This window comes from Pseudomonas sp. PS02290, from assembly GCF_029960075.1.
Lineage (GTDB): Bacteria > Pseudomonadota > Gammaproteobacteria > Pseudomonadales > Pseudomonadaceae > Aquipseudomonas.
The window spans coordinates 1-47849 of the sequence record NZ_JASCOY010000040.1; the positions used below are offsets into that span (position 1 = coordinate 1).

Annotated in this window: 54 protein-coding genes; 26 read left to right on the top strand and 28 right to left on the bottom strand. The window is 61.4% G+C overall.

The features are described 5' to 3' along the window. A partial coding sequence (locus QMX88_RS17390; RefSeq protein ID WP_282371497.1) for a DUF2817 domain-containing protein occupies nt 1–431 on the top strand: 431 nt, incomplete at its 5' end. A gap of 119 nt (nt 432–550) precedes the next feature. Here QMX88_RS17390 and QMX88_RS17395 read toward each other — a convergent pair. Both QMX88_RS17395 and QMX88_RS17400 read right to left on the bottom strand, forming a co-directional pair. Further along, on the bottom strand, nt 551–1393 hold the full coding sequence (locus QMX88_RS17395; RefSeq protein ID WP_282371499.1) for an NAD-dependent protein deacetylase: 843 nt from the start codon (nt 1391–1393) through the stop codon (nt 551–553). A 235-nt stretch (nt 1394–1628) separates the two neighbouring features. Then, nucleotides 1629–2453 carry an HDOD domain-containing protein gene (locus tag QMX88_RS17400; protein ID WP_442969470.1) on the bottom strand — a complete coding sequence of 275 codons (825 nt, stop codon included), beginning with the start codon at nt 2451–2453 and terminating at the stop codon, nt 1629–1631. 280 nt (nt 2454–2733) lie between these two features. Between QMX88_RS17400 and QMX88_RS17405 the strand changes: the two genes are divergently transcribed. Both QMX88_RS17405 and QMX88_RS17410 read left to right on the top strand, forming a co-directional pair. Then, a complete protein-coding gene (locus QMX88_RS17405; RefSeq protein WP_282371503.1) occupies nt 2734–3753 on the top strand; it encodes a branched-chain amino acid aminotransferase in 1020 nt (339 codons plus the stop codon). A 228-nt stretch (nt 3754–3981) separates the two neighbouring features. Further along, nucleotides 3982–5223, top strand: coding sequence for a serine hydrolase domain-containing protein (locus tag QMX88_RS17410; RefSeq protein ID WP_282371505.1), 1242 nt, complete (start codon nt 3982–3984; stop codon nt 5221–5223). Between the two features lie 148 nt (nt 5224–5371). Here the strand turns inward: QMX88_RS17410 and QMX88_RS17415 are convergent, their stop codons facing one another. The 5 genes from QMX88_RS17415 to QMX88_RS17435 all read right to left on the bottom strand — a co-directional run bounded on the left by QMX88_RS17415 (nt 5372) and on the right by QMX88_RS17435 (nt 9144). After that, nucleotides 5372–6298, bottom strand: a complete 927-nt coding sequence (locus QMX88_RS17415) for a LysR family transcriptional regulator (RefSeq protein ID WP_282371507.1) — start codon at nt 6296–6298, stop codon at nt 5372–5374. A gap of 59 nt (nt 6299–6357) precedes the next feature. Beyond that, nucleotides 6358–7287: an AEC family transporter gene (locus tag QMX88_RS17420; RefSeq protein ID WP_282371508.1), complete on the bottom strand. Its 930-nt coding sequence runs from the start codon at nt 7285–7287 to the stop codon at nt 6358–6360. 168 nt (nt 7288–7455) lie between these two features. Continuing rightward, the gene (locus QMX88_RS17425) at nt 7456–7776 is read right to left on the bottom strand and encodes an RcnB family protein (protein ID WP_282371509.1); all 321 of its coding nucleotides are present in this window, start codon (nt 7774–7776) and stop codon (nt 7456–7458) included. An 82-nt stretch (nt 7777–7858) separates the two neighbouring features. Beyond that, complete coding sequence (locus tag QMX88_RS17430) at nt 7859–8167, bottom strand: RcnB family protein (RefSeq protein ID WP_192172021.1); 309 nt, start codon at nt 8165–8167, stop codon at nt 7859–7861. 119 nt (nt 8168–8286) lie between these two features. Beyond that, on the bottom strand, nt 8287–9144 hold the full coding sequence (locus tag QMX88_RS17435; protein WP_282371510.1) for an SDR family oxidoreductase: 858 nt from the start codon (nt 9142–9144) through the stop codon (nt 8287–8289). Between the two features lie 84 nt (nt 9145–9228). On the opposite strand from QMX88_RS17435, the gene QMX88_RS17440 reads away from it, so the two are divergent. Then, complete coding sequence (locus tag QMX88_RS17440; RefSeq protein WP_282371511.1) at nt 9229–9642, top strand: winged helix-turn-helix transcriptional regulator; 414 nt, start codon at nt 9229–9231, stop codon at nt 9640–9642. A gap of 124 nt (nt 9643–9766) precedes the next feature. Here QMX88_RS17440 and QMX88_RS17445 read toward each other — a convergent pair whose 3' ends face one another. After that, on the bottom strand, nt 9767–10951 hold the full coding sequence (locus QMX88_RS17445) for an MFS transporter (RefSeq protein ID WP_282371512.1): 1185 nt from the start codon (nt 10949–10951) through the stop codon (nt 9767–9769). Between the two features lie 106 nt (nt 10952–11057). Between QMX88_RS17445 and QMX88_RS17450 the strand changes: the two genes are divergently transcribed. Further along, nucleotides 11058–11999 (top strand): LysR family transcriptional regulator, encoded by a 942-nt coding sequence (locus QMX88_RS17450; protein ID WP_282371568.1) that lies wholly within the window; start codon nt 11058–11060, stop codon nt 11997–11999. Nucleotides 12000–12018: 19 nt separating this feature from the next. Here QMX88_RS17450 and QMX88_RS17455 read toward each other — a convergent pair whose 3' ends face one another. The 9 genes from QMX88_RS17455 to QMX88_RS17495 all read right to left on the bottom strand — a co-directional run bounded on the left by QMX88_RS17455 (nt 12019) and on the right by QMX88_RS17495 (nt 21635). After that, a complete protein-coding gene (locus QMX88_RS17455; RefSeq protein WP_282371513.1) occupies nt 12019–12486 on the bottom strand; it encodes a GNAT family N-acetyltransferase in 468 nt (155 codons plus the stop codon). Then, complete coding sequence (locus tag QMX88_RS17460) at nt 12483–16160, bottom strand: transporter substrate-binding domain-containing protein (protein WP_282371514.1); 3678 nt, start codon at nt 16158–16160, stop codon at nt 12483–12485. The genes QMX88_RS17455 and QMX88_RS17460 overlap by 4 nt, the downstream gene beginning before the upstream one ends. Nucleotides 16161–16168: 8 nt before the next feature. Then, nucleotides 16169–16795 (bottom strand): response regulator transcription factor, encoded by a 627-nt coding sequence (locus tag QMX88_RS17465; protein WP_065991486.1) that lies wholly within the window; start codon nt 16793–16795, stop codon nt 16169–16171. Between the two features lie 363 nt (nt 16796–17158). Beyond that, the gene (locus QMX88_RS17470) at nt 17159–17548 is read right to left on the bottom strand and encodes a response regulator (protein ID WP_192172015.1); all 390 of its coding nucleotides are present in this window, start codon (nt 17546–17548) and stop codon (nt 17159–17161) included. A 309-nt stretch (nt 17549–17857) separates the two neighbouring features. Then, a complete protein-coding gene (locus tag QMX88_RS17475) occupies nt 17858–19189 on the bottom strand; it encodes a deoxyguanosinetriphosphate triphosphohydrolase (RefSeq protein WP_192172014.1) in 1332 nt (443 codons plus the stop codon). Nucleotides 19190–19284: 95 nt separating this feature from the next. Next, a complete protein-coding gene (locus QMX88_RS17480) occupies nt 19285–20448 on the bottom strand; it encodes an EAL domain-containing protein (protein ID WP_282371515.1) in 1164 nt (387 codons plus the stop codon). Between the two features lie 142 nt (nt 20449–20590). Further along, a complete protein-coding gene (locus tag QMX88_RS17485) occupies nt 20591–20932 on the bottom strand; it encodes a hypothetical protein (RefSeq protein ID WP_192172012.1) in 342 nt (113 codons plus the stop codon). Next, the gene (locus QMX88_RS17490; protein ID WP_192172011.1) at nt 20929–21315 is read right to left on the bottom strand and encodes a phage holin family protein; all 387 of its coding nucleotides are present in this window, start codon (nt 21313–21315) and stop codon (nt 20929–20931) included. Before QMX88_RS17490 ends, QMX88_RS17485 begins: the two co-directional genes overlap by 4 nt. A 5-nt stretch (nt 21316–21320) precedes the next feature. Further along, on the bottom strand, nt 21321–21635 hold the full coding sequence (locus QMX88_RS17495) for a DUF883 family protein (RefSeq protein ID WP_065991492.1): 315 nt from the start codon (nt 21633–21635) through the stop codon (nt 21321–21323). 260 nt (nt 21636–21895) lie between these two features. Here QMX88_RS17495 and QMX88_RS17500 point away from each other — a divergent pair, with 260 nt between their 5' ends. Next, the gene (locus QMX88_RS17500) at nt 21896–22135 is read left to right on the top strand and encodes a glutaredoxin family protein (protein ID WP_282371516.1); all 240 of its coding nucleotides are present in this window, start codon (nt 21896–21898) and stop codon (nt 22133–22135) included. A gap of 57 nt (nt 22136–22192) precedes the next feature. Here QMX88_RS17500 and QMX88_RS17505 read toward each other — a convergent pair whose 3' ends face one another. Then, entirely contained in the window at nt 22193–22459 is a 267-nt protein-coding gene (locus QMX88_RS17505; protein WP_192172009.1) for a hypothetical protein, read from the bottom strand. 411 nt (nt 22460–22870) lie between these two features. Between QMX88_RS17505 and QMX88_RS17510 the strand changes: the two genes are divergently transcribed. After that, nucleotides 22871–23761: an RluA family pseudouridine synthase gene (locus tag QMX88_RS17510; RefSeq protein WP_282371517.1), complete on the top strand. Its 891-nt coding sequence runs from the start codon at nt 22871–22873 to the stop codon at nt 23759–23761. Between the two features lie 112 nt (nt 23762–23873). Here the strand turns inward: QMX88_RS17510 and QMX88_RS17515 are convergent, their stop codons facing one another. Both QMX88_RS17515 and mobA read right to left on the bottom strand, forming a co-directional pair. Further along, nucleotides 23874–24098 (bottom strand): YgdI/YgdR family lipoprotein, encoded by a 225-nt coding sequence (locus QMX88_RS17515; protein WP_074887297.1) that lies wholly within the window; start codon nt 24096–24098, stop codon nt 23874–23876. Nucleotides 24099–24182: 84 nt separating this feature from the next. Next, on the bottom strand, nt 24183–24776 hold the full coding sequence (mobA, locus tag QMX88_RS17520) for a molybdenum cofactor guanylyltransferase MobA (protein ID WP_282371519.1): 594 nt from the start codon (nt 24774–24776) through the stop codon (nt 24183–24185). 78 nt (nt 24777–24854) lie between these two features. On the opposite strand from mobA, the gene moaB reads away from it, so the two are divergent. Both moaB and QMX88_RS17530 read left to right on the top strand, forming a co-directional pair. Continuing rightward, nucleotides 24855–25394: a molybdenum cofactor biosynthesis protein B gene (moaB, locus tag QMX88_RS17525; RefSeq protein ID WP_122538205.1), complete on the top strand. Its 540-nt coding sequence runs from the start codon at nt 24855–24857 to the stop codon at nt 25392–25394. 6 nt (nt 25395–25400) lie between these two features. Further along, nucleotides 25401–26615, top strand: coding sequence for a molybdopterin molybdotransferase MoeA (locus QMX88_RS17530; protein ID WP_282371523.1), 1215 nt, complete (start codon nt 25401–25403; stop codon nt 26613–26615). Nucleotides 26616–26845: 230 nt separating this feature from the next. Here the strand turns inward: QMX88_RS17530 and QMX88_RS17535 are convergent, their stop codons facing one another. After that, a complete protein-coding gene (locus QMX88_RS17535) occupies nt 26846–28678 on the bottom strand; it encodes a monovalent cation:proton antiporter-2 (CPA2) family protein (protein WP_282371524.1) in 1833 nt (610 codons plus the stop codon). Between the two features lie 254 nt (nt 28679–28932). On the opposite strand from QMX88_RS17535, the gene QMX88_RS17540 reads away from it, so the two are divergent. The 3 genes from QMX88_RS17540 (at nt 28933) to QMX88_RS17550 (ending at nt 30129) form a co-directional block, all read left to right on the top strand. Further along, nucleotides 28933–29121 carry a hypothetical protein gene (locus tag QMX88_RS17540; RefSeq protein WP_122538211.1) on the top strand — a complete coding sequence of 63 codons (189 nt, stop codon included), beginning with the start codon at nt 28933–28935 and terminating at the stop codon, nt 29119–29121. A gap of 148 nt (nt 29122–29269) precedes the next feature. Beyond that, the gene (locus QMX88_RS17545; RefSeq protein ID WP_037010913.1) at nt 29270–29536 is read left to right on the top strand and encodes a PepSY domain-containing protein; all 267 of its coding nucleotides are present in this window, start codon (nt 29270–29272) and stop codon (nt 29534–29536) included. Between the two features lie 161 nt (nt 29537–29697). Further along, on the top strand, nt 29698–30129 hold the full coding sequence (locus tag QMX88_RS17550; protein WP_282371530.1) for a GNAT family N-acetyltransferase: 432 nt from the start codon (nt 29698–29700) through the stop codon (nt 30127–30129). Nucleotides 30130–30147: 18 nt separating this feature from the next. On the opposite strand, the gene QMX88_RS17555 is transcribed toward QMX88_RS17550, so the two are convergent. Next, complete coding sequence (locus tag QMX88_RS17555; protein WP_282371570.1) at nt 30148–31386, bottom strand: NAD(P)/FAD-dependent oxidoreductase; 1239 nt, start codon at nt 31384–31386, stop codon at nt 30148–30150. A gap of 184 nt (nt 31387–31570) precedes the next feature. On the opposite strand from QMX88_RS17555, the gene QMX88_RS17560 reads away from it, so the two are divergent. Then, nucleotides 31571–32602: an Ldh family oxidoreductase gene (locus QMX88_RS17560; RefSeq protein WP_282371533.1), complete on the top strand. Its 1032-nt coding sequence runs from the start codon at nt 31571–31573 to the stop codon at nt 32600–32602. 161 nt (nt 32603–32763) lie between these two features. After that, nucleotides 32764–33000 carry a hypothetical protein gene (locus QMX88_RS17565; RefSeq protein WP_282371535.1) on the top strand — a complete coding sequence of 79 codons (237 nt, stop codon included), beginning with the start codon at nt 32764–32766 and terminating at the stop codon, nt 32998–33000. A 39-nt stretch (nt 33001–33039) separates the two neighbouring features. Here QMX88_RS17565 and QMX88_RS17570 read toward each other — a convergent pair whose 3' ends face one another. After that, on the bottom strand, nt 33040–33195 hold the full coding sequence (locus tag QMX88_RS17570; protein WP_282371537.1) for a hypothetical protein: 156 nt from the start codon (nt 33193–33195) through the stop codon (nt 33040–33042). Nucleotides 33196–33388: 193 nt separating this feature from the next. Between QMX88_RS17570 and QMX88_RS17575 the strand changes: the two genes are divergently transcribed. The 3 genes from QMX88_RS17575 to map all read left to right on the top strand — a co-directional run bounded on the left by QMX88_RS17575 (nt 33389) and on the right by map (nt 34861). Further along, complete coding sequence (locus QMX88_RS17575; protein ID WP_192172000.1) at nt 33389–33733, top strand: helix-turn-helix domain-containing protein; 345 nt, start codon at nt 33389–33391, stop codon at nt 33731–33733. Between the two features lie 91 nt (nt 33734–33824). Beyond that, nucleotides 33825–34079: a ParD-like family protein gene (locus QMX88_RS17580; protein ID WP_265386147.1), complete on the top strand. Its 255-nt coding sequence runs from the start codon at nt 33825–33827 to the stop codon at nt 34077–34079. Next, nucleotides 34076–34861, top strand: a complete 786-nt coding sequence (gene map, locus QMX88_RS17585) for a type I methionyl aminopeptidase (RefSeq protein WP_192171999.1) — start codon at nt 34076–34078, stop codon at nt 34859–34861. Before QMX88_RS17580 ends, map begins: the two co-directional genes overlap by 4 nt. Nucleotides 34862–35084: 223 nt before the next feature. Here map and QMX88_RS17590 read toward each other — a convergent pair whose 3' ends face one another. Together QMX88_RS17590 and QMX88_RS17595 are read right to left on the bottom strand one after the other, a co-directional pair. After that, on the bottom strand, nt 35085–35354 hold the full coding sequence (locus tag QMX88_RS17590; RefSeq protein ID WP_192172285.1) for a hypothetical protein: 270 nt from the start codon (nt 35352–35354) through the stop codon (nt 35085–35087). Nucleotides 35355–35437: 83 nt separating this feature from the next. After that, nucleotides 35438–35662 (bottom strand): DUF6555 family protein, encoded by a 225-nt coding sequence (locus QMX88_RS17595; RefSeq protein WP_282371551.1) that lies wholly within the window; start codon nt 35660–35662, stop codon nt 35438–35440. A 480-nt stretch (nt 35663–36142) separates the two neighbouring features. Here QMX88_RS17595 and QMX88_RS17600 point away from each other — a divergent pair, with 480 nt between their 5' ends. Continuing rightward, nucleotides 36143–36472 (top strand): hypothetical protein, encoded by a 330-nt coding sequence (locus QMX88_RS17600; RefSeq protein ID WP_282371553.1) that lies wholly within the window; start codon nt 36143–36145, stop codon nt 36470–36472. A 92-nt stretch (nt 36473–36564) separates the two neighbouring features. On the opposite strand, the gene QMX88_RS17605 is transcribed toward QMX88_RS17600, so the two are convergent. After that, the gene (locus tag QMX88_RS17605; protein WP_282371555.1) at nt 36565–37614 is read right to left on the bottom strand and encodes an endonuclease/exonuclease/phosphatase family protein; all 1050 of its coding nucleotides are present in this window, start codon (nt 37612–37614) and stop codon (nt 36565–36567) included. Nucleotides 37615–37786: 172 nt separating this feature from the next. Further along, on the bottom strand, nt 37787–37987 hold the full coding sequence (locus QMX88_RS17610; protein WP_074887522.1) for a DUF1654 domain-containing protein: 201 nt from the start codon (nt 37985–37987) through the stop codon (nt 37787–37789). Between the two features lie 270 nt (nt 37988–38257). On the opposite strand from QMX88_RS17610, the gene QMX88_RS17615 reads away from it, so the two are divergent. Further along, the gene (locus tag QMX88_RS17615) at nt 38258–38482 is read left to right on the top strand and encodes a YgdI/YgdR family lipoprotein (protein WP_037010898.1); all 225 of its coding nucleotides are present in this window, start codon (nt 38258–38260) and stop codon (nt 38480–38482) included. A gap of 139 nt (nt 38483–38621) precedes the next feature. Further along, nucleotides 38622–41237, top strand: coding sequence for a PAS domain-containing protein (locus QMX88_RS17620; protein ID WP_282371558.1), 2616 nt, complete (start codon nt 38622–38624; stop codon nt 41235–41237). A 69-nt stretch (nt 41238–41306) separates the two neighbouring features. On the opposite strand, the gene QMX88_RS17625 is transcribed toward QMX88_RS17620, so the two are convergent. Continuing rightward, nucleotides 41307–41978 carry a lipopolysaccharide kinase InaA family protein gene (locus QMX88_RS17625; protein WP_192171993.1) on the bottom strand — a complete coding sequence of 224 codons (672 nt, stop codon included), beginning with the start codon at nt 41976–41978 and terminating at the stop codon, nt 41307–41309. A 371-nt stretch (nt 41979–42349) separates the two neighbouring features. Between QMX88_RS17625 and QMX88_RS17630 the strand changes: the two genes are divergently transcribed. The 6 genes from QMX88_RS17630 to QMX88_RS17655 all read left to right on the top strand — a co-directional run. After that, nucleotides 42350–42613 (top strand): DUF1652 domain-containing protein, encoded by a 264-nt coding sequence (locus QMX88_RS17630; RefSeq protein ID WP_282371560.1) that lies wholly within the window; start codon nt 42350–42352, stop codon nt 42611–42613. A 264-nt stretch (nt 42614–42877) separates the two neighbouring features. Beyond that, a complete protein-coding gene (locus QMX88_RS17635; protein WP_192171991.1) occupies nt 42878–43837 on the top strand; it encodes a sugar ABC transporter substrate-binding protein in 960 nt (319 codons plus the stop codon). A gap of 91 nt (nt 43838–43928) precedes the next feature. Further along, on the top strand, nt 43929–45479 hold the full coding sequence (locus tag QMX88_RS17640) for a sugar ABC transporter ATP-binding protein (RefSeq protein WP_282371562.1): 1551 nt from the start codon (nt 43929–43931) through the stop codon (nt 45477–45479). Continuing rightward, nucleotides 45479–46474: an ABC transporter permease gene (locus QMX88_RS17645; protein ID WP_122538241.1), complete on the top strand. Its 996-nt coding sequence runs from the start codon at nt 45479–45481 to the stop codon at nt 46472–46474. The genes QMX88_RS17640 and QMX88_RS17645 overlap by 1 nt, the downstream gene beginning before the upstream one ends. Before the next feature lies 1 nt (nt 46475). After that, entirely contained in the window at nt 46476–47498 is a 1023-nt protein-coding gene (locus QMX88_RS17650; protein ID WP_192171989.1) for a LacI family DNA-binding transcriptional regulator, read from the top strand. A 47-nt stretch (nt 47499–47545) separates the two neighbouring features. After that, the coding region (locus tag QMX88_RS17655; protein WP_282371566.1) for a PfkB family carbohydrate kinase at nt 47546–47849 on the top strand (304 nt) is incomplete at its 3' end.

The following is a 47849-nucleotide window of genomic DNA, read 5'->3' on the forward strand; positions in this document are numbered from 1 at the left end:
GCCATCCCATGCTGATGAGCATCGTCGAGGCGGCCTACCCCGCGCTGGAGGATGCGAAAGCGTTGTTCGGACCGTGGCTGTTCACGCTGATCACCGGCGCCAATCGGGTCAGCGAAACCGGTGTCGCGGCGACCTCCACCGGCTACACCTCGCAGATGCTCCTCGACGCCTTGCCGGGCGTGCACCTGATGCCGTTTGTCATCGAGTGCGGCACGTACCCGGGCGCAGAAGTGCATGGGCATTTGCGGGATGATCACTGGCTGCACCTGCACGGCGATCCCCTGGACGAGACCGGTCGACGGATCAAGGAAGGGCTGCTGGAGCAGTTTTACCCGGCGGACCCGGATTGGCAGGAAGTGGCGTGGGTGAGGACGCGGCAGGTGTGGGACAGGGCGCTGGCGGCGTTGCCGGGGATTCGCGCAATCAGATGAAGGATCGGGCAAGGTGGGAGCGGACTTGCTCACGATATAGGGCGGGCCATCCGCTAAATCTTCAGCGACTGAAATGCCGTCTTCGTGAGCAAGCTCACTCCCACATGTCGTGCTGCCCGTTAACCCTGTAACAGCCGCTGGGCCAACGCTGGCAACAGCTCCTCGCACGACGCTTCGATCTTGAGATCCAGCAGATCATCGGCCCGGGTTTTGCCCAGGTTGATGGCGATCAGCGGTTTGCCCTGATCCTTCATCGCGCGGCACAGGCGGAAGGCGGAGAACGCCATCAGCGACGACCCCACCACCAGCAGTCCCTGGGCTTCTTCCACCCGATGCATGGCCTTGGCCGCCGTGGGTGGCGCCACGTTTTCACCGAAAAACACCACGTCCGGCTTCATTCGCTCGCCGCCGCAGTGGGGGCAGTGCGGCACCTGGAAGCGTTCTTCGAAGGCGGGGTCCAGCAAAGTGTCGCCATCCGGCGCCTGCACCGCATCGACGCCTGCCAGATACGGGTTTTGCTCGATCAGGGTCAACTGAATGATGTCGCGTTCGGTGCGGTGGTGGCAGTCCAGGCAAAGCACCCAGTGCAGACTGCCGTGCAATTCCACGACGTCATGACTGCCGGCCTGATCGTGCAAGGTATCGACGTTCTGAGTGATCACCCCGCTGATGAGATCGTGTTGCTGCAAGCGGGCAATCGCTTCGTGGGCCGGATTGGGTAGCGCGGCGCGAACCCGGGGCCAGCCGAGCATTGCCCGGGCCCAGTAGCGACGTCGGGCCTCGGGCGCATTGAGGAATTCCTGAAACATCATCGGCTGCCGACCCCGTCGCACGCCCTCGCTGTCGCGGTAATCCGGGATACCGGACGACGTACTGATCCCGGCGCCGGTCAGCACGAGGAACGAGCGGTCGTGCATCCAGTGCAGCAGGGTGTCGACGTGGGTGTCAGGAACATCAGGCATGCACAGGTTCTCAAGAGCGGCTGTGCGCTGATACTAGTGGGACAGGCTTCAGCCGGGAAGGGGCCTCGGTAAGCACCCTCAATTTTGCAGCGTGACGCCTAACGTTTTCCCGGCTGAAGCCAGTCCTACGAGTGACCGTGTTGTGTCAGTGGGACCGAGATCAATTTGTAGGACCGGCTTCAGCCGGGAAGGGGTCGGTTCAGGCGCCATCCATTTCAGAGCATGACCGCTTTCCCTAACTCAACAACTCCGCAAACGCTTTGTCGTCCTCCAACACCTTCGGCAGCGCCGCGAACACCGCATCCAGATCGACCCCCTCCAGCAATGGCCCATCCACTTCCTGCTTCGCCTGCGCCGTGGCGCCGCCGTGATTTTCCAGCGCAGCGGAAATGGTCAATGCCTGGGCAACAATCCGTGGCTGGGTCGCGTCCCCCGGTGCCTGCATGGGCCGCGCCTGATAAGCGATGGCATTCTGGATGACCTCCGGCAATCCCCAGCGCCGGGCCAGTTCCGCGCCGACTTCCGGGTAACCAAAGCCCAATTGCAAGGTTTCAATCGCCGCACGCCCGGTGGTGCCGGTCTTGGTTACGCTGTTGATGCGCTCGGCAACGGCGGGTGCGCCGGTCTGGATCAGCAGCTCGCCGATGTCGTGCATGACCCCACAGGTGAAGGCGATTTCGGCATCGGCGCCGGACTGTTTCGCCAGCAAGCGGCAGATCCCGGCCACTTGAAAGCTCTTCAGCCAGAAGCCCTTCAGGTCAAAACTTGGCCCTGCCTTGAACGCGCCGGTGACTGCGGAGGCCAGCACCAATGTGCGCAGGGTGTTGAAGCCCAGACGCATGGCCGCGTCCTCGATGCTCGACGACTCCCGCGCACCGCGAAAACGCGCGGAGTTGGCCAGCCGCAGAATTTTCGCCGCGATCACCGGGTCCTTTTCGATGTTGCCGGCGATGCTGCCCAGGTCCGACGACGGGCTGTCGAACTGTTTGATCAGGTCCTGCGCCACCTTGGGAATGCTGGGAAGACTGCTCAAATCGGCGAACAACTGATCGATACCCATGGGTGCTGCTCCTGTCTCAGACGATTTACACACCTTAGGCAACATTGGCGAAACTGCACGCGCCTCTGGGCGGTTTTGCTACAGACGGCACAAACCGGCGCGCACAGGCACGCTAGCGGCGGATCTTTTTCAGCTCATCGGCCGCCGAGGCGGTTTGCAGGGAGAAAAATCAGTAATATGGCGACACACCGGAACGGGTTGCGTCCTGCTCCGGGCCTTATCGATGAAACGCCAGACGCCGGACACTCCCGGCCGAGCTGGCCTGGACATAGAGGGTGTCATGGGTAACGACAGCATTAACTGGGACAAGCTTGGCTTCGACTACATCAAGACAGACAAACGCTACCTGGCACACTGGCGCGATGGCGAGTGGGACCAAGGCACCCTGACCGAAGACAACGTGCTGCACATCAGCGAAGGCTCGACCGCGCTGCATTACGGCCAGCAATGCTTCGAAGGCCTCAAGGCCTATCGCGCCAAAGACGGCTCGATCAACCTGTTCCGCCCCGACCAGAACGCCGCGCGCATGCAGCGCAGTTGCAGCCGCCTGCTGATGCCCCACGTGCCGACCGAGCAGTTCATCGAAGCGTGCAAGCAAGTGGTTCGCGCCAACGAGCGTTTCATCCCGCCATACGGCACCGGCGGTGCGCTGTATCTGCGCCCGTTCGTGATCGGCGTCGGCGACAACATCGGCGTGCGCGCTGCGCCCGAGTTCATCTTCTCGGTGTTCTGCATCCCGGTTGGCCCGTACTTCAAGGGCGGCATGAAACCCCACAACTTCGTGATCTCCAGCTACGACCGCGCCGCGCCACAAGGCACCGGCGCTGCGAAAGTCGGCGGTAACTATGCCGCGAGCATGATGCCGGGCAGTGAGGCCAAGAAAGCCAACTTCGCCGACGCCATCTACCTCGATCCGCTGACCCACAGCAAGATCGAAGAGGTCGGCTCGGCCAACTTCTTCGGGATTACCCACGACGACGAGTTCATCACGCCGAAATCGCCGTCGGTGCTGCCAGGCATTACTCGCCTGTCATTGCTCGAACTGGCGCAGAGCCGCCTGGGCCTGAAGGTCATCGAAGGCGAGGTGTTCATCGACAAGCTCGACCTGTTCAAGGAAGCCGGCGCGTGCGGCACTGCGGCGGTGATCACCCCGATCGGCGGCATCAGCTACAAAGACAAGCTGCACGTGTTCCACAGCGAAACCGACGTCGGTCCCGTGACCCAGCGCCTGTACAAAGAGCTGACCGGCATTCAGTACGGCGACATCGAAGGCCCGGCGGGCTGGATCGTCAAAGTCTGATTCGACGCGTCCTGCAAGCCTGAAAAACCACCGCCTTCGTGCGGTGGTTTTTTTTGCCTTCGATTCGGTCAGGTGTGCAATCGCAGACGTCAGGGTATGAAACCACTGAACTGTTCACCCGGTGCAATACCGGTGAGTGGGCTATGGTTCAAGCGCGCACGTTCTTTCAGTCGGACCGGTTTTAGCCGGAAATTCAGCGTCCATCGACGACAAAAAAAAGGATACGTCATGCACTCACCCGTCTCCCGTCCCGCCGCTTTCAACCGGCCGCTGACCCTGTCCCTCGGTCTGCTCGCTGCCGTACTTGTTTCCACTGCTTGTGCAGACGACTACCCCCACGCCCAGGAACCCATCGGCACGGTCGAGCAGATCTACGACGGCGCCATGCTCCCGGACCTGGCGGTCAGCACCTATCGCAATATCGGCCGGCTGTTTCCCACCCACACCATCCAGGCGGGCGATCATCCCTATGCACTGCCGAAGTCGGACCGACAACTGCCCAACGTGCGCTTCACCGTCGAGGGCAAAAAGTACGACCTGTACGACTTCGTGGCGCTGGACAGTATTACCGCGATGCTGGTGATCAAGGACGGCAAGATCGTCTTCGAGACCTATCAGCGCGGCAACACCGAGAAAACCCGCTGGATGTCGATGTCGATGGCCAAATCCATCACCTCGACCCTGACCGCGGCGGCAATCAAGGATGGCCTGATCAAGGGGCTTGACGCCCAGGTGGTCGATTACGTGCCGGCCCTCAAAGGCAGCGCCTACGACGGGGTGACCGTGCGCAACGTGCTGATGATGTCCTCGGGGGTGAAGTGGAACGAAACCTACACCGATCCGGCGTCGGATCGGCGGGCGTTGCTCAAGGCGCAGATTTCCCAGCAGCCCCATTCGGCCATGGCGCTGATGGCGAGCCTGCCGCGCGCAGCGGAACCCGGCACGGTGAACAATTACAGCACCGGCGAAACCCAGGTCCTCGGCGAGATTGTGCGGGGCGCGGTGAAGATGCCGCTGGCCGAGTACCTGTCGAAGAAGATCTGGCAGCCGTTCGGCATGGAAAGCGACGCGACCTGGTGGCTGGACTCTCCTGACGGCGTGGAGATCGGCGGCAGCGGCATCAGCGCCACCCTGCGGGATTACGGGCGCTTCGGCCTGTTCTTCATGAACGATGGCAAGATCAACGGCACTTCGATCCTGCCCGATGGCTGGGTCAGGGAGGCGACGCTGCCGACCACCCTCAAGGGCGGCAAGAGTCTGGATTACGGTTATATGTGGTGGACGGCCTGGACCGCACCCTCTGTGAAGGACGGCGCCTATTCCGCAGTCGGCATCCAGGGACAGAACATTTACGTTAACCCGGCCAACAATGTGGTGATCGTCACCTTCGGCGCGCAGCCCAAGCCGGTGGACAAAGAGCCCATCGACCCGATGGCCTTCTTCGATGCGGTGGTCGCGGCGTTGAAGTGATGGCAGGCAGGAGAGGCTTAACCGGCCCGCTGGATCAACGCGATCCCTGTGGGACCGGCTTTAGCCGGGAAGAGGCCTGTGCAAACGACATCATTTTTGCGGAGTCTTCGCCGATGCGTTCCCGGCTAAAGCCGGTCCTACCAGCCTGTTAACGCCGCCCTCGCGAGCCCTTCGACATCACCCCATATTCCCCCAGCAATTGCTCCAGCCAATCCATGAACACCCGGCACCGCTGGGGCAGATGGCGGCGATGGGCGTAGAGCAGTGACACCGGCATCGCCGTTGGCCGGTACTCGGGGAGGATTTCGATCAAGGCGCCGCGTTGCTGCTGGTAAGCGTCAGCCAGGCGCGGAATCTGGATGATCCCCAGCCCGCCGACACACGCCGCCTCGTAGGCTTCAATGTTGTTCACCGTCACACTGCAGGGCATCGACACATGGAAATCCTTGCCCTCGCGGCAATACTCGAATAACGATTCGGCAGCGCCGAAAGCCGGTGCGTAGTTGATGAGCCGATGCTGCTGCAGGTCTTCCAGATTCTGCGGAATCCCGAACCGCTCGGCATAGCTCTCGCTGACGCAGTTGATCATCCCGAACAGGCCGACGTTGCGTGCGATCAGCGGCGTGTCCGGCAGGGCGCCAATGCGCAGCACGCAATCAAAGCCCTCGCGGACCAGATCAACGCGCCGGTCGGTGCTGCTGATTTCAAGCTCGATCAGCGGGTGCCGCTCAAGGAATTCACCCAGCCGTGGCATCACCAGGCGCCGGGCAATGGCGGTGGGCATGTCCACCCGCAGCCGTCCGCTGAGCGCCGAGTTGTCCTGGCGGAACAGGCCCTCCAGCTCGTCCATCTGACTGAGCACATCCTTGCTGCGCTCATACAGCGCCTGGCCATCGGGGGTCACCTGCACCTTGCGCGTGGTGCGCAGGAGCAGTCGTGCGCCGAGCAGTTCTTCGAGGCTGCGCACATGCTCCGACACCGTCGAGCGCGGCAGGCCCAAGGCGTCGCCGGCGTGGGTGAAGCTCGACAGCTCGGCGACCCTGACGAAGGTTTTCAGCAAATCCAGCTTGTTCATTGCGACGCACCCATCTAGTGCCTGAATGTATGCCCGAGCTCATCCCTGACGCCAGCCCGTCAACCGTTGATGTAGTAAATGCACAGCGACAGCGTCACCAGCGAGCCCAGCGTCGAGATCAGAATCGTGCTCGACACCACCGACGCCTCGCGCTTGTAGTACTCGGCCAGCATGAACGGCCCGGTGCCGGTGGGCAGAGCGCTCAACAGCAGGGCAGAGTTGGCCCACAGCGGAGGCAGGTGAAAGACCCGAAAGGCCAGAAACCAGGTCAGCAGCGGGTGAGCAATCAGCTTGATCAGCACCAGCAGCGTCGTGCCCTCACACGGGCCTTGCTGTTTCTGAGCGAGAAACAGGCCCAGAGAAATCAGCGCGCAGGGCGTCGTCGCGGCACCCAGCAGGCTGAGGAATTTATCCAGCGCGCCCGGCAATGCCATGCCGGTGGACGCCCAGCAGGCGCCCAGTATCGGCGAGACCACCAGCGGGTTTTTCGCCAGTGCCAGCAGCACTTTGAGCACGATGCGGTGCACCCGTGCCTCGCTTTGCAGGCCGATTTCGATGCACACCAGGGCAATGCCGAACACCACGCAGACCACCAGCAACGAGGCGATGAGCGCCGGCTCCAGGCCGTCCTGCCCCAGCACCATGACGCACAGCGGAATGCCGATGTAGCCGGTGTTGGCGTAGGAGGCGCTGAGGGCGTCGATGCTGGCATCGGCGAAATGGCCGGCCTTCCGGCGCCGCAGCAGCAGGGTAATAACGAACATCGCCATAGTCGACAGGGTGAAGGTCAGCACGAAACCCGGGTGCCAGATCTGCGCCCAGGTGGCGTGGGCAGTGGCGGTGAACAGCAGTGCCGGCAAACACAGCCAGACCACCATTCGGTTGATTTCAGAGGCGGCGGTCGGTCCGAGGCGGTTGGTGCGGCGACAGAGGTAGCCCACCAGAATGAGGGCGAAGATGGGCAGCAAGACATTCAAGACGGAAGACATCGAACCTGGGCCTATGGCGCAACAGACAAGAGCCGCAGAGTAGAGGGCGCAATCGTTAGGGTGCAACCTTTCTTGTCAGCCGTGGCAAGGAGTGGCGAGCATTTGGAGGAGGGGGAAGGCGGGAGAGTGCCCGACGGGGGTCAGGCACAGTGGGCGGTACGTCGGTAATCACTTTTTCAGCGGTTTGAGATTGCCCGGCGCGATGTCGAGGACCTTGCCGTCTTCCATGTTGATGAGCGCATATTTATCGCTGATTAGTACCCATTGCGTGCCTTCTTTGGGCGCGGTCAGGCCCTTGCCTTGCCAGTCCTTGACGCCGACGCGCTCGTCTTTGTACAGGTCATGGGTGGTGTCGCCGACCTTGTACTGTTCATTGGTGTGTTCCGCCTGAACGCTTTTGGTTGCAGGGGTTTGCGCCATCGCCGCGAAGCTGGTGCCGCTCAGACAAGTGACCACTGCCGCGCAAGCCATCAGTTTTTTGATGTTCATGGGAATTCCTTTGGTCGTCCGTATAGGTTCTTTCACCTGGTGCGCGCCACATGGACCCGACGCGCTGGGTCAGTGGCCCGATTTATTTTTCGATCGGGACAATCTTGGTGATCTGGCCGTTGGTGGTCTGCACTTCGACGTATTTGTCGTGGATGCGCGTCCACTGGCTCATTTTGGCCGGTTCTTCCAGGCCCTTGGCTTTCCAGTCCTTGATCGCGGCGTCCGGACGCTGGAATTCCTGCGGCGAACGGCTGCCGACTTCGAGCTCCCGCATATTGTCTCGGGAAGGTTGAATGGTCGGCTCCGTTGCGTTGGCGGCCTGGACCGTGAAACTTGCAACGGAAACGCTACCCAGAATCGCCAGACCGGCAATGAGCGATTTGCTGTTCATTCGAAACTCCTTGGCCAGCGCGTGGTGCGCTGTCATTGGTTTCGACCCTGGGGGGCGCAAATCATTCAGTGCCCGTGCTGGCGCGCCGCCCGCGTGCAGCTGCGAGGCGGCAGCGAAGGTTACCGGGGCAGCGCTTCAGCAATGCTCGCCGACAGCGGTGCGGTCGGCCGGCCAATCAGGCGGCTCAACTGGCGAGTGTCGTCGAACAGGGCACCCTTGGCCGCAGCGGCATCGGAGTTGGCGAGCAACTCGGCGACGAATTCCGGCAGCCCGGCGTGCAGCAACGCAGCCTTGTAATCGGCCTCGGGAAGATCGGTGTAGACGACAGGCTTGCCGGATTGCTGCGCTATTTGAGCGGCAAATTCCTTCAGCGTGTAGGACTCGTCGCCGGCCAGCTCGTAGACCTTGCCCGCCTGATCCTCAGTGGATGTCAGCATGACGGCCGCTGCCGCTGCGTAGTCTGCCCGGGCGGCAGAGCTGATCCGGCCATCACCCGCGCTGCCGTAATGGGCGCCGTTCTCTACCGCGTGGGCAACGCCGGCCGTGTAGTTTTCGTGGTACCAGCCATTGCGCAGCACCACCGCCGGAACGCCGGATTGCGCCAGGGCCGCCTCGGTCTGCTTGTGTTCTTCGGCCAGGCCCAGCGCCGAGGTATCGGCGTGGAGCACGCTGGTGTAACCCAGCAGTTTCACGCCCGCGCGTTTGGCCGCGTCGATCACCGCCTGATGCTGAGCGACCCGCTGGCCCACTTCACTGGATGAGATCAGCAGGACTTTCTCGGCGCCTGCAAAGGCCTGGTCCAGAGTGGTCGGCTGCGCGTAATCGGCCTGGCGAACCTGCACGCCCCTGGCGGCGAGGTCAGCCACTTTTCCCGGATCACGGGCCGCTGCGACGATCTGCGAGGCAGGAACGGTTTCGAGCAGTTGAGCGATGACGAGGCGGCCCAGCTGACCTGATGCACCGGTGATGACGATCATGATGATTCCCGAACGAAGTTGATTGAGCGATCAGCATAGTCACCGTGCTAACCTTTCGTAAGTACGTACGAAAAGGTAAGTGTCATGAACGATATTGCTTCGCCCTCTGTAGGCTCCGTCTCACTGCTCGAGCGAATTCGTACCGGAGAGGTGCTGGCCCGTGACTGCCCGTCGCGGGAAATCCTCAATCATGTGTGCAGCCGCTGGGGCGTGCTGGTGCTGGTGGTATTGCTGGACGGCATGCACCGGTTCAGCGAACTGCGGCGCAAGATCGGCGGCGTCAGCGAAAAGATGCTGTCGCAGACGCTGCAGAGCCTGGAACAGGACGGGTTTGTCGACCGCACGGCGCTGCCGGTGGTGCCGCCCCACGTCGAATACCGTCTGACGGCGATGGGCGAGGAGGTCGCCCTGCAGATGGACGGGCTGACCACCTGGATCGAAGACAATCTGCCGCGCATTCTGGCGGCGCGGGAAGGGAAAGCGTTGGCGCTTGAGTAACCGGTTCTTCTTATTTGCAGATTTGCAGAGGCGGGATGCCGCGCTCAAAAAACGGCATCCCGACGCTGCGTGTTCTGCCTGGCAAGGCAGCAGCCCAACATCGCTTGACTGCCAGACCGAGTCCTTAACGCTTACGCATCATCAACAGCGCAACCACAATCGCCAGGGCGGCGATCCCGGTCGCGATCCAGCCCAGCGACCCCAGTCCGAGGTGGCCAATACCCAACCCGCCAAAAATCGCACCCAAGCCAATGCCGGCGTTGGCCGCCGAAATGTTCATGGTCGCCGCCAGTGCCTGAGCCTTGGCACCGGCCTGCATCACGCGCACCTGGCACACCGGAAACAGTGCGGTGTACGCAACGCCCCACAAGACCAGCGCGGCGATCAGCCAGATATGGTCCGTGGCCAATGGAATGGCGGCGGCCATGCCGATACTCAGAATCACCAGGAACAGCACCATCGCGCCCAGCGGGCTGCGATCGACCAACTTTCCGCCCCATTGGTTGCCGATCATGCCGACCGCGCCGAAGCCCATCAGCCACCAGCCGACCTGATTGGTCGGAACGCCGGCCAGGGTCTGGAGGATATCGGCCAGGTAGGTGTAAGCCGTGAACATCGCGGTGAACGCGAGCACCGACAGCAACACGTGGGCGAGGAAGCGCGGCTGTTTCAGGATGTCGGTCTGCTTCTCACCGTGCTTGGCAGGGGAGGAAGGCAAGGTCGGCATGCACAACTGCATCAGGATGGCGATCACCAGCGAGATGACGGCCAGGACCCAGAAGCTGCCGCGCCAGCCGAGGGTGTCGGCGGCGACGGTGCCCAACGGCACACCGAACACCAGGGCGGCGGAAATGCCCAGGTAGACCCGCGACACCGCCTGACCCGATTTGCCGGGTGCTGCCAGTTGCCCGGCAGTTTCGCTGGCGGTGCCCCAGAACACAGGCAGGCCCAACGCCGGAATGAAGCGCGCGAGGGCCATGACCCAGATATTGGTGGACAGCGCCGCCAGCACGTTGGAAGCGGCGAACACCAGCAGGATGATGGTGAAGAGTTTCTTGCGCTCGACGCCGGCCAGTTTTGCCGTGAGGAACGGCCCGCACAACATCACGGTAAAGGCGAACAGTGTCACCACCTGGCCAGCCACGGCGATCGACACGCCCAAGTCCTTGGCCATGGCCGGAAGCAGGCCGACGATGAGGAATTCAGTGGTGACGATGATGAATGCAGCGATCGCCATGATCAGGATTTGTATCCCTGATCGAGACGAGGCATCCGGCGCAGAGGCCGTTGCGGAATGTGAAGGTTGCATAGAAGAAGCTCCAATGGACGTTGCCATAGCCTATTGGAGATGTGAGTTCTCATCCGCGACATAAATGACTTACTATCGCGAACTCAGTTCAGCAATGGTAATCGCCGTGTTCTCATCCGAGCGTCTCAAGGGCATTGATGTATTTGTGGCCGTGGCCGATTTCGGCAGCTTCGCCAACGCCGCATTGAAGCTGAACCTGACAGCATCGGCGGTCAGCAAAAGCATCGCCCGCCTGGAGCAGCGATTGGGCCAGCGCCTGTTCAATCGCACCACGCGCCGCCTGGCCCTCACCGAAGCCGGTGTGAAGTTCTACGCCACCTGCAGCGGCGTGCTGGCTGATCTCGAAGAAGCCGAGCTGGCCCTCGCATCGGAGCGGCATGAGCCCCATGGCCGGGTGCGGATCGATTTGCCGGCCTCCTACGGACGTCTCCACGTGTTGCCGCTGATCCTTAATTTCGTCAGGGAATACCCGCTGCTGCAGCCGCACATTTCGTTCTCAGACCGGTTCATCGACCCGGTGCATGAAGGCATCGATATTGTGGTCAGAATCGGCGGGCGCGATGCATGGGCGGCGGGGTTGGGGCATCGTTTCATCGGCGCTCAGCGACTGGTGTTCTGCGCCGCGCCGAGTTACATCGCCGAGCACGGTCGGCCCGAGACGGACGCCGATCTTGAGCATCATCATTGCATCGCCTACGGCCAGTCCGACGGGCAGGTCGGGCCCTGGTATTTTCGCGGGCGCGTGCCGGGGGATCAGGAGCGGCGCGTCATTCATCCGCGCATTGCCGTCGGCGACGGGGAGGGCGAAGTATCGGCCACGCTGGCCGGGCATGGCATCGCGCAATTGCCGACCTGGCTGGTGCAGACCCACCTCAACGAAGGACGGCTGGTTGAAGTGCTGCCGGAGCTTGCCACCGATGGACTGCCGATGAATCTGGTCTGGCTGAAAACCCGAGAGGCGCTGCCGAAAGTGAGCATTCTGCTGAAATACCTGAGCGAGCACCTGGCGCCCTACGGCAGCGTCGATTCTGCTACCGGGCCGGTCTGAACGGGGCACACATCGGCGGCTATAAGTCCTTGCCCATGGTCATTTCACAGACAGCCATCCCCGACGTTTCGTACATCCTCCGCGCCCCATGGTTGTCTGCAAATACGTTGAGCTCCAGACGCCGGATACCGCGCTCGATGGCCCACGCTTCGACGGCGCTCAGTGCCTGCCGGCTCAAGCCCTGACGTCGGAAGGCCTGATGAATCTCCAGGTCGTAGATGAACAGCCTGGCTGGCAACGGCGGGTCCTCCACGACGCCTACCCACAGGCTGCCCACCTCAACGCCTTCGTCGATGCATAGGCAGTAGAACCAATGCCCCTCGGTGTCCAGACCCTCCGCCAACAGGTCGTTGAAGTCAGCGCTGGCGCTTTCGACGGCCGGCGCCTCAGACAATCCGTAGGTGCGCGCGATATCCCGGGCATACCCGCCCACCGAGCGGGCAGCAAATGCCTGAAAATCAGCGGCGGTCATCGGCATCAGCTTCATGTCTGCGGTCCCGCCTGGGGCACGAGCGCTTTCCCGCGATAAGACACCAACGCCTGCTCCAGCGCGCCCATCGCCTCATAAAGGGCTGACTGCCGCTCGCCGATAGTGGCGGCCGGCGCTTCGGCCTCGCAGGCCGCTTCCAGCGCTTCGCAGCCCTCGATGACAGCCGTTGCGGAAATGATGTTCGCGGCGCCGCGCACCTTGTGGCCGATGTCTTTCAGCTGCTCCGGGCGCGTGGTCGCGTTCAGCTCGGCGCGGTCCTGACGAATGCTGGTGATGAGTTGAGCGAGCAACCGCTCGTTCATGTCGGCCCTGCCGCCGGTCAGCGCTTCGATGGTGTGCGGGTCGAACACCGCCTGGGGCGGCTGAACGGGCACGGCGGGCAGCACGCCCGACGCAGGCGAAGCTCGCAGCGGCATGATCTTGCTCAAGCGGTCGTTCAGCGCGGTCAGGCTGATGGGTTTGAACAGGCAATCATCCATGCCGGCATCACGGCAGCGTTGCTTTTCCTCCGGCTGCGCATTGGCGGTGTAGCCCAGCACGGTGCAGCGCGGACGTGCCTCGGTTTGCTCCAGCTGGCGGATGGCCCGCGTCAGGTCGTAGCCGTTCATGACCGGCATGTTGCAGTCGGCGATTACCAGATCGAAACGCTCCCCAAGCCAGCGCTCCAGAGCCTCGGCGCCCTGAAGCGCCATGTCGCAACGGTGCCCGAGAAAGCACAGTTGCTCGAACAGCAGCAGGCGGTTGGCCGGGTGATCGTCGACGATCAGAATGTGCAGCTGGCCCGATGCGTGGGGCGCCGCCTCGCGGGCAATGCTTTTCGCATCGAGCGGCTCCAGGGTAGTGAATTCGAAGGTCATCTCGATTCGCGTGCCATCCCCGGGACGGCTGCTCAGCGTCAGGTTTCCGCCCATCATTTCGCACAGACTGCGACAGATCACCAGACCCAGCCCTGCGCCAGTGCGCGCCAGCTGCCCTGATTGATCGACCTGGGCGAAGGGCGCAAACAACCGCTGCTGGTCCTGCTCGGTGATCCCGATGCCGCTGTCGTGAATCACCACCTGCACGCGCATTTGCTGCGGGCTGCGGCCGGCTTCGGTCTGTAGGCTGATCTTGACCTGACCCATTTCGGTGAATTTGATGGCATTGCTGATGAGATTGGAAAGGATCTGCTTGAAACGCAGCGGGTCGATCAGCACGTCCGTGTTGGTTCGCGCGTCCAGATCCAGGGCCAGCGTGAGGCTTTTTTGCCGGGCCAGGCCGTCGAACACCCGCACCACGGATTCGACCAGTTGGCGCAGATTGGCGCGCTCGGGGCTTAGGCTCAATCGGCCGGACTCGATGCGTGCGATGTCGAGAATATCGCCGATCAGCTCCAGCAAATCCTTCGCCGAGCTGTAGGCCACTTCAATGGCCGGGCGGTCCAGATGGCCGTGGTCGGCACGCTTCAGGGCCAGCTCGAGCATGCCGATGACCGCGTTCATGGGCGTGCGGATCTCATGGCTCATGGTCGCCAGAAAGGTGCTTTTGGCGCGGTTGGCATCGTCCGCCAGCTCCTTGGCCGTCTGCAGCTGCTCGATCAATTGCCGCCGTTCGCTGATGTCGATCCAGCCGCCAATGATGCCTTGCACTTTGCCGAGGGAATCGCGGAACGGCAGGATCCAGTGGTAGATCGTCAGCTCGCGGCCGCCGATGTGCAGCGAGCGATCCAGAATCAGCGGCTCGTTTTCGGCCATGACACGCTTGTAATCCTCGACGTAGCCCAAGGCCTCTTCAGTGTCGCTCAATATGCCGTCCAGAATGCTTTCGCCGATCACCTCCTCGCGCCGCGCGGCGAAGGCGGCGAGGTAGCTTTCATTGCACATTTGCAGCAGGCCGTCGCGGTCGCGGACGTAGATCGGATGAGGCGTGCCATTGACCAGCGCGCTCATGAATTCGAACTGGTCGTTGAGCGCCCGCTCGGCTCGCTCGCGCTGTTTGATCTGCCGGCGCATCCAGGCATTCCAGGCCAGCGAACCCAGCAGCAGCAGGCTGGCGCCGCCGATGATTTGATAGATCAACAGCTCATAGTCGTGCCACGCGCCGCTGCTTGGCGGGGTATAGGTGCGCCAGCGATTGTTGATCGCGGCCAGGTCTTCCGGGGCGATGCTCGACAGCGCCTTGTCAAGAATCGAGGTCAGCTCGGTGGCATTGCGGGACGTGGCCATGGCAATGCGCGCCGGTTCCTGCCCGACCGTCACGCGCATCTGCAGCGTGTCGTTCAACGCCCGGGAGGACAGGAAATAACTCGCGCTGAACAGCGACGTGATGGCGCCCTCTGCCCGGCCGTGGGCGAGCATGTCCAGGGCTTGCGCCGGGTTGTCGACCTCCACCGGATAAATGCCCGGGTGGTGGTCGCGCAGGAAGGGCAGGATCGGGCTGCTGAGGGCCAGCGCCACCCGCTTGCCGTCCAGCTGATCGAGATTGGAGGGCGCCGAGGTTTCCTTGCGCGTGACCAGCACGAACACGTTGTCCATGTAGGGGCGGCTGAAATTGAAGCGGTTCTGGCGCTCTTCGCTGGGGATCATCGCGCCGATCAGGTCGGCCTGGCCCTGGCTCAACTGATTGGTCATGTCGTTCATGCTGGCGGCATGGCTGACTTTAAAGGTGAGCCCGGTGCGCAGGCGGATGAGTTCGAGTAAATCAGCGGTGACGCCGCTGAAATTGCCGGCCGCATCAAAGAACGTCAGCGGCGCGTAGGCTTCGTTGAACACCACGCGAACGATCGGGTGCTGGGCGATCCAGCGTTCTTCCCGTTGATTGAGCTGCAGCTTCTGGTCGGTCAGCATCAGGTCGCTGCCGGCGCCCCAGCGTTTGGAAATGGCGATGCGCTCTTCCACCGGAATGCCCTTGAGCACCCGATTGACGATGTCCAGCAGTACCGGGTTGGACGCCTCCACCGCGAAGCTGAAACCGTTTGCCTCGTGCTTGCCGAAATTGGCCATCTGCACGTTGTTCAGATAGCCCTTGTTGATCACGTAGTGAGTGGAAATCGTGTCCCCCAGAAACACGTCAGCCTGGTTGAAGGCCACGGCGTTGATCGCACTCTGGAAGGAGGGGAAGGTCTGCAGGCGCGCCTTGGGATACAGCGAGGCGATTTCCTCCGGCGGCAGGTAGTGATAAACCATGCTCAGGCGCAAACCGTTGAGGTCGCCGCTCAAAGGTCGGGTTTCTCCCGCGCGGGTCACCAGCACGGGCTGATCAACGGCGTAGGGCGTGGACAGCACGATCCCGCGTGACGCCGCTTCATAGCCATTGGCGCTGCCCAGCAGGTCGATTTCGCCTTTGCTCAGCGCCTGCACCGCCTCGTCGCGGCTGGCGAAACGCAGGACTTTGACCGGCAGGTCGAGTACGCGCCCGAGAATGCCGACGTAATCAGCGGTAAAGCCTTCGTAGTCGTGCCCGGTCAGGGTCATGTCGAAAGGCGGGTAGTCCGGCGCGGAGGTGCCGACCACCAGTTCGCGCTTGTTGCGCACCCATTGCCACTGGGCGCGCTCCAGCGTCACGTCCATGTGCGCAGGGTTGGAGCGGCTGAGCAGCGTGTAGCGTTCCGGTGCCAGGGGATCTGCCTGGGTATCGAAGCCCACACAGACCATCACGGCTGCTATCCAATAGTCCTTTAACGCCTTTGGCATCCTGTCTCTCACACTAGCGAATTGCGTTTTGCCATCTCGATAAGTTCTACCAGAGTCTTGGCCTTGAGTTTTTGCATCAATCGGGTTTTGTAAGTGCTGACCGTTTTGTTGCTGAGGAACATGCCTTTGGCGATTTCCTTGTTTGTCCGCCCCTGGGCAAACAGTTGCAACACCATCAGTTCACGGTCATTGACGAGTTTGAAGCGCTCAAGCTCGTTGGGGTCACCCTCTTTTTTGATCGACGCGGCAAGGGCCTGACTGGGAAAGTAATTGTAGCCGGATAATACCGCTTTTACCGAGCTGACAAGTTCGCTGAGGTCTTCCTGCTTGCACACATAACCCGAGGCCCCCGACTGCATGCATCGGATGGCGAACAGGCTCGGCGCCTGAGCGGTGAGTACGAGAATCTTCGAGGGCAGGTTCATGGCGTTGAAGCGGGCGAGGACTTCGAGCCCGTCCAGCTTGGGGATGCTGATGTCGAGGATGATCAGGTCGGGCATGCATTCACGGACCATCTGCATGGCGTCGACGCCGTTGTCGGTCTCTCCGACCACCTCGTAATTTTCGTTTTCCAGAAGCATACGTATGGCCATGCGTATGACCGGGTGGTCGTCGATAATAAAAATTGAGTTCATGATGAATCCATAACGGGTGGCAAGAAAGCGCGCACCTTATCTCAGATGTTCAAGGCGCACATAAGGAGATCATGCCCGAAGCGCTATATAGGAATGTTCCTACAGAAATAAGCGTATGTGCGTACATGGATGCACGCAGCGGTCATGAATGTTTAATACGTAACTGCAGTTACCCTTGAATTAAATGCATTTAAACGCACGTGTTTATTTCGAATCGGAATAACCCTACACATTCGCGAAACTGTGCCTACATTTTTAAATACGTCGCTTGCCGGATATCAACGGCACATCAGAAATGCGCACTCGGCATTGGCCTGGATGAGTGCTGACACAGACAGGGAAAGACCGGCCTGCAAGCGAACATTACGCGGGTGTGGACAGCAGACTGATCAGCTCCAGGGTGTTGAGCGGTTTGCTCAGGCACCCCAGCAATGGCAGGCCCATCGCTTTGGCTTCCGACTCAAGGGTGGCCAGCGGATCGGCATCGAGGCCGCTGAGCAGGACGGCACGCTGGATCAAGCCGCGCTGGTTCGCCGTCTGTATCAGCTCCAGGCCGCACATACCGGGCAGACGCTGGTCGCAGAGCAGGAGGTCATAGGGTTCGGCGCTGCGCTCCATGGCGCCGAGTGCTTCGCTGGCATTGAGCGCCGGCGTGATGCGGTACAGGCCATGGTTGTTCAGCAGGATCTGCAAGGCGATCAGTTGAAACGGATGATCCTCTACCAGCAGGATTCGGAAATCTTTAGTGAACATCGGCGGTTCCAGACGTAGGGGAAGTGAGCGCCGCTGTTTGAAGGCGGGCTGGCGGCGCGCTCGCAGGGCGAGCGGTGTCTTCGGGAGGTAATGGGTCGAGTTGTCCCAAGGCTCGGAATGGCGCGGATTATTCGGCAGGGATGTACGACCAGCGATAAGGGCATTCCGACGGTTGTGTAGGAAATATCCGAAGTTGCTGTTGGATTGCCTGAAGGCCCAACGAGAAAAGCCCGAATCCGGGCCCTGATTCAGGGTCGGATTCGGGCTTTTGCCAGCGCCTTCGAAAAGGCGCGACGGCTAAAGGCGCCGCTAGACGGGGCTGGAGTGCCCGGTCATTTCACGGGCCATTTCGCTGGCGTAGCTGTCGGTCATGCCGGCGATGAAATCGATGACCCGGAGAAAGGACGTGTGCAGCGGCCAGCTCGGGTCGGGCGCGTTATTGCCGAGCAGATCGAGAATGCGCCGGCTCTTGAACGACAGGTCATGCCCGCCGAATTGCTCCAGTGCCGCGCCGCAGAACGCATTGAGCAGGATCTCCAGCGTGGTGTAGGCGCCGATTTCGTGGAGCGTCTTGCGCTTGTCCTGAAAGATCTTCTTGCGCGCCATGTCCTTGGCGTTGAGCACGCAGCGTTTGGCCGGCCCGTGCATGTGCTCGACCAGATCACCGTGCAGTGTGCCGGCCAGCAGCGCGTCCTGCTGTTCGACGAACGCGCGGGCGGCGGCGTTGGTCAGGTGCTCGATGGCTTTGCCCCGCAGAATCGCCAGTTTGCGACGCCGCGAGTCATTCGGTCCCAACTGGCGATAGGTCTCCGGCAGGTCATCGCCCACCAGACCCAGCAGCAGCGACTCTACTTCGTCGTAGGTGAGCAACTCCATTTCCAGGCCGTCTTCGAGATCGATCAGCGCGTAGCAGATGTCGTCAGCAGCCTCCATCAGGTACACCAGCGGATGCCGGGCCCAGCGTTGGTCCTCGATCTGCGGCAGGCCGAGTTTGCCGGCGATCTGCTCCAGGATCGGCAGCTCGCTCTGGTAGCAACCGAACTTGTGTTTCTTGTAGCCCAGCGAGTCGGCGTGACGCGCCGTCCACGGGTATTTCAGGTAGGTGCCCAGGGTGGCGTAGGTCAGCCGCGTGCCGCCCTCGAACTGGTGGTATTCCAGCTGAGTCAGGACGCGGAAGCCCTGGGCATTGCCTTCGAAATTGAGGAAGTCATTGCGCTCGACCTCGCTCATCGCGTCCAGCCAGCCACGGCCGGCGGCCTGTTTGAACCAGTTGCGAATGGCGTCTTCGCCGGAGTGGCCGAACGGCGGGTTGCCGATGTCGTGGGCCAGGCAGGCCGATTGCACGACCATGCCCAGATCGCTGGGGTCACACCAGTCGGGAAGGGCGCTGCGCAGGGTTTCGCCGACGCGCATGCCCAGCGAGCGGCCGACGCAACTGACTTCCAGCGAGTGGGTCAGGCGCGTATGGATGTGGTCGTTGCTGGTGACCGGATGAACTTGAGTCTTGCGGCCGAGACGGCGAAAGGCCCCGGAGAAAATGATCCGGTCGTGATCCTTGTGGAACGGGCTGCGCCCCAATTCTTCAGGGCTGTGCAGGGTCTTGCCAAGGCGCTCGCGGGTGAGCAGGGTTTGCCAATCCAAGGCCGGTACTCCGTCGGGTGATTACCGCGCTAGCTTCCCGGTTCGCCCCGCACGCTGCAAGCACAAGATCGATGAAACGACACCAGCAAGCACCGTCAAAACCCGGCCGCGTCGACATCGATCAGCAACAGACGCTCGCCGTTGTCGAAGAACTGCCCAGCGGTTAGGCAATACTGATTGCTGGTGGCGTCGCGGTAGGTGCTCGACAGCGTCAGGCGCCGCTCGTGCCATCCCTCGGCGAGCAGGTGATAGAAGTAGGGGCGCCAGGACCAGTTATGGCCCAGATACCGGGCGTCCGCCGTCCACGCCCCGTTGCGCCATTCCAGATTGGGCGTGAGCTGAGTGCCATGACGGTCGCACTGATAAAAGCGCAGCAGCCACGGGAAATCCGTGACCTGGGGCAAATCACTCAGCGGCGCATTGCCTTCGGCCCAGCGCTGCAGCCGGGACATCAATTGCGTGAGTTGCCTGCGCAGGGTCATCAGCTGCTCCCGCTCGGCGACTTTCTTCATCACGTAACGATCGCGCAGGGCAGCGAAGCGGTCGACGAACGCATCGGCTGCGAAGAAATTCAGCTGCGCCGGGGCGAACAGATAGCCCTGGACATAACGCGAGCCGCATTCGAGAGCGAAGTCCAGTTCGGCTTCTGTCTCAACGCCTTCGGCGATGATCCAGCACCCGGTTTTCTCCGCCATCTGCGCGAGGGCCTTGACCACATCGCTGCTGGGGCCGCCCCGCGCTGCGGCCTGAAACAGGCGCATGTCCAGTTTGAGAATGTCGGGTTGCAACGCCAGCACCCGGTCCAGCTGCGAATAGCCGGCGCCGAAATCATCGATGGCGATGCGTGCGCCGGCGTCGCGGTAGCGGGCCACTACCTCATTGAGGCGCTGCCCGTCGCCGCTCAACTCGGTAATTTCGAAGACGATCCGTTCTGCGGTGATCCCATAGCTCTGCAGCTGTTTGAGGCTGGGTGGCGATTCATCGGGGCGCAGGCGGCTGATCCAGCGCGGGGAGATGTTCAGGCTGAGGAACCAGTCGCCGGGCGCCTCATGGAAACGGCTCAGGGCATTGTCGCGAACCTGCCGGTCCAGCCGACGCAATTGCACGGCCGGCCGCCGCGGATCCGCAAAAAGTGGGCCGACCGATTGCAGGCTGCCATCCGCCTGGCGCAGGCGGCCCAGGGCTTCGATGCCGGCGATGCGGCCGGTCGCGGTGTCGATGAACGGCTGAAAACAGGCGAGGGGTTGCCCATCGAACACATGGCCTCCTTAGTGGCGATTGAGTGGGGTGGCGTTGGCGAGGGAGTGGCTGCGGGTTCTCGTTCGACAAGCACCGTCGCCTCACCCGATACGCATATCGGGCAAGGCGGGGTTTGTTAGCAAGAATGCAGCCAGAAGGCGTTTAGCGACGGCGGGACGAGTTCTGCAGGGCCATTTTGATCAACGGCAAAACGGTTGCGCTGAACTTGATCAGCCGGGTGACGCTGCCGGTTTTTTTGCTGCGCGTGCCCTTGCCAGTGAGAAATCCCAGCAGGGTCACGACGCCGACGCCCCACAGCGGCCCATGCTTGATGCCGAGGGAGCCGGGCAGGTCGGAGGCCATGCCGCGCATGCGTTGCAGGGGATGCATCAATCGCGAGGATTCCTGACGGATCTCTTGACGGTGCATCTCCATGCGCAGGCGGATCAGCGCTTTGCGCAGCTCGCGACGATTGTGGGTCTGGGGCAATTGAGGTGTGCTCATGGCATCAGTCGCTCGCGGTCATTAGCCAGTTCTTCCAGGGTCGAATGGAAGGGTGAGGACTCATCGAAAACAGCTGCCTTGAGCCGCATGGCGCAGAACAATGCCGCCAGGGTGTACAACCCGCACAAGCCGATGATTCCGTAGAGGCGATAGCTGTCCCAGACCAGAACCAGCAGCAGCGCGGACAGGCCGATGAGCAGCAGCAACGCGAAAACCAGCGCCAGGCCTGCGAACAGTAACAGCCTGACGGTACGGGCTTTCTGCTCCTGAAGCTCGATGCCGAACAGTTCGACATGGGTGTGCAACAGCCCCAGAATGGCCGCACCCAGCCGCCGTGGCGAAGAGGATTGTTCGGTCCCGGTTGGACCTGTCGGCTGCGTCATGGCCGTTAGCGCCGGGTGGCCAGCAGGCCCAGCAGGAAGCCGACGCCAGCTGCGATGCCTACCGATTGCCATGGATTGTTCTGAACATAGTCCTCAGTGACGATGACCGCTTCCTTGCCCCGTGCGCGCAGGGTTTCTTCGGTCAATTTGAGGGTCTCGCGGGCACGGAGCAGGCTTTCGCGAATCTGCTCACGCAGCTCGTCAGCCTGTTCACCGGCCAGAGAGGCCGTGTGCGCCAGCAGTTTTTCCGTATCGGCAACCAGCGTCTGGAAGTCAGACATCAAAATGTCCTGGGCTTTTTCTGCTGTAGGTCGAGCCATGGTTTTCTCCTTAGGGGATGACGATATGGGGTTTCGAGTATGGCGCATTCCTGAAGGTTCATTCCAATCGCGTGAACTGAGCCACCGTTTCGTCTGCAGCGGTTCTGCGCTGTTCCGGTGCACTCGGCGAACGTCGCGCTCCAGTGTGGGCGGGCGATTCGAAGAACATCAGGACGCGTGCGCGGACTCGACGGTATTGGCGGCCGGTTCTAGACTTGTCGATCCAACCCTTGGAATCGCAGCCACAGAGGGGCCCAGCCATGCCACCGGAATGTCAGCTGTTCGGAACGTTGGGGTGTCATTTGTGCGAGGTGGCCGAGGCCGTACTGATGCCGCTGGTGGAGCACGGCTTGATGGTGGAGCTGGTCGACATCGCCGAGCGCGAGGCGGACTACGAAACCTATGGTCTGAGGATTCCCGTGCTGAGGCGGGCAGACACCGGTGCCGAACTGGACTGGCCGTTCGACACCGATCAGGTCGTGCTGTTTCTGAGCGGCTGAAGCACACGTGATCAGGGCATGAATCCCTGCTTCAGCATCGGCTTCAGAGATTGCGGGTCAGAGGTATTGCGTGTCGACCACCATGGCTTGAGCGACGGCGGCTTTCTGCTCCTCGGTCATGCCGTCCCAGACGTGCACTTTGGCGTAGTAGCCCAGGCCGGCGACGATGTACAGGCTCAGGGTCAGCACGATGAACACCGACATGAACGTCCAGCGACCCACGTCATGATCTTCGTTGGAAAAGGACTGGGAGTAGTTTTCATCGTTCTGCGATGAAGTCCCGGTGGAGAGACGTTTGATCCATTGGAAGAATTGAACCAGCATGGGCGTAACCTCAAAAGTTGCGAAAAGAAATCTGTGGCCGGCAGCAGCGCTCAATGCGCGGTACAAATCCTGAAAACGAAAAAAGCCCGTCGATGACGGGCTTTCTTTTTATGAGTTTCAGGTCTGGCAGGCGTTTTCGATTTCGGTCACGAGGCTGTTCGTGTCCGCTCGGATTCGCGCCTGCGTGCCGATTTCGAAACATTTTAGGACAAATCAATTTGCGCATCCAGCGCTGACCTGTGGTTGTCAGACAACTGGCGCCGGATTTCCGTGCGACATAACGTCGCGCACTTCGGTGTGGCGCGTGCTAGAGCCTTCCGGCAAAACTGTTATTTGCCCGGTCGCGCAAAGATTCTTCGGCGTAGATAATGCCAGCCTTGCCGCCATCACCCTTTTTATTCTGAGCCGTTTATGCCCGCACCTGTGTTTACCGCCGCCCACCGTCAAGCCAGCACGTTGTATCTGCCGCCCGGGCCTTGGCTGACGGTGCTCGATTGCCTGTGCGAGCGCTTCAGTGCCATCAGCCGCGAGCAGTGGCTGGACCGCATCGCGCGGGGCAAGGTGCTCGACGCTGACGGCCAGCCGATCGCGGTGGACCTTAGTTACCGCGAAGGCTTGCGCATCCATTACTTTCGCGAAGTGCCCAACGAAACGCCGATCCCGGTGCAGGAGTCGATCCTGTACGCCGACGAGCATCTGGTGGTCGCCGACAAGCCGCATTTTTTGCCCGTCACCCCGGCGGGCGAGTACGTCGAGCAGACCCTGCTGCGGCGATTGATTCGCACCCTCGACAATCCCGACCTGGTGCCCTTGCACCGCATCGACCGGCACACGGCGGGGTTGGTGCTGTTCTCGGCCAACAAGCAAACACGGTCGGCGTATCAGGCGCTGTTCCCAACCCGGCGAATTGAAAAGCGCTACGAAGCGATCGCGCCTGCGCTGCCCGACATGGCGTTCCCGCGCGTTCACAAAAGCCGGCTGGTCGACGGCGAACCGTTCTTCCGCATGCAGGAGGGAGAGGGACCGAGCAACACGGAGACCCGCGTCGAAGTCAGCGAACAAAATGGCGGGCTCTGGCGTTACGCGCTGTACCCGGTGACGGGCAAAAAACATCAGCTGCGCGTGCACATGGCCGCTCTGGGCGCCGGCATCTGCAACGACCCGTTCTACCCCGACGTGCTCAAGGATGCCGTGGACGACTACGCCAATCCGCTCAAACTGCTCGCCCAGGGACTGCGCTTCATTGATCCGGTGACTGGAGAGGAAAGGGTTTTCGAGAGCCGGATCACACTGGATTGGTAACGCGGCTCAGGCCCAGTGTGGCCCGGTTATTCCAGGCAAAAAAAGACCCGCTCGATTGGCGGGTCTTTTGCTTTCAGCGGCGGTCTTTTCAAACCCCGCGATCAAGCGGAGATCACAGTTCTTTAACGGTACGAACCTGATCTTTGTTGATGCGGGTTTCTTTACCGTCCAGCTGCTTGAACTCGTAGAAGCCCGACTCTTCGTCGTACTTCGGCTCGTCGGTTGCCTGGATTTCACGGCCGTCGTTCAGCGTGATTACCGTCGGCGAAGAGCAACCGGCCAAAGAGGCGAGGCTCAGTGCGAGCAGGAAGGCGGCAGGAAGAGTCCGTTGTTTCATTGCTGTGTCTCCGGGGTATTTTGTTTAGTGATGTGTCTGACGCAGAGTGTAACGGCAAAGTTCCATGAAACCTGCCTGCTGCGCTCAGGGCTTGATCTCGGTCAATAGATCCGGCGTGTTCAGGTTGGCGAGACGGGGGTCGTCGGCCTCGCATTGCAACCCGACGGCGCGCAATTCTGCCATGGTCCGGCGCGGGCTGCGCTGTCCTTCCTGCCAATGCTGTTCGAACACCTGCGCGTGACAGGTGGGGATGCAACACAGGAGCGGCTCCCACTGCTCGCCCTGACGGACCATCACCGGCGCGCCGGGATTTGCAGCAGCGGCCTGGCGCAGGCCATCGAGAAGGGCGCGATCCAGGAGCGGCATGTCACAGGGGATGACCAGCAGATAATCATGTTTCGCGACGGCGAGGCCTGCGCGAATACCTGCGTAGGGTCCGGGAAAGTCCTGTTGCTCATCCTCGACCAGGCGGTCGGCGTAGCGCGCGTATTGTTCGCGGTTGCGGTTGCACGAAACGATCAGGTCGTCCGTGAGCGGTCGCACCAGCCCGTACAAATGCTCGATAAAAGGCTTGTCGCGCCATGTGATCAGGCCTTTGTCACGCCCGCCCATGCGCCGGCCCTGGCCACCGGCAAGCAGCAGGATGGAGCAGGGCGGCAGGGCTTCGGTAGGGGTCATGATCAGCTCGGTCGGCGCGGTAAAAAACAGGTGCTGTGATATAACACCGCCCTGTTTCCTCTACAACCGGACCTCGCCATGAAAGCCAAGGCAGACTCGCCTTTCGTACCCCTGAATATCGCTGTTCTGACTGTCAGCGACACTCGCACCTTTGAAACCGATACCTCCGGCCAGATGTTCGTCGACCGCCTGACCGCTGCAGGTCATGGCCTGATCGAGCGCGTGCTGCTCAAGGATGACCTGTACAAGATCCGCGCCCAGGTGGCGACCTGGATCGCCGATGATGAAGTGCAGGTTGTGCTGATCACCGGCGGCACCGGTTTTACCGGCCGCGACAGCACCCCGGAAGCCGTGGCCTGCCTGCTGGACAAACAGGTGGACGGTTTTGGCGAGCTGTTCCGCCAGATCTCCCTGCCCGATATCGGCACCTCTACCATTCAGTCGCGGGCCCTTGCCGGTCTGGCCAATGGCACGCTGGTGTGCTGCCTGCCGGGCTCGACCAACGCCGTGCGCACCGGCTGGGACGGCATTCTCGCCGACCAGTTGAACAACAGCTTCCGCCCGTGCAACTTCGTGCCGCACCTGAAGAAGGCCGAACCCTGCGCGACGCGCGGGTGAGCTGCCATGAATGCACCTGAAATGAGTGGCCTGATGCCCGTCGAAGAGGCCATGCAGCGATTGATGGACCTCGCCGCCGCCGCACCGATCACCGAGCGTGAAACCGTGGCGCTGGCCGATGCCCAAGGACGCGTGCTGGCCGAGGATCTGGTCTCGACGCTGGACGTGCCGCCGTGGCCGAACAGCGCCATGGACGGTTATGCGATGCGCGTCGCGGACTGGACCGGCGAGCCGCTGCCGGTGAGCCAGCGTATTTTCGCCGGGCAGGCACCTGAGCCGTTGCAGCCCGGCACCTGCGCGCGAATCTTCACCGGCGCCCCGGTTCCTGAGGGGGCTGACTGCGTCGAAATGCAGGAGAACGCCGAGGTCCAGGCGGACGCGACAGTGCGCTTTCTCCAGCCGTTGAGCACCGGTCAGAACATTCGCCCGAAAGGGCAGGAAACCACCGTCGGCGACAAGGTACTGGACGCCGGTACGGTCATGAACCCGATCGAACTGGGCCTGGCCGCGACCATGGGTTTCGGCCATGTGCAGGTCGTGCGCCGCGCCCGGGTGGCTGTTCTGTCCACGGGTGACGAGTTGATCGAGCCGGGGCAGCCCCTGGGCCCAGGGCAGATCTACAACAGCAATCGCGTGTTGCTGTGCAGCTGGCTGACGCGACTGGGCTGCGAAGTGGTCGATGCGGGCATCCTTCCCGACAACCTCGAGAAAACCCGCGCAGCGCTGGGCAGCCTGAACAATGTCGACCTGATCCTTTCCACGGGCGGCGTGTCCGTCGGCGAAGCGGATTTTCTCGGCCACGCGCTGCGGGAAGAAGGCGAGATTGCGCTGTGGAAACTGGCGATCAAACCCGGCAAACCGCTGACCTTCGGCCATTTCCGTGGCGTGCCGGTGATCGGACTGCCCGGCAATCCGGCGTCGACGCTGGTGACCTTCGCGTTGCTGGCGCGACCCTATCTGCTCAGACGCCTGGGCGTGCAGGCCGTCAAGCCGCTGCAGTTTCAGGTGCCTGCTGCATTCACCTGGACCAAACCGGGGAACCGGCGCGAGTACCTGCGCGGACGCCTTGAGCAGGGCAGGCTGGTTGCCTACCGCAATCAGAGCTCGGGTGTGCTGCGCAGCGCCGCCTGGGCCGACGGGCTGATCGAGATTGTGGAAGGCACAACGGTGGCGGAGGGCGACCTGCTCAACTTCATTCCGCTGAGCGAAGTCATGGCCTGAAGAGATGAGCCTTCTTCAGAAGGCTCAACCACACAAGCGGGCAGTGGCCGGGAGTTTTCACCCGCACCGCATAACGTGTGGGAGCGAGCTTGCTCGCGAAAGGGCCGGTGTTCGCCCCACATTTCCGGCGGCCAAAACACTGCCTTCGTGAGCAAGCTCACTCCCACAAGGTCCCATGCGCCGGTAATCGTGGCATGGGCCTGATCTTGCACGTCGAAATTCCGCTTGGTCTACTTCTTGACCTTCACCGCAGGCTGCGCATCACTCGCCTCTTCGTCCATCCGGTCAGACTCAAACAGCTCGGACAATTCAGTCCGGGCTTCCAGCGCGCTTTGCATGACCTTCGCGGCGTCGTCGTAGATCAGGTGCTGGCGATTCAGCACTTGTTCGTCATGACGCTTGAATCGATCGATGCGCGCGGCCGCCTGAGCTTCACTCAGGCCCAGCCCGATCAGCGTGCGGCGGGTCATTTCCAGGCTTGAGTAGAACGTCTCCCGTACCGCTTCAGCGTCCAGATCCAGCAAGCGGTGAACGTGCTGGCGGTTACGGGCCCGGGCGATGATCTTCATGTGCGGGTACAGCCTGCGCACCAGTTCGGCGGTCTTGATGTTGGTGTCCGGGTCGTCCGTGGCGATGACGAAATATTCGGCCTGGTCCACCTTCGCCGCGCGCAGAATTTCCGGACGCAGGGGGTCGCCGTAGAACACCGGCACATTACCGAAGCTGCGGGTGAACTCGATGGTTTCCACCGACGTGTCCAGCGCAATGAACGGGATGTTCTGCGCGCGCAGGATACGCGCAACGATCTGCCCCATCCGGCCCATGCCCGCAATGACTACGCGCGGGTTGTCCGATTCGATTTCTTTGTACTCTGCCGGCACTTCCTTGATCACCGTCTTGGGCTTGAGCCAGCGCGACAGGGCCAGCAGCAACAGCGGCGTCAGCGCCATGGACAAAGTGATCGTCAGCACCAGGGTGTCGTACAGCGCGGCATCGAACAGGCCCTGATCGCGACCGATCTTGAACACCACGAAAGCAAATTCACCGCCCGCCGCCAGGACCAGCCCGAGACGCAGCGCACTTTGCTTGCCGAGCCCGCCCGCCAGACGTCCGACGAAGAACAGCAACGGCAACTTCAAGCCGATCAGCAACAGCGTCAGGCCCAGCACCGTGAACGGCGAGTTGATCAGCAGGCCGATGTTGGCGCCCATGCCGACGCTGATGAAGAACAACCCCAGCAGCAGGCCCTTGAACGGCTCGATCTGCGCTTCCAGTTCGTGGCGGTACTCAGAGTCCGCCAGCAGCAGACCGGCAAGAAACGCTCCCAGCGCCATGGACACGCCCACCAGGTCCATCAGCCACGCCGTGCCGATCACCACCAGCAGCGCGGTCGCCGTGGAGACTTCCTGCAGCTTGGTTTTGGCGACGATGCGGAACACCGGCCGCAGCAGATAACGACCGCCGACCACCACAATGGCGATGCCGCCGAGCACTTGCAGGCCGTGACGCAGGGAATCGCCGGAACTGGCATCGTGGGAGCCGCCGGCCAGCATCGGCACCAAGGCAATCAGCGGGATGGCCGCGATGTCCTGGAACAGCAGAATGGCGAAGGCCAGGCGACCGTGGGGCGCGTTGAGCTCCTTGCGTTCGGCCAGGCTCTGCAGGCCAAAGGCGGTCGACGACAGCGCCAGCCCCAGGCCGAGCACCACGGCGCTGTTGAGCGGCTGATTGAAGCCCAGCAGCGCGACGGCGCCAATCACCACCCCGGTCAGCAGCACTTGTGCCATGCCGACACCGAACACCGATTTGCGCATGGTCCAGAGGCGTCGCGGCGACAACTCCAGGCCAATGATGAACAACAGCAGCACCACGCCCAGCTCGGAGATGTGCGCGACGCTTTGTGGATCGCCGATCAGGCCCAGGCAAGACGGGCCGATGATCACACCCGCGATCAGGTAGCCAATCACGGCGCCCAGTTGCAGGCGTTTGGCCAGAGGAACCGTGAGAACGGCGGCGAGCAGGAACACGACTGCGGCCTGCAACAGGCTGCCTTCATGGGGCATTGGGAACTCCTTGTTGAAAGAGGGCAGAGGAAGGATTCTGCGTTTGTTGCAGACCCGTCCTACCGCCCTGAAAACGCTTGAGCGACTGAAAAGTGCGCGTATTAAACCACGTGAAAGTGACGGACATCAGCGGCCGAGACGCTTCGCCGCAGGCCTGGCGCGGGCGGTGGCGTGTCAGCGTCGACGTGAGCAGGTACCATGTCCGCACATTCGTACCGCGCCCCACATCTCGACCGGTTTTCAGGAATCCCGCAATGACCAACAAACAGCGTCTTATTTATTCGATCATCATCGCCTTGAGCGTTCTGGCGATCATGCTTGGCCTGTCCCATCTGCAGACCACCGGCGTGCTCAGCGAAAAGACCTTTCAATACATCGCGATCTTTGTCGCTGTCGTTGTCGTGGTCCTGAACGGCGTGCTGCGGCGCAAGGTCAAGCGCTGATCCACATTGGTGCTTTTTTAGCAGTGTCAGCGCTGCGACTTCATATGGCAGCATCAAGCGGTTACAAACCCCGGCTGAACTATTTTTCCGGTCACGAACTCCAAAAAATCGCATTCAAAAAGCCCGTACAGGGAAATGGAGTTCAATCATGATCAAGAAACTTACCGCTGCCGTTCTCGCCACCGCTGCCCTGACCACCGCACAGTTCGCCCTGGCGGACAAACCGGGCGCTGGCTGGATCACCATCGAAAAAGCGATCGAAAAAGCCAAGTCGGCAGGTTACACCGAGATCTACAAGATCGAAGCCGACGACAATGGCTACTGGGAAGGCGAAGGCCGCAAGGCGGACAGCCTGACCTACGAATTCCGCATCGACGGCACCTCCGGCAACGTCCTGCGCGATCAGAAAGACTGATCAATCCGGCGCTTGCGCGCGTGTGGGAGCCCCCGGGCTTCCACATCCATCCTCACCGCATCCCTCGCACTTCTTCTTCGCTTTAACCCCTTCTCGGCTTTACTCCCGCCTGTATATCCGACAATCTTGCCGTCCCCATTTCCGTCAGCAGGAAGCGACGCATGAGTGTCCGGATCGAATTCAAATCCAACCCCTCCGAAGAAGAACGCCTGCAGATCCTCGAGCCATTGAAGGATTACAACGCAGCCATGGCCGGCGACGGCAAGTCAGAAAAATTTGCGCTGTTTGTCCGCGACGAGCACACCGATGCCGTGCTCGGTGGCCTGCACGGCCGAATCCTCTACAGCTGGCTGTTCATCGAACTGCTCGTGGTGCCTGAACAGGCCCGGGGGCAGCGCATGGGCAGCCAGTTGATGAAGATGGCCGAAGACCTCGCCCGCGAACGGGGTTGCCTTGGCGTGTGGCTCGACACCTTTGATTTCCAGGCACCCGAGTTTTATCGCAAGCATGGCTATGAGCAGTTTGGTCAGCTGGATGACTATCCGCCCGGGCACCAGCGGCTGTTCTTCCAGAAGCGCTTGCAGGCAGAGTAGTCAACGGTGTGATGAGGTCTACTTGAACCGGCCCGGGCTGTAAGGCGCGGGATCGGTGAACGACGCGGCGCCCGTCATCATTTCCGCCAGCAGTCGGCCTGTGACCGGGCCGAGGGTCAGGCCGTGATGGGCGTGCCCGAAGTTGAACCACAGCCCTTTGTGGGAAGCCGCCGGCCCAACGACCGGGCGCATGTCTGGCAAACACGGTCGGCGCCCCAGCCAGGGTTCAGCGTCCAGCCGCTCGCCTAACGGATACAACCTTCGGGCGATGGCTTCGCAGCGGCGCAGCTGGATCTCGTTGATCGGCGCGTCCGGTGCGGCGAATTCGACGCCGGTGGTGAGACGAATCCCCCGCGCCATGGGCGCCAGCACATACCCCGCCTGGGCGTCGATGATCGAGTGCTGCAACGGCGCATCCGGGTTTGCCGCGTAATGCATGTGATAACCGCGCTTGATCCCCAGGGGGATGGGGTATCCAAACCGGGCAGTCACCTCTGTCGATTGCGGGCCCAACGCTACTACCGCGTTTTGTGCCTGCACCTGTCCCTCGCGTGTTTCCACCCGCCAGCGGTCGTTGTGCTGACAAAGACTGCGCGCGTCACCCTTGAGCAACAGGCCGCCACGTCCGACGAACAGCGCGGCATAACCGCGGACCAGTGCACCGGGATCGCTCACGCTTTTCGGATCGAGCCAGTGAATGGCGCCCAGCGCTCCATTCAGGTGAGGTTCACGCTCGCGCAATTGGCCCGCATCCAGCACCTCATAACGCAGGCCGTGACGGTCATAAGTGCGAGCGTCGGCCACTGCCAGATCAAATTCCCCCTGGTCGCGATAGAACTCGATCCAGCCCCTGGAACGGATCAGCGAGGTCATGCCTGAGGCCTCGGCCAGCCGGTCGTGCTCGCTGACGCAGCGTTCGATCAGCGGCAGCATTGCGCGGCTGGCGCTGGCCAGATTGGCGGGCGAAGAGTTTTGCCAGTACTGAAACAGCCAGGGCGCGATCTTTGGTAGCCAGGTCGGGCTGAAACGCATGGAGGATTGCCGGTTCAGTGCATAGCGCGCCAGCCGCGACCACTCGCGCGGAAAGGCGTAGGGGACGATGCTGGACCGTTCGATCAAGCCGGCATTGCCGTGGCTGGTACCAGCGCCGGGTTCATCGCGGTCCAGCAAGACGACCTGCTGGCCTGCCGCTTGCAGGTGCAGTGCGGAACAGACGCCGACGATACCGGCGCCGAGGACGACGGTTTGGCAATCCACGATCGGGCTATCAGCGGTGAGCGAATCCATGAGCGGTCCTCGTTCGGTTGAGGGCAGGGCGGCCATTGCGCGAGGCCTGCAGTTTACCCGCTGGTTGCTGCGCATTACTCTTCAGAACAAGCGTCTCCGGACGCCTGTCCTCTCTGTTCCGCTTCCACTTCCAATAATCACAACGGAGCTTAAGATGCCTTCCACCCACGATCGCCAGGCCACCCGGACGATTTCCTTTACTGATCTCACGGAGCTGCTGCGGCAGATCTTTGTGCGTCACGGCACCTCGCCAGAAGTAGCGCGGGTGCTGGCCGCCAATTGCGCGGCGGCTGAGCGCGACGGTTCCCACAGCCACGGCATCTTCCGCATCAAAGGCTATCTGTCGTCGCTGGCAGCGGGTTGGGTGGACGGCCAGGCCGAGCCAAATGTCGAGGACGTCGGCGCAGCGTTTGTGCGCGTCGATGCCATGGGCGGTTTTGCCCAGCCGGCGATGCAGGCCGCCAAGGCCCTGGTGATCGAGAAAGCACGCAGCGCCGGGATCGCCATTCTGGCCATCCGCAACTCCCATCACTTCGCCGCGCTGTGGCCGGACGTCGAGCCGTTCGCCCAGGAGGGGTTGGTGGCCTTGAGCGTGGTCAACAGCATGACCTGCGTCGTGCCCCACGATGCGCAAAAACCCTTGTTTGGCACCAATCCCATCGCGTTCGCCGCGCCACGGGCTGACGGTCAGCCCATCGTCTTTGACATGGCCACCAGCGCCATCGCCCATGGCGACGTGCAGATCGCCGCCCGAGAGGGGCGCCTGCTGCCGCCGGGGATGGGCGTCGACCGCAAGGGCCACCCGACCGAAGACCCGAAAGCCATTCTCGACGGCGGCGCGTTGTTGCCTTTCGGCGGTTACAAGGGATCGGCGCTGTCGATGATGGTGGAGCTGCTGTCCGCCGCGCTCACCGGCGGCAATTTCTCCTTCGAGTTCGACATGTCGAAGTCTCCCGGCGCGCAAACCCCCTGGACCGGCCAGGTGATCATCGTCATTGATCCGGACAAGGGCAGCGGTCAGGCATTCGCCGAACGCAGCGAGGAACTGGTCCGGCAGATGCACGGCGTCGGCCAGCAGCGCATGCCGGGCGATCGCCGCTATCGTCAGCGCGAGCGTTCCTTGAAAGACGGGATTGCAGTGTCGGCAGAGGATCTCGATCGGCTGGAAGCGCTGGCTAAAGGTTAACGGCTGGATGCCGAATTGACGTAAAGGGACGGCGCGGAGGCTGCCTGAGTGAGCCCAAAACTCAGGCTCATCCCCATGACCATTCGTCGCGACAGGACTTGCGTTCGAGGGGCGTTGAAAATACTGTATGTTTAAACAGTATCGAGAAGAAGAGAGCGGCCATGCAAACCAATCAAGTCAACACCCGTCAGGAATTCGCTGCGCAGAAAAACGAGTCGTCATTCAGCAGCGTGTGGGGCAACGAGATGCAGCGTGAGGATTTTCTTGCTCTGGCGTCGGGACTTCGCCAGTTCAGCGCCAGTCAGGCCGATATCGCATTTGTGCCATCAAGCGCCGGTTACGCCACGGGCAACGCCAATGTCTATGGGGCTGAACAGGGTCAGCTCGCAGGGGAATGATGTCAGGAGCGTGCTCCGGGCAAGACAGCCGGGATTGATTCAGGGCTTGAATCGCACCAGCACCGGGACGGGCGTCTGACCGTTCACCGTGCCGTCTGCGTCAGGCTGGCGCATTTTACCGGTGCGAATCATCGCCAGGGCAATCAATGTGCCCACGGCCGATAGCGCCAACCAACCCAGTAAGAAAGAAATCATTGTCTGGTTCTCCGAACTACAGAAATCGGGCTGCCATTCAAAAAGAATAGCGGTACATCAGAACCTATCGGCCACGAAGGTGATTCCTTGAGCCGTCAATTCGGAAGATTGACCAAATGAGCCCAAGGGCGCAACTCCCTCGGACCAATGGGGTCTTGCTCTTTGAACACAGTCAACTTCAGGACCCTCGTTTATGAAAGATCTCGGCTCACGTCTGAAAGAAGAACGCAAACGGCTCGGGCTGTCGCAACAGGACTTCGGCTCCATCGGTGGCGTTGAGGCCAACGCCCAAGGCAAATACGAAAGCGGTGAACGCATCCCGCGTTCGGATTACCTGGCGGCGCTGGGCAAAAAAGGCATCGACGTCATGTACGTGCTGTCAGGCGAGAGGACCCCGATCGCCACCGACACGCTGAACGACGCAGAGCGGGCAGTTATTACTCATTACCGGGCGCTCAGCGAAGATGACCGCGAGGCGATTTCGCAATTGGCTACGTCGCTTTCAGAGTGCGCGACCGAGTTTTCCCGCTCTGCATAAAAAGGCACGCTCTGCGCGGAGGAATCACGAGGGCCGGTTGCAAGAAAATATATGGAACGTATATGCTCCGTATATTCTTCGAGAGGTCGGTATGGGACTGGTAAAAATTTCCGAACAGATGCACGCCAACATACGTTGCGCCAGCGCGGCCCTGAGTCGCTCGATCAATGCTCAGGCCGAGCACTGGATGCGGGTGGGCATGCTAGCCGAGCTACACCCCGGTCTGAATTACAGCGAGATATGCCAGTTGCTGATCCGCGCTGAAACGTCTGGCGGCGCCGTATTGAGTCTTCAGCCCTGCGACCTGGTACCGGATCTGGCCCCGGCCCGGGCGGTGTCCCGATGAGCATCAGTCTCAAGACCGAAGCCGATCTGGTCGGGTTGCGTGTGGCGGGGCGCCTTGCCGCAGATGTGTTGGCGATGATCGCAGAGCACGTCAAGCCGGGCATTAGCACAGAAGCGCTGGATGACATTTGCAACGCTTACATTGTCAACGAGCTGAAAGTGATCCCTGCCAACGTCGGCTACCACGGGTTTACCAAAACCACCTGCATCTCGCCCAACACGGTCGTCTGCCATGGCATCCCGTCAGCGGATGACGTGCTTAAGGACGGCGACATCGTCAATATCGACGTCGCGGTCATCAAGGACGGCTGGTACGGCGATACCAGCCGCATGTACTACGTCGGGGAGGTCAGCCCGCTCGCCCGGCGTCTGGTCGAAACCACGTACGAAGCCACGCTGGCGGGGATACACGCCGTGAGACCCGGTGCGACCCTGGGCGACATCGGCCATGCCATCCAGAGCGTGGCCTACCGCGAAGGCTTCAGCGTAGTGCGTGAGTACTGCGGGCATGGCATCGGTCGCAAATACCACGAAGAACCTCAAGTCCTGCATTACGGCGCAGCGGGCAAGGGGTTGAAGCTCAAGACCGGCATGGTCTTCACCATCGAGCCGATGATCAACGCCGGTAAACCGGGCACTTACGTGCTGGATGATGGCTGGACCGTGCTCACCCGCGATCAGTCACTGTCGGCGCAGTGGGAACACATGGTGGCGGTGACCGAGACGGGCTTCGAGCTGCTGACCCCGTGGCCGGACGGCACGGGCGACTACCCGGCGGTCTGAGCGCGGGCGTTGAGCAAGGTTGAGCAAGTGGGTCTGGACGCATGAAGTCACAATAGCGAACGTGACGAAAACGGGACTGAGCTTGTAGGCTCCTTCTCGTTCCCCTGTGGTGCTGCTTCCTGACAGGCTTTGGATGATCAGTGCAGGTAGCACCAGGGGAGAACACCACTTATCGGACACAAAAAAACCGGCCTTGGCCGGTTTTTTGTTGCCTGCTTAAACCTTAATGTCTGGATGGCTCAGCTTCCAGCTGCCTGGCAGCCACGACTCCGGAAGAACTGAGTTTAACGGGGTACTTCAACGTGCGATCCCCTTCAGCAGGGCGGTTAACGCACCCGTCGTGAATCAATCCCGCCTCCTGCAAATGCTCAAGGGTGTCTGCAACCGCATTCTCCCCTCGGTAGTTGTCCAGAACTTCCTTGCCCAGGCCTGCCGGGTGGGCATGTAGCAACCGGGTCAGGACTTCCTGCTTCAGTGCGTTATCGATGGTCATGTTTACCTCGCTTTGCTGGTGTGATGAGCGCTGCTTGTAAATTCCGACCGCGTGAATCCGGGTTTGTTTGCAGTTTTCCTCGATCAGGTGCGTTTCCATTGCACTTGCGTGACGCCCAGGCCTTCGGCGTAAAGCAGTGCGCGTTTCACCGGCCCCGCGCAAATGTGGCCCTCGACGGCGCCCACCCCTGCGTGCAAGGTCGCAAAATGCAGCGCGTCACTTTCGCAGAGATGATTGCCTTGATGATTGAAGTGCCGCGGCTCACCTCGAAACCGGTAATGAATTTCAAAATCCTTATAGTCATTCATGGTGCTGGCCTGTAGGGGCGTGGGTTAACGCCGGCTGAATGAGGGGGGCTTGCTTCATGTACCTGACAGCCTGCACGTCGACTGCATCGGCATTGCTGTCACTTCATTTCGAGATCGATACAGGCTGATCAACTCTCAATGGCCTTGGACCGTAATGCATCTCTACCTGAGACGGGCCATCCGCAATCGGGTTGCGAAGCGGCCGACCGGCGCAGAATTGCATACCTTCATGAGGGTTTAACATCGCCGGCCGATGGGCGGCCATGTGCCATATCGATATGAATATTCGCCATACATCCAGACGCGTTGACTAGGGATAACAGGGCGTTTTCGAGGGGATGCCGGGAATCAAACCCGCCCGCGAAGGTGAATGCTGGAGGGTCGGAAATGTTTTGTGCGGAAAAGGCAAATTGATGGCCCGCTTCGGCCGGCTTTTCTGAAAAAATCCTTTTTTATCAATTGATTCCGGGATGAACCTGTATGCGCAGTGTGGGCTTGGCGGTAATGGCGGTTTTTCTGGCAGCGGTGTCCGTGACCGCGAACGCCAAGGACCTCAGCAAGAACGACCTGCAGGTCTGCAAATGGGGAGCAGGTGTTGCGGGGGCGGCGCAGCAGTCAAAGCTTTCTGGCACCACCCTCTACAGCGCGCGCAAAAAACTGCAGAGCCGTAAGTTCGCCAAACCGTGGATGAGCAAGATGGCGCTGGGCATCACGGAACAGACCTACAAAAGCCCTTCGAAGCTCAAACCCGCCGCAGTGAAGCAAACCTACTACGAGGGCTGCATCCAGCACGACCTGGCGCGTAAATAACTGGGGGGTTATTCGGCGTTGGACAGCCACTCAAGTCGCCTTTCACGGCGTGGCAGGCGACTTGAGCAGGGATCGGCGCGCGCCGCTGCGGATCAATGGCAGTTGCCGGCCAAATGATAATGCTGCGCTTCGGCAGCCGCCGGGCTGTTGAACTCCACCCGGTTTTTCTCGGCAATCGCGTTGTACGAAGGGCAGTCCGGACGGTGGTACACCATGGTCTTCTTGTTGCCGCGAATCGCCAGCGTCAGGTTTGCCGGGTTCCCGCCGGCACTCGCAGCAGGCTTCATCGGATTGCTTGCAGTGGGCGGTGCCTTGGCGGTCACGGCAGACGCCCCGGCAGCACCGTTGCCACCGCTCAAATTGGCGCTGAGGAAAATCGGTGCGTGATCGGACACGCTGTCACGGCCCTTGGCGTGGGTCACGCCGAGGAATGTCGGGTAATCGAACACCTCGACCTTGTTCACCCGGATCGCCGACTGCTTGCTGATAAAGATGTTGTCGTAGAGGTTGGCGAATTTGCCGTCCTTCGTCGAGAGCGTGCTCGCGCCATCAAGTACCAGCGGCCTGGCGCTGCTGTCGAGCTTGTCCCACGCGGGCGAGTTGGGCGGGGTGTTGAAGTCGCCCATCAACATGATCTGGTTGTTGCCCGGGTAGGTTTCCTGCAGCCAGGTCCAGTAATTAGACAGCGCGACGATTTCCGAAGCGCGGTCCGCCTGGTTCTTGCCATACAGGATGTGCACGGTGGCCACGACAAAGGTCTTGCCGTCCTTGAGCGAGCGGAACTGCGCAGAGTAGGGCTCGCGTTCGAAGGTGTCGCTGCGGTCCAGGTAGCTCACGGCGCCGTCTTCATAGGCAACGGCATCATCCCGCCAGACGAATCCGTACATTTCCTTGTAGGAAGAGCGGCCCACGGCATGGGACGCCATTGAGCTCCAGTGCTTGCCGGTTTGCCGGGTCAGCTCCTTGGCCAGCGCCTCCAGCGCGTCTTCGCTCATCAGCTCCTGAACCGCGAGAAAGTCCACCTTCTGCGCGACTTTGGCGATGCCCTGAAAGTCCTTGTTCGGGCGCACGCTCAGGTGCTCCAGGTTCCAGGTGCCAATGTTGACGTCAGCGGAAGCGGTTTGCAGGAAAGTGAAAGACAAAAGCAGAGCGACACAAAATCTGAGCATGTTTATCCAACTGGGTTATTCATCGAGGGAGATTGATTCGGGGTGCAGCGGTGACGAGTCGATGGCCGTGAGCTGTGCGCCTGCGGCCATCACTGTCGTAGCGGGGATGTCTGGCCATGACCTCGGCCTCAAGGACGCCGGCAGGTTAATCTTCCTTGGGCACGGTCCAGAAAATCTGCACGCCGCCGTCGTCCCGCCAGGCCAGGGTCACGTTGTCGTTCTCGTCGATCTCTTCCAGCAACTGTTTCCAGTCGTCTTCGAGTTCATCCGCAAGCCGGAAAATCAGCGCCGCGCGGGCTTTCTGCGCACTCTGCGAGTTGATGATTTTCTGAACCCGCACGGCCATGCGCTCGTAGTGCCCTGGCGATGCTGCGGTTGATGCGTTGGTGTCAGACACGAAGTGACCCTCCTGTTCGCTGTATGCGCATACAGTATTTGAGTGTCGGACGTTTCGCAACAGCGGATCGGACAAAAACCTCCTTTGACCCAAGTCGCTGATTTTTCGGTTGATTGTCCGGGATTGCGAACCAAAGTCGATGGCGCTGATCTGATCTGCTAGATGACGATTCAGCGTTTGAGCGCATGGCGCTTGAGCCCTACACACCAGGAGGCTTTTATGAAAATTCAATCATTGCTGATGCCGGTCGCGTTCGCCTGTTGTGCAGCGTTGGCGGGTTGCTCTACGTCGACCGTGGTCACCTTGCAAAACGGCACGCAGTACGTGACCAAGGATGCGCCGAAGACCAAGAGCAAAGACGGCTTTTATGAGTTCGAGGACATCTCCGGCAAAACCATCCGCGTGCGCGCTGACGAGGTAGCCACCGTCAAGGAAGAGGACTGAGCCACGCCAGGGCCCGGCTGGCATGGCCGCCGGGCCCGCGCTGTATGCAAACTCGTCCCGATCTGAATGGAACGTCCTCGCATTGCCTTCGCTCTAAGCGAGGCTTTCTGCTCACGATATTTCCTCTCAGGCCCTAATTATGGATACCCCACCCAACACCGGGTTCAGCGCAGCACCCCTGCGTTTCCTTGCCAACGGCGGTGCGGTCGGTGATCTGCTTCAGTCCCCATTGATGGACGGCTTGCCCCTCGGTGCGCCCTCCGACTGGCCGGACAGTCTGAAGGCCCTCATGGGCACGATTCTCCCTGTGCAGGCGCAGATTGTGCTCTTTTGGGGACCTGAATTCGTGGCGCTCTACAACGACGCCTATGCGCCGAGCATCGGCGAGAAACATCCCCGTGCTCTTGGCCGGCCTGCGGTCGAGAACTGGCGCGAGTTGTGGGACGACCTCGAGCCGCTGCTGCGCGGTGTGCGTGAAACCGGGAAAACCTTTGCTGCCAAGGACCGTGCCTTTTATATCGAACGCCACGGCTACGGCGAAACCGTTTACTTTGACGTCTCCTATTCTGCGGTACACCAGAGCGACGGGGCCGTGGGCGGCGTGCTCTGCGTTGTGACCGAAACCACCGAGCGCGTGCATTTCGAACGTCGTCAGGCGCTGCTGCTTGAGGTGGGCCAGGCCTTGCCCTCCATTCGCGACCCCGAGCAGATCGAAGCGGACGTCATCCAGCGTATCGGACGCGAACTGGGCGCCGCCCGAGTCCACCTCGCGGAGGCTGACGAGCAGGGCGACTTCGTCATTCGCCGTGAATACCGGCAGGGTGACGTGACGACCCGATCAGGGCTGATCGCCGTCAGCGATGAGAGCTGTTCTGCGTTGCGCCAGGGCTTTACCGTGCAAGCGGCGATAAAGGCTGACGCCGTTCTGGCTGACCCTCGCGGCGCTGCTCTTCAGCAAGACCGCACAACGAGTCTGGCCGTGCATGTGCCGTTGATGCGCCATGACGTCCTGGCCGGCGTGTTCACTGTTGAGTTCGACGGGCAACGGGTCTGCAGCCCCCATGACATTCACATCATCGAAGAAACAGCCAAGCTGGGCTGGCAATGGATCAACCACACACGGGCTGAATCGGCGCTGCACGCCAGTTCCGCGCAACTGGCCGGGATGTTCGAACAGGCAGGCGCCGGGATTGCGCTGTGTGATCACCGAGGCGTGTTTCAGCAGGTCAATGATCGCTACTGCGACATCATGGGGCTGCAGCGCCGGGCCATCGACGGCCGCTCAATCCTCGATTTACAGAAAGACCTCGCACCTGACACGCAGTCGATGTTCCATGAGAACTTCCTGACCGCCGAAGCGCCCTTCGAGCTGACTCAGCACCATGTGCGCGCCAATGGCTCCGTCGTATGGGTGCAGACTCACGTGACGCCGCTGCTCGACGCGCAACAACACCTCAGTGGCTTACTGTTTGTTTGCGTCGACATCACCGCGCGCGTGGGCGCCGAACATCAACTGATCGAGCTCAACGAAAGCCTCGAACAGCGCGTCGCGACCATGGTGGCCGAGCGCGAGGCGGCCATTTCGCTGCTGCACGAGTCGCGCAAGATCGAGATGGTCGGTCAGCTCGGCGGCGGCATCGCCCATGACTTCAATAACTTGCTGACGCCGATCATGACCTCGCTGGAGTTGCTGCGGCGCCAGCCGGTCAGCAATGACCGTTCCCATCGGCTGATCGACGCCGCACTGCAGGCCGCAGATCGCGCGCGAATTCTGGTCGGCCGCTTGCTGACCTTCGCTCGCAGGCAGACGCTCAAGCCTCAGGTGGTGGCGCTGGACAGCCTGGTCAACGACATGCGTGACCTTATCCAGCGCTCGCTGGGTCCGACCATCGAAGTAATCGTCGAGATTCCCGCAGATCTGCCCAACATACTCATCGACCCCCATCAGCTTGAACTGGGCGTGCTCAATCTCGCGGTCAATGCCCGGGACGCGATCGCCGAACGCGGCTACCTGAAAATCAGCGCGCGTCCCGAGGTGATTGCCGACAGTCCGGGGTTGGGCCCGGCGCCGGCGCAGGGTTGCTACGTCAGGCTGACAGTGTCGGATAACGGCAGCGGCATGACCGAGGAAGTGCTGCAACGCTGCGTCGAGCCGTTCTACTCAACCAAAGGCGTCGGCAAGGGCACCGGTCTTGGATTGTCGATGGTGCAGGGGCTGGCCCTGCAATCGGGCGGTGGTTTTGATGTTCAGTCGGCGCCGGGTCTCGGCACGCGCGTTGACATCTGGCTGCCCGTGTCGAGCGCGGATGTGCTGACACCGGCAGAAGGCGAGGGCGACTCGGCGCCCGCCGCGGATCACCCTTTTCACGTGCTGGTGGTGGATGATGAGGAACTGGTCCGCTACACCGTTGCGCTGCAACTGCGTGACCTGGGCTATCGGGTGACCGAAGCGGCGTCGCCGTCCGCTGCCGAGCAGATGGTCAGCGCCGGGTTGCGGCCGGACGTGCTGATCACCGATCAGTTGATGGCCGAAAAAAGCGGTACCCAGCTCGCCTTGAGTCTGCGCGAAGTCCTGCCTGCGCTGCCGGTGCTGGTCGTCACGGGGTACACCAGCGATTCGTCGACGCAGATTGCCGGTTTCGAGATGCTGGCCAAGCCGTTCAGCCGGGCTGACATTGCGTCGAAAGTGGCGCAGGTGATCAACGACCGGAAAGCACCGGCATTGATCAGCGAGCAGGCCGGTCACGCCTCTTGATGGGGTGAGCCCTTAACGCCGTACCCTTCATGCCAGGTGCTGCAACGGCATGAAGGGTGGCTGCTTCGCCTAGACGGCTCGGCCGATGGCCTGTTCGTAGCACGACAGGAAATACTGCCACTGGGATTCGTCCCAGAATGAGTGCCTTCTAAGCTGCGGAATGTCGTGACGCGCCGCGCCCAGGGTGGTGATCCGGCCGTGGGATTTTTCCAGATCCAGCAGCGCCAGCTCAAAATCAAAACGCGTCTCGGTGACCGTCGCCTTGATGAAGATGTGCTTGGAGCGCATGCAGCCATGCTGCCACTTGCCCAGGTGCATCTTTGCCAGGGTCTCGGCCAGGCGCTTGAAGAGTCGCTGATGTTGCTCGACGCTCAAGGTGCTGGCACCGCCCTGTGCATACCAGGTGTCAAGATCGATGAAACCGCCCAGATCCTTGGTCACCAGAACGCCTTGCCATACACCGGCAACCTTGCGTGCGCCATAAAAAACCGGTCGTGGTGCGTTGACGCCCAGTTCCTCGAGTTTTGTCAGCGCGATGCCCTCACGCAGTGCAGTCGGGCGGCCTGTCGGGTAACGGAAACTGCGAAACAGGTGGCCCGTCTGGCGTTTCACGTAAAGCGTCTTGCCGTCATGCACAACGCGTTGCACACCGCTGGTGCCGTTGCGGCGCACGTTTGGTGGCTCGACCCAAGGCCCCGACGTGCCCCACCAGAACTCAAACTCGTTGTTTGCCCGACCCATCATGCGCTCCGAATACTGTAGAAATCTTGCTTGTGCAGCGACTGCCGTGTTGCAGTGCGAGCCCCTCTGGCCGTCGCGGGCCAGATTAGTTCACTGCCGCTCAAGGATATTGGCGAATGGCCATTTTGAAGGCGCCCAGCTTACTGGCTTGCCGCTCTCATTAACCAGTCAAACCCGCGGCATTTACGCCATCCAGCAGGTCGTATAGGCAGCATTTGTCTGATTACGCCGCCAGGCAGTCCCGTTGAATGACCCTTGGGCCGTGTCCCTGGTGAGCCACGTCATGCCCGTTCGTCCCATTCCTGTGAAACTCGCGGAATTGCTGGAGCCTGGCGACATCCACCGTGCATAACTAAATAAGGAAATTTGCCATGATCTCTACACTTGAACTCTGCCATATCGTCGAATCAGGTTTTCTGCCTGCCAAGTGCAAATGCACCATCGATGCCAATGACCAAATAATGGTGCAGATTTTTGACCGCGAGCGGGGCCACGCCGATCTCCTGGCCGGGGGTATTCCGGTCAGCTCGCTCAACTCCAGCCGCGCCATCGCCAACCTCATTGCCACGCTCAAAGAAGACTTGAAGCTCCACTCAGCCAGCCGACGTCCGACCGCCCATCAGGAACGCGCGTAATTCCTCAGTAACGCTCACGACAACCGAGGCACGATTCACCCTTCCTTTCTATCCTCCGATTCAGGGTGCAGGCCGCCAGCGCTGCAACGGTGATCGGAGGAGCAGGGCAACACACGGCCCGCCTCTTTTGACCGCTTTGCACAGTTGACAAATGCTTGAACGGTTCCCATAGTTTCGCTCACGCAAACGTTTGCGATTTCGTCGATGCATCCCCCGACGCGTAAACGCTGCCGATAACAACAATCATAATGTCGGAGTGATTCCATGAAGCTGCCATTCGCTGCACGCCTTCTTGCTGTTGCCATGCTCACCGCTTCCGCTGCAACCCTGCCTCTCTCATCCGCCTTTGCCGACGACGCTAAAAAGCCGACCGTCGCGCTGGTGATGAAATCCCTCGCCAACGAATTCTTCCTGACCATGGAAGACGGCGCCAAGGTCTATCAAAAAGAGCATTCCGCTGACTTTGACCTGATCTCCAACGGCATCAAGAACGAGTCCGACACGGCCGCGCAGATCGACATCGTCAACCAGATGATCGTCAAGAAAGTCGACGCGCTGGTCATCGCCCCGGCCGATTCCAAGGCCTTGGCGTCGGTCCTGAAGAAGGCCATGGACGCGGGCATCAAAGTCGTCAACATCGACAACCAGCTTGACGCCGACGTGCTGAAAAGCAAGGGCATGGAAGTGCCGTTCGTAGGCCCGAACAACCGCAAGGGCGCCAAGCTGGTGGGTGACTACCTGGCCAAGCAACTGACGGCAGGTGATGAAGTCGGGATCATCGAAGGCGTTCCGACCACCACCAACGCGCAGCAACGCACCGCGGGTTTCAAGGACGCGATGGACGCTGCGCAGATGAAAATCGTTTCCACGCAGTCGGGTAACTGGGAAATCGACAAGGGCAACGCTGTTGCGTCCGCCATGCTCAACGAATACCCGAACCTGAAAGCGCTGCTGGCCGGCAACGACAGCATGGCGCTGGGCGCTGTCTCGGCAGTACGTGCGGCAGGCAAGGCGGGCAAGGTTCAGGTGGTCGGCTACGACAACATCAATGCCATCAAGCCTATGCTGAAAGACGGCCGCATTCTGGCCACCGCTGACCAGTTCGCGGCGCGTCAGGCCGTGTTCGGTATCGACACCGCTTTGAAGATGGTCAAGGGCGAGAAGCTCGAGATCACCAACGGCGTGATCGAAACCCCGGTCGAGCTGGTGACCAAGCCGCAATAAGCCGGCCTGGTTTCTCGGTCAACACATTCCAAACCCGCAGTTTTCCAAATATGTACCGCCTGCCCGTGAGGGCAGGTGCGTGGAGATCGTTATGTCAGCGTCTGCTCAGGCCGCTGTTCTATCTGTCAGTGGTATTGGCAAAACCTACGCCCAACCTGTACTCGGTGACATCGACCTGACGCTGATGCGCGGGGAAGTGCTGGCCTTGACCGGGGAAAACGGCGCCGGCAAAAGCACGCTGTCGAAAATCATCGGCGGGCTGGATACACCGACCACCGGCCAGATGCAGTTTCAGGGGCAGCCCTACCAGCCTGCCAGTCGCACCCAGGCCGAAAAGCTTGGCGTGCGCATGGTCATGCAAGAACTCAATCTGCTGCCGACGCTGTCGGTGGCGGAAAACCTGTTTCTCGACAACCTGCCCAGCCGCGCCGGTTTCATCAATCGCCGCAAGCTGCGCGAAGATGCGATCAAGGCCATGGCCCAGGTCGGCCTTGAGGCCATTGACCCGGACACGCTGGTTAGCGAACTGGGCATTGGCCATCAACAGATGGTCGAAATCGCCCGCAACCTGATCGGCGACTGCCATGTGCTGATCCTCGACGAGCCAACGGCGATGCTCACGGCGCGCGAGGTGGAAATGCTCTTCGAGCAGATCACGCGTCTTCAGGACCGTGGCGTTTCCATTATCTACATCTCTCACCGCCTGGAAGAACTCGCCCGCGTTGCCCAGCGCATCGCCGTGCTGCGCGACGGCAAGCTGGTCTGCGTCGACTTCATGGCCAATTACAACAGCGAGCAACTGGTCACGCTGATGGTGGGCCGTGAACTGGGCGAGAAGATCGATCTGGGCGAGCGCAAGATCGGCGCGGTGGCGCTGTCGGTCAGAGGCTTGAGCCGCACCGACAAAGTCCGCGACGTTTCCTTTGATGTCCGGGCCGGTGAAATTTTCGGGATTTCCGGGTTGATCGGCGCCGGACGTACCGAGTTGCTGCGGCTGATCTACGGCGCGGACGTGGCCGACAGCGGCAGCATCGAAGTCGGCAGCCCGCTGCGCAGCGTGCAGATCAAGTCGCCGGTGGACGCCGTGGGTCATGGCATTGCCTTGATCACCGAAGACCGCAAGGGCGAGGGGTTGCTGCTGTCGCAATCGATCAGCGCCAACATTGCACTGGGCAACATGGAAGCCATTTCCAGTGCCGGCGTGGTCAACGGCAACTCGGAGATCGCTCTGGCTCAGCGTCAGGTGGGCGCCATGCGCATTCGCAGTTCCAGCCCGACGCAACTGGTGTCGGAACTGTCGGGCGGCAACCAGCAGAAGGTCGTGATCGGCCGCTGGCTGGAGCGCGATTGCCAGGTGATGTTGTTCGACGAGCCCACCCGCGGGATCGACGTTGGTGCCAAGTTCGACATCTACGCGCTGCTGGGTGAACTGACCCGTCAGGGCAGGGCGCTGGTGGTGGTCTCCAGTGATCTGCGCGAGCTGATGCTGATCTGCGACCGCATCGGCGTACTGTCTGCCGGGCGCCTGATCGACACCTTCGAGCGTGACACCTGGACCCAGGACGAACTGCTTGCCGCTGCCTTCGCGGGCTATCAAAAACGTGACGCGCTGCTGTCTGAAGCCGCGCCCAGGATCGACTGATGAAAACTTCTACTTCTCCTGCCGCGCTGCCGTCTCCGGGCAAGCGCAGCGGCAACTACTTCGGCCTGGGCACTTACCTGGGGCTGGCGGGCGCATTGCTGGCGATGATCGTGTTGTTCTCGTTGCTCAGCGATCATTTCCTGTCGTACGAAACCTTCAGCACCCTGGCCAACCAGATTCCCGACCTGATGGTGCTGGCAGTCGGCATGACCTTCATCCTGATCATCGGTGGCATCGACCTGTCGGTGGGGTCGGTGCTGGCGCTGGCTGCGTCGGCGGTCAGTGTGGCCATGCTCGGCTGGGGCTGGGGCGTGTTTCCGTCGGCGTTGCTGGGCATCGCCTGCGCAACGGCGGCCGGTACCCTGACCGGCTCGATCACCGTGGCGTGGCGCATTCCCTCGTTCATCGTGTCCCTCGGCGTGCTGGAAATGGCCCGCGGCGTGGCGTATCAGCTGACCGACTCGCGCACCGCGTACATCGGTGACTCCTTTGCGTGGCTGTCCAACCCCTTTGCCTTTGGCATCTCGCCGTCGTTCGTCATCGCGCTGATCGTCATCTTCGCCGCCCAGGCCGTGCTGACGCGCACCGTGTTTGGCCGCTACCTGATCGGCATCGGCACCAACGAGGAAGCCGTGCGTCTGGCGGGCATCAATCCCAAGCCCTACAAGATCCTGGTGTTCTCACTGATGGGCCTGCTGGCGGGCGTTGCCGCGCTGTTCCAGATTTCGCGCCTGGAAGCCGCTGACCCTAACGCCGGTTCCGGGCTCGAACTGCAAGTGATTGCGGCGGTGGTCATCGGCGGCACCAGCCTGATGGGCGGGCGCGGTTCGGTGATCAGCACCTTCTTCGGCGTGCTGATCATCTCGGTCCTGGCTGCAGGGCTGGCGCAGATCGGCGCGACCGAGCCAACCAAACGTATCATCACCGGTGCTGTCATCGTCGTTGCAGTGGTCCTCGACACCTACCGCAGCAACCGCGCGCGGCGGCGCGGCTGACATGGCAACCATCAAGGACGTAGCGGCGATTGCCGGGATTTCCTACACCACGGTGTCCCATGTCCTTAACCGCACCCGACCGGTCAGCGAAGAAGTACGAAAGAAGGTCGAGGCCGCCATCGTGCAACTGGACTATGTGCCCAGCGCCGTTGCGCGGTCGCTCAAGGCCAAGGCCACGGCGACCATCGGCCTGTTGATTCCCAACGGCATCAACCCGTACTTCGCCGAACTGGCACGGGGCATCGAGGATTACTGCGAGCGCAACGGTTTCTGCGTGATCCTCTGCAACTCCGATGACAACCCCGACAAGCAGCGCAGTTACCTGCGCGTGCTCCTGGAAAAACGCGTCGACGGCCTGATCGTGTCGTCGGTGGGCGGCGGAGACAGCCTCGTCGAGGGCTTGTCCGCGGTTCGCACGCCGCTGGTCATCGTCGACCGCGATCTGGATGGCGTAACGGCTGATCTGGTGCGCATCGACCATGAGCTGGGCGCGTATCTGGCGACGTCGCATTTGCTGTCTCTGGGCCACCGGAAAATCGCCTGTATCTGCGGCCCGGCGCAGACCAGCGTGGCGAAGATGCGTCTGGCGGGCTATCACCGGGCGATGCAGGAAGCGTCGGTCGACGTGCCGGAAAGCTGGGTGGTAGAAAGCGATTTCACCGGCCCCAGTGGCTATCTTGCTGCGGTGAAACTGCTGGAGCAGGATCCGCCGACGGCGATTTTTGCGGCCAACGACATGGTCGGCATCGGCGTGTTGCGCGCTGCTGCCGAGCGGAACGTGCGGGTCCCGGCGGACCTATCGGTCATCGGCTTCGACGACATCCAGATGAGCCAATACGTTTACCCGGCCCTGACCACCGTCGGCCAATCCATTCTGCAACTGGGCGAGCGCGCTGCCGAGATGCTGCTGCGGCGGATCTCCTCGCGGGGCGAAACCGCTGTCGAACACCTGGTCGTTGCGCCGAGTATCGTGCTGCGCGAATCCACAGCGCCTCCACCCCAGGTATTTACCGAATTTCGTTAAGCCGAGCGCTCCGCCCGGTCTAGAAAGCGTTCTGAAGAGTAGACGTCATGCAAGCAAAAGTAGTGATAGTGGGCAGCCTGAACATGGACCTGGTGACGCGCGCGCCGCGTTTGCCCCGGGCCGGAGAAACCCTGGCCGGGCAGTCGTTCGTCACCGTGCCGGGCGGCAAGGGCGCCAATCAGGCGGTAGCGGCGGCACGACTGGGCGCCAGTGTCGCCATGATCGGGTGCGTCGGCGATGATGCCTACGGCGAACAGCTTCGCACCGCGCTGCTGGCCGAAGGCATCGATTGCCAGGCAGTGACCCCGGTCTCCTGCGAGTCCACCGGCGTTGCGCTGATCGTCGTCGAAG

Excerpts from the sequence above, each read along its gene's own strand:
- QMX88_RS17395 (WP_282371499.1), bottom strand. The coding sequence starts at position 1,393 with ATGCCTGATGTTCCTGACACCCACGTCGACACCCTGCTGCACTGGATG.
- QMX88_RS17400 (WP_442969470.1), bottom strand. The coding sequence starts at position 2,453 with ATGGGTATCGATCAGTTGTTCGCCGATTTGAGCAGTCTTCCCAGCATT.
- QMX88_RS17405 (WP_282371503.1), top strand. The coding sequence starts at position 2,734 with ATGGGTAACGACAGCATTAACTGGGACAAGCTTGGCTTCGACTACATC.
- QMX88_RS17410 (WP_282371505.1), top strand. The coding sequence starts at position 3,982 with ATGCACTCACCCGTCTCCCGTCCCGCCGCTTTCAACCGGCCGCTGACC.
- QMX88_RS17415 (WP_282371507.1), bottom strand. The coding sequence starts at position 6,298 with ATGAACAAGCTGGATTTGCTGAAAACCTTCGTCAGGGTCGCCGAGCTG.
- QMX88_RS17420 (WP_282371508.1), bottom strand. The coding sequence starts at position 7,287 with ATGTCTTCCGTCTTGAATGTCTTGCTGCCCATCTTCGCCCTCATTCTG.
- QMX88_RS17425 (WP_282371509.1), bottom strand. The coding sequence starts at position 7,776 with ATGAACATCAAAAAACTGATGGCTTGCGCGGCAGTGGTCACTTGTCTG.
- QMX88_RS17430 (WP_192172021.1), bottom strand. The coding sequence starts at position 8,167 with ATGAACAGCAAATCGCTCATTGCCGGTCTGGCGATTCTGGGTAGCGTT.
- QMX88_RS17435 (WP_282371510.1), bottom strand. The coding sequence starts at position 9,144 with ATGATCGTCATCACCGGTGCATCAGGTCAGCTGGGCCGCCTCGTCATC.
- QMX88_RS17440 (WP_282371511.1), top strand. The coding sequence starts at position 9,229 with ATGAACGATATTGCTTCGCCCTCTGTAGGCTCCGTCTCACTGCTCGAG.
- QMX88_RS17445 (WP_282371512.1), bottom strand. The coding sequence starts at position 10,951 with ATGCAACCTTCACATTCCGCAACGGCCTCTGCGCCGGATGCCTCGTCT.
- QMX88_RS17455 (WP_282371513.1), bottom strand. The coding sequence starts at position 12,486 with ATGAAGCTGATGCCGATGACCGCCGCTGATTTTCAGGCATTTGCTGCC.
- QMX88_RS17460 (WP_282371514.1), bottom strand. The coding sequence starts at position 16,160 with ATGCCAAAGGCGTTAAAGGACTATTGGATAGCAGCCGTGATGGTCTGT.
- QMX88_RS17465 (WP_065991486.1), bottom strand. The coding sequence starts at position 16,795 with ATGAACTCAATTTTTATTATCGACGACCACCCGGTCATACGCATGGCC.
- QMX88_RS17470 (WP_192172015.1), bottom strand. The coding sequence starts at position 17,548 with ATGTTCACTAAAGATTTCCGAATCCTGCTGGTAGAGGATCATCCGTTT.
- QMX88_RS17485 (WP_192172012.1), bottom strand. The coding sequence starts at position 20,932 with ATGAGCACACCTCAATTGCCCCAGACCCACAATCGTCGCGAGCTGCGC.
- QMX88_RS17490 (WP_192172011.1), bottom strand. The coding sequence starts at position 21,315 with ATGACGCAGCCGACAGGTCCAACCGGGACCGAACAATCCTCTTCGCCA.
- QMX88_RS17495 (WP_065991492.1), bottom strand. The coding sequence starts at position 21,635 with ATGGCTCGACCTACAGCAGAAAAAGCCCAGGACATTTTGATGTCTGAC.
- QMX88_RS17500 (WP_282371516.1), top strand. The coding sequence starts at position 21,896 with ATGCCACCGGAATGTCAGCTGTTCGGAACGTTGGGGTGTCATTTGTGC.
- QMX88_RS17505 (WP_192172009.1), bottom strand. The coding sequence starts at position 22,459 with ATGCTGGTTCAATTCTTCCAATGGATCAAACGTCTCTCCACCGGGACT.
- QMX88_RS17510 (WP_282371517.1), top strand. The coding sequence starts at position 22,871 with ATGCCCGCACCTGTGTTTACCGCCGCCCACCGTCAAGCCAGCACGTTG.
- QMX88_RS17515 (WP_074887297.1), bottom strand. The coding sequence starts at position 24,098 with ATGAAACAACGGACTCTTCCTGCCGCCTTCCTGCTCGCACTGAGCCTC.
- mobA (WP_282371519.1), bottom strand. The coding sequence starts at position 24,776 with ATGACCCCTACCGAAGCCCTGCCGCCCTGCTCCATCCTGCTGCTTGCC.
- moaB (WP_122538205.1), top strand. The coding sequence starts at position 24,855 with ATGAAAGCCAAGGCAGACTCGCCTTTCGTACCCCTGAATATCGCTGTT.
- QMX88_RS17530 (WP_282371523.1), top strand. The coding sequence starts at position 25,401 with ATGAATGCACCTGAAATGAGTGGCCTGATGCCCGTCGAAGAGGCCATG.
- QMX88_RS17535 (WP_282371524.1), bottom strand. The coding sequence starts at position 28,678 with ATGCCCCATGAAGGCAGCCTGTTGCAGGCCGCAGTCGTGTTCCTGCTC.
- QMX88_RS17540 (WP_122538211.1), top strand. The coding sequence starts at position 28,933 with ATGACCAACAAACAGCGTCTTATTTATTCGATCATCATCGCCTTGAGC.
- QMX88_RS17545 (WP_037010913.1), top strand. The coding sequence starts at position 29,270 with ATGATCAAGAAACTTACCGCTGCCGTTCTCGCCACCGCTGCCCTGACC.
- QMX88_RS17550 (WP_282371530.1), top strand. The coding sequence starts at position 29,698 with ATGAGTGTCCGGATCGAATTCAAATCCAACCCCTCCGAAGAAGAACGC.
- QMX88_RS17560 (WP_282371533.1), top strand. The coding sequence starts at position 31,571 with ATGCCTTCCACCCACGATCGCCAGGCCACCCGGACGATTTCCTTTACT.
- QMX88_RS17565 (WP_282371535.1), top strand. The coding sequence starts at position 32,764 with ATGCAAACCAATCAAGTCAACACCCGTCAGGAATTCGCTGCGCAGAAA.
- QMX88_RS17570 (WP_282371537.1), bottom strand. The coding sequence starts at position 33,195 with ATGATTTCTTTCTTACTGGGTTGGTTGGCGCTATCGGCCGTGGGCACA.
- QMX88_RS17575 (WP_192172000.1), top strand. The coding sequence starts at position 33,389 with ATGAAAGATCTCGGCTCACGTCTGAAAGAAGAACGCAAACGGCTCGGG.
- QMX88_RS17580 (WP_265386147.1), top strand. The coding sequence starts at position 33,825 with ATGGGACTGGTAAAAATTTCCGAACAGATGCACGCCAACATACGTTGC.
- map (WP_192171999.1), top strand. The coding sequence starts at position 34,076 with ATGAGCATCAGTCTCAAGACCGAAGCCGATCTGGTCGGGTTGCGTGTG.
- QMX88_RS17590 (WP_192172285.1), bottom strand. The coding sequence starts at position 35,354 with ATGACCATCGATAACGCACTGAAGCAGGAAGTCCTGACCCGGTTGCTA.
- QMX88_RS17595 (WP_282371551.1), bottom strand. The coding sequence starts at position 35,662 with ATGAATGACTATAAGGATTTTGAAATTCATTACCGGTTTCGAGGTGAG.
- QMX88_RS17600 (WP_282371553.1), top strand. The coding sequence starts at position 36,143 with ATGCGCAGTGTGGGCTTGGCGGTAATGGCGGTTTTTCTGGCAGCGGTG.
- QMX88_RS17610 (WP_074887522.1), bottom strand. The coding sequence starts at position 37,987 with ATGGCCGTGCGGGTTCAGAAAATCATCAACTCGCAGAGTGCGCAGAAA.
- QMX88_RS17615 (WP_037010898.1), top strand. The coding sequence starts at position 38,258 with ATGAAAATTCAATCATTGCTGATGCCGGTCGCGTTCGCCTGTTGTGCA.
- QMX88_RS17620 (WP_282371558.1), top strand. The coding sequence starts at position 38,622 with ATGGATACCCCACCCAACACCGGGTTCAGCGCAGCACCCCTGCGTTTC.
- QMX88_RS17625 (WP_192171993.1), bottom strand. The coding sequence starts at position 41,978 with ATGGGTCGGGCAAACAACGAGTTTGAGTTCTGGTGGGGCACGTCGGGG.
- QMX88_RS17630 (WP_282371560.1), top strand. The coding sequence starts at position 42,350 with ATGATCTCTACACTTGAACTCTGCCATATCGTCGAATCAGGTTTTCTG.
- QMX88_RS17635 (WP_192171991.1), top strand. The coding sequence starts at position 42,878 with ATGAAGCTGCCATTCGCTGCACGCCTTCTTGCTGTTGCCATGCTCACC.
- QMX88_RS17640 (WP_282371562.1), top strand. The coding sequence starts at position 43,929 with ATGTCAGCGTCTGCTCAGGCCGCTGTTCTATCTGTCAGTGGTATTGGC.
- QMX88_RS17645 (WP_122538241.1), top strand. The coding sequence starts at position 45,479 with ATGAAAACTTCTACTTCTCCTGCCGCGCTGCCGTCTCCGGGCAAGCGC.
- QMX88_RS17650 (WP_192171989.1), top strand. The coding sequence starts at position 46,476 with ATGGCAACCATCAAGGACGTAGCGGCGATTGCCGGGATTTCCTACACC.